51 protein-coding genes are annotated in these 56,775 nt (G+C 61.4%); 21 read left to right on the top strand and 30 right to left on the bottom strand.

What is annotated here, in order from left to right; genetic code table 11:
- Positions 1–149 precede the first annotated feature (149 nt).
- Both PSFL_RS13510 and PSFL_RS13505 read left to right on the top strand, forming a co-directional pair.
- The gene (locus PSFL_RS13510) at positions 150–983 is read left to right on the top strand and encodes an EamA family transporter (RefSeq protein ID WP_057440225.1); all 834 of its coding nucleotides are present in this window, start codon (positions 150–152) and stop codon (positions 981–983) included.
- Between the two features lie 31 nt (positions 984–1,014).
- A complete protein-coding gene (locus PSFL_RS13505) occupies positions 1,015–1,401 on the top strand; it encodes an MAPEG family protein (RefSeq protein WP_169960122.1) in 387 nt (128 codons plus the stop codon).
- A 78-nt stretch (positions 1,402–1,479) separates the two neighbouring features.
- Here PSFL_RS13505 and PSFL_RS13500 read toward each other — a convergent pair whose 3' ends face one another.
- Complete coding sequence (locus PSFL_RS13500; RefSeq protein ID WP_397470168.1) at positions 1,480–2,661, bottom strand: murein transglycosylase A; 1,182 nt, start codon at positions 2,659–2,661, stop codon at positions 1,480–1,482.
- 127 nt (positions 2,662–2,788) lie between these two features.
- On the opposite strand from PSFL_RS13500, the gene PSFL_RS13495 reads away from it, so the two are divergent.
- Positions 2,789–3,238 carry a cytochrome c gene (locus tag PSFL_RS13495; RefSeq protein ID WP_057440228.1) on the top strand — a complete coding sequence of 150 codons (450 nt, stop codon included), beginning with the start codon at positions 2,789–2,791 and terminating at the stop codon, positions 3,236–3,238.
- Between the two features lie 18 nt (positions 3,239–3,256).
- Here PSFL_RS13495 and PSFL_RS13490 read toward each other — a convergent pair whose 3' ends face one another.
- The 5 genes from PSFL_RS13490 to PSFL_RS13470 form a co-directional block, all read right to left on the bottom strand.
- Complete coding sequence (locus PSFL_RS13490) at positions 3,257–3,652, bottom strand: DUF1090 domain-containing protein (protein WP_057440229.1); 396 nt, start codon at positions 3,650–3,652, stop codon at positions 3,257–3,259.
- Positions 3,653–3,732: 80 nt separating this feature from the next.
- Positions 3,733–5,412 carry an NAD-dependent DNA ligase LigB gene (gene ligB / locus PSFL_RS13485; RefSeq protein WP_397470167.1) on the bottom strand — a complete coding sequence of 560 codons (1,680 nt, stop codon included), beginning with the start codon at positions 5,410–5,412 and terminating at the stop codon, positions 3,733–3,735.
- Positions 5,413–5,510: 98 nt separating this feature from the next.
- On the bottom strand, positions 5,511–5,858 hold the full coding sequence (locus tag PSFL_RS13480; protein ID WP_057440231.1) for a DUF1090 family protein: 348 nt from the start codon (positions 5,856–5,858) through the stop codon (positions 5,511–5,513).
- Positions 5,859–6,106: 248 nt separating this feature from the next.
- On the bottom strand, positions 6,107–7,297 hold the full coding sequence (metK, locus tag PSFL_RS13475; protein WP_057960856.1) for a methionine adenosyltransferase: 1,191 nt from the start codon (positions 7,295–7,297) through the stop codon (positions 6,107–6,109).
- Positions 7,298–7,316: 19 nt separating this feature from the next.
- The gene (locus tag PSFL_RS13470) at positions 7,317–8,312 is read right to left on the bottom strand and encodes a metalloregulator ArsR/SmtB family transcription factor (RefSeq protein ID WP_315492142.1); all 996 of its coding nucleotides are present in this window, start codon (positions 8,310–8,312) and stop codon (positions 7,317–7,319) included.
- Positions 8,313–8,572: 260 nt separating this feature from the next.
- Between PSFL_RS13470 and tkt the strand changes: the two genes are divergently transcribed.
- From tkt to fba, 6 genes are all read left to right on the top strand, one after another.
- Positions 8,573–10,570 (top strand): transketolase, encoded by a 1,998-nt coding sequence (gene tkt / locus PSFL_RS13465; protein ID WP_057440233.1) that lies wholly within the window; start codon positions 8,573–8,575, stop codon positions 10,568–10,570.
- 138 nt (positions 10,571–10,708) lie between these two features.
- Positions 10,709–11,794, top strand: a complete 1,086-nt coding sequence (gene epd / locus PSFL_RS13460; RefSeq protein ID WP_057960854.1) for an erythrose-4-phosphate dehydrogenase — start codon at positions 10,709–10,711, stop codon at positions 11,792–11,794.
- Positions 11,791–12,954 (top strand): phosphoglycerate kinase, encoded by a 1,164-nt coding sequence (locus PSFL_RS13455; protein WP_057440234.1) that lies wholly within the window; start codon positions 11,791–11,793, stop codon positions 12,952–12,954. The genes epd and PSFL_RS13455 overlap by 4 nt, the downstream gene beginning before the upstream one ends.
- A 29-nt stretch (positions 12,955–12,983) precedes the next feature.
- Entirely contained in the window at positions 12,984–13,208 is a 225-nt protein-coding gene (locus tag PSFL_RS13450; protein ID WP_057440235.1) for a hypothetical protein, read from the top strand.
- A gap of 60 nt (positions 13,209–13,268) precedes the next feature.
- Positions 13,269–13,604 carry an MliC family protein gene (locus PSFL_RS13445; RefSeq protein ID WP_397470166.1) on the top strand — a complete coding sequence of 112 codons (336 nt, stop codon included), beginning with the start codon at positions 13,269–13,271 and terminating at the stop codon, positions 13,602–13,604.
- A 169-nt stretch (positions 13,605–13,773) separates the two neighbouring features.
- Complete coding sequence (gene fba / locus PSFL_RS13440) at positions 13,774–14,838, top strand: class II fructose-bisphosphate aldolase (protein WP_029297347.1); 1,065 nt, start codon at positions 13,774–13,776, stop codon at positions 14,836–14,838.
- Positions 14,839–15,019: 181 nt separating this feature from the next.
- On the opposite strand, the gene alr is transcribed toward fba, so the two are convergent.
- A complete protein-coding gene (alr, locus tag PSFL_RS13435; RefSeq protein WP_057440237.1) occupies positions 15,020–16,249 on the bottom strand; it encodes an alanine racemase in 1,230 nt (409 codons plus the stop codon).
- A gap of 131 nt (positions 16,250–16,380) precedes the next feature.
- Positions 16,381–17,046, bottom strand: coding sequence for a polysaccharide lyase family 7 protein (locus PSFL_RS13430; RefSeq protein WP_057440238.1), 666 nt, complete (start codon positions 17,044–17,046; stop codon positions 16,381–16,383).
- A gap of 318 nt (positions 17,047–17,364) precedes the next feature.
- Between PSFL_RS13430 and PSFL_RS13425 the strand changes: the two genes are divergently transcribed.
- Genes PSFL_RS13425 through PSFL_RS13415 form a run of 3 tightly spaced genes read left to right on the top strand, consistent with a single transcriptional unit; the run spans position 17,365 to position 20,348 of the window.
- The gene (locus PSFL_RS13425; RefSeq protein ID WP_057440239.1) at positions 17,365–19,485 is read left to right on the top strand and encodes a bifunctional diguanylate cyclase/phosphodiesterase; all 2,121 of its coding nucleotides are present in this window, start codon (positions 17,365–17,367) and stop codon (positions 19,483–19,485) included.
- A 42-nt stretch (positions 19,486–19,527) separates the two neighbouring features.
- Complete coding sequence (locus PSFL_RS13420; protein WP_057440240.1) at positions 19,528–20,034, top strand: M48 family metallopeptidase; 507 nt, start codon at positions 19,528–19,530, stop codon at positions 20,032–20,034.
- A 17-nt stretch (positions 20,035–20,051) separates the two neighbouring features.
- A complete protein-coding gene (locus PSFL_RS13415) occupies positions 20,052–20,348 on the top strand; it encodes a helix-turn-helix domain-containing protein (protein ID WP_038444032.1) in 297 nt (98 codons plus the stop codon).
- Between the two features lie 96 nt (positions 20,349–20,444).
- On the opposite strand, the gene PSFL_RS13410 is transcribed toward PSFL_RS13415, so the two are convergent.
- Positions 20,445–20,897: a GNAT family N-acetyltransferase gene (locus tag PSFL_RS13410; protein ID WP_115129179.1), complete on the bottom strand. Its 453-nt coding sequence runs from the start codon at positions 20,895–20,897 to the stop codon at positions 20,445–20,447.
- Positions 20,898–21,154: 257 nt separating this feature from the next.
- Here PSFL_RS13410 and PSFL_RS13405 point away from each other — a divergent pair, with 257 nt between their 5' ends.
- Entirely contained in the window at positions 21,155–21,892 is a 738-nt protein-coding gene (locus tag PSFL_RS13405; RefSeq protein WP_057440242.1) for an ABC transporter substrate-binding protein, read from the top strand.
- Positions 21,893–21,970: 78 nt separating this feature from the next.
- Here PSFL_RS13405 and yccS read toward each other — a convergent pair whose 3' ends face one another.
- The 11 genes from yccS to betI all read right to left on the bottom strand — a co-directional run bounded on the left by yccS (position 21,971) and on the right by betI (position 37,621).
- A complete protein-coding gene (yccS, locus tag PSFL_RS13400; RefSeq protein ID WP_057440243.1) occupies positions 21,971–24,154 on the bottom strand; it encodes a YccS family putative transporter in 2,184 nt (727 codons plus the stop codon).
- Positions 24,155–24,373: 219 nt separating this feature from the next.
- Entirely contained in the window at positions 24,374–25,552 is a 1,179-nt protein-coding gene (locus tag PSFL_RS13395; protein WP_397470165.1) for an NAD(P)/FAD-dependent oxidoreductase, read from the bottom strand.
- Positions 25,553–25,711: 159 nt separating this feature from the next.
- Positions 25,712–27,049, bottom strand: coding sequence for an ATP-dependent RNA helicase DbpA (gene dbpA / locus PSFL_RS13390; RefSeq protein ID WP_232545553.1), 1,338 nt, complete (start codon positions 27,047–27,049; stop codon positions 25,712–25,714).
- Between the two features lie 131 nt (positions 27,050–27,180).
- Positions 27,181–28,608, bottom strand: a complete 1,428-nt coding sequence (gene mdtD / locus PSFL_RS13385) for a multidrug transporter subunit MdtD (protein WP_057960848.1) — start codon at positions 28,606–28,608, stop codon at positions 27,181–27,183.
- Positions 28,609–28,644: 36 nt separating this feature from the next.
- Positions 28,645–29,535, bottom strand: coding sequence for an alpha/beta fold hydrolase (locus tag PSFL_RS13380; RefSeq protein WP_057444320.1), 891 nt, complete (start codon positions 29,533–29,535; stop codon positions 28,645–28,647).
- A 255-nt stretch (positions 29,536–29,790) separates the two neighbouring features.
- Positions 29,791–31,107, bottom strand: coding sequence for a TldD/PmbA family protein (locus PSFL_RS13375; RefSeq protein ID WP_057440246.1), 1,317 nt, complete (start codon positions 31,105–31,107; stop codon positions 29,791–29,793).
- Positions 31,107–32,549, bottom strand: a complete 1,443-nt coding sequence (locus PSFL_RS13370) for a TldD/PmbA family protein (RefSeq protein WP_057440247.1) — start codon at positions 32,547–32,549, stop codon at positions 31,107–31,109. The genes PSFL_RS13375 and PSFL_RS13370 overlap by 1 nt, the downstream gene beginning before the upstream one ends.
- A 127-nt stretch (positions 32,550–32,676) precedes the next feature.
- Positions 32,677–33,372 (bottom strand): RraA family protein, encoded by a 696-nt coding sequence (locus tag PSFL_RS13365; RefSeq protein WP_029297314.1) that lies wholly within the window; start codon positions 33,370–33,372, stop codon positions 32,677–32,679.
- A gap of 246 nt (positions 33,373–33,618) precedes the next feature.
- On the bottom strand, positions 33,619–35,319 hold the full coding sequence (gene betA, locus PSFL_RS13360) for a choline dehydrogenase (RefSeq protein WP_057440344.1): 1,701 nt from the start codon (positions 35,317–35,319) through the stop codon (positions 33,619–33,621).
- A 124-nt stretch (positions 35,320–35,443) separates the two neighbouring features.
- Positions 35,444–36,916, bottom strand: coding sequence for a betaine-aldehyde dehydrogenase (gene betB, locus PSFL_RS13355; RefSeq protein WP_397470164.1), 1,473 nt, complete (start codon positions 36,914–36,916; stop codon positions 35,444–35,446).
- A 111-nt stretch (positions 36,917–37,027) separates the two neighbouring features.
- A complete protein-coding gene (gene betI / locus PSFL_RS13350) occupies positions 37,028–37,621 on the bottom strand; it encodes a transcriptional regulator BetI (protein ID WP_057440248.1) in 594 nt (197 codons plus the stop codon).
- 378 nt (positions 37,622–37,999) lie between these two features.
- On the opposite strand from betI, the gene PSFL_RS13345 reads away from it, so the two are divergent.
- Positions 38,000–39,937 (top strand): BCCT family transporter, encoded by a 1,938-nt coding sequence (locus tag PSFL_RS13345; protein ID WP_232545555.1) that lies wholly within the window; start codon positions 38,000–38,002, stop codon positions 39,935–39,937.
- Between the two features lie 152 nt (positions 39,938–40,089).
- On the opposite strand, the gene choV is transcribed toward PSFL_RS13345, so the two are convergent.
- From choV to PSFL_RS13330, 3 genes are all read right to left on the bottom strand, one after another.
- Positions 40,090–41,268: a choline ABC transporter ATP-binding protein gene (gene choV, locus PSFL_RS13340; RefSeq protein WP_029300678.1), complete on the bottom strand. Its 1,179-nt coding sequence runs from the start codon at positions 41,266–41,268 to the stop codon at positions 40,090–40,092.
- Positions 41,265–42,110 carry a choline ABC transporter permease subunit gene (gene choW / locus PSFL_RS13335; RefSeq protein ID WP_397470163.1) on the bottom strand — a complete coding sequence of 282 codons (846 nt, stop codon included), beginning with the start codon at positions 42,108–42,110 and terminating at the stop codon, positions 41,265–41,267. Before choW ends, choV begins: the two co-directional genes overlap by 4 nt.
- 66 nt (positions 42,111–42,176) lie before the next feature.
- Entirely contained in the window at positions 42,177–43,124 is a 948-nt protein-coding gene (locus PSFL_RS13330) for a choline ABC transporter substrate-binding protein (RefSeq protein ID WP_057960844.1), read from the bottom strand.
- Between the two features lie 427 nt (positions 43,125–43,551).
- On the opposite strand from PSFL_RS13330, the gene PSFL_RS13325 reads away from it, so the two are divergent.
- The gene (locus PSFL_RS13325) at positions 43,552–44,928 is read left to right on the top strand and encodes an L-serine ammonia-lyase (RefSeq protein ID WP_057440252.1); all 1,377 of its coding nucleotides are present in this window, start codon (positions 43,552–43,554) and stop codon (positions 44,926–44,928) included.
- A 576-nt stretch (positions 44,929–45,504) separates the two neighbouring features.
- Complete coding sequence (locus PSFL_RS13320; protein WP_029300670.1) at positions 45,505–46,608, top strand: GlxA family transcriptional regulator; 1,104 nt, start codon at positions 45,505–45,507, stop codon at positions 46,606–46,608.
- 95 nt (positions 46,609–46,703) lie between these two features.
- Here the strand turns inward: PSFL_RS13320 and PSFL_RS13315 are convergent, their stop codons facing one another.
- The 5 genes from PSFL_RS13315 to PSFL_RS13295 all read right to left on the bottom strand — a co-directional run bounded on the left by PSFL_RS13315 (position 46,704) and on the right by PSFL_RS13295 (position 50,680).
- Positions 46,704–46,967 carry a hypothetical protein gene (locus PSFL_RS13315; protein ID WP_057440253.1) on the bottom strand — a complete coding sequence of 88 codons (264 nt, stop codon included), beginning with the start codon at positions 46,965–46,967 and terminating at the stop codon, positions 46,704–46,706.
- A gap of 238 nt (positions 46,968–47,205) precedes the next feature.
- Positions 47,206–47,679, bottom strand: coding sequence for a thioesterase family protein (locus tag PSFL_RS13310; RefSeq protein ID WP_057440254.1), 474 nt, complete (start codon positions 47,677–47,679; stop codon positions 47,206–47,208).
- Between the two features lie 73 nt (positions 47,680–47,752).
- On the bottom strand, positions 47,753–48,718 hold the full coding sequence (locus PSFL_RS13305; RefSeq protein WP_057440255.1) for an L-carnitine dehydrogenase: 966 nt from the start codon (positions 48,716–48,718) through the stop codon (positions 47,753–47,755).
- Positions 48,719–48,775: 57 nt separating this feature from the next.
- The gene (locus PSFL_RS13300; protein ID WP_057444316.1) at positions 48,776–49,663 is read right to left on the bottom strand and encodes a 3-keto-5-aminohexanoate cleavage protein; all 888 of its coding nucleotides are present in this window, start codon (positions 49,661–49,663) and stop codon (positions 48,776–48,778) included.
- Positions 49,664–49,741: 78 nt separating this feature from the next.
- The gene (locus tag PSFL_RS13295) at positions 49,742–50,680 is read right to left on the bottom strand and encodes a choline ABC transporter substrate-binding protein (RefSeq protein ID WP_170045181.1); all 939 of its coding nucleotides are present in this window, start codon (positions 50,678–50,680) and stop codon (positions 49,742–49,744) included.
- A gap of 192 nt (positions 50,681–50,872) precedes the next feature.
- Between PSFL_RS13295 and PSFL_RS13290 the strand changes: the two genes are divergently transcribed.
- A complete protein-coding gene (locus tag PSFL_RS13290; protein ID WP_057440258.1) occupies positions 50,873–51,817 on the top strand; it encodes a GlxA family transcriptional regulator in 945 nt (314 codons plus the stop codon).
- Positions 51,818–51,888: 71 nt separating this feature from the next.
- Here PSFL_RS13290 and PSFL_RS13285 read toward each other — a convergent pair whose 3' ends face one another.
- Positions 51,889–52,296 carry a DUF3010 family protein gene (locus PSFL_RS13285; RefSeq protein WP_057440259.1) on the bottom strand — a complete coding sequence of 136 codons (408 nt, stop codon included), beginning with the start codon at positions 52,294–52,296 and terminating at the stop codon, positions 51,889–51,891.
- 42 nt (positions 52,297–52,338) lie between these two features.
- Entirely contained in the window at positions 52,339–52,740 is a 402-nt protein-coding gene (locus tag PSFL_RS13280) for a lysozyme inhibitor LprI family protein (protein WP_057440260.1), read from the bottom strand.
- Positions 52,741–52,960: 220 nt separating this feature from the next.
- Between PSFL_RS13280 and PSFL_RS13275 the strand changes: the two genes are divergently transcribed.
- The 4 genes from PSFL_RS13275 to PSFL_RS13260 form a co-directional block, all read left to right on the top strand.
- The gene (locus tag PSFL_RS13275) at positions 52,961–53,938 is read left to right on the top strand and encodes a dipeptidase (RefSeq protein WP_032858660.1); all 978 of its coding nucleotides are present in this window, start codon (positions 52,961–52,963) and stop codon (positions 53,936–53,938) included.
- Between the two features lie 69 nt (positions 53,939–54,007).
- Entirely contained in the window at positions 54,008–54,538 is a 531-nt protein-coding gene (locus tag PSFL_RS13270) for a DUF5943 domain-containing protein (protein WP_027606002.1), read from the top strand.
- Between the two features lie 15 nt (positions 54,539–54,553).
- Positions 54,554–56,614, top strand: coding sequence for a dimethylglycine demethylation protein DgcA (dgcA, locus tag PSFL_RS13265; RefSeq protein WP_057960840.1), 2,061 nt, complete (start codon positions 54,554–54,556; stop codon positions 56,612–56,614).
- A gap of 49 nt (positions 56,615–56,663) precedes the next feature.
- On the top strand, positions 56,664–56,775 hold a 112-nt coding region (locus tag PSFL_RS13260; protein WP_198817255.1), incomplete at its 3' end, for a DUF3483 domain-containing protein.

The following is a 56,775-nucleotide window of genomic DNA, read 5'->3' as shown; positions in this document are numbered from 1 at the left end:
GTATCCAGACCTGAAAAAGTCGACGCCAGTGAGACTAAACCTTATCCACCGATGGTGGGTGGCAGGCCGATAAAGCGGAAACCCACATAAGCGTGCAGGGTGCTGACACATGACGAATCAAATCTGGCCATTCTGACAAGGGGCTCCCTGTGGTTGCGACAGCCTTGGTGCTGGTAGCGGCGCTGTTGCATGCGACGTGGAACACCTTGATCAAGTTCAGCGGCGAGCGCCTGTTGGTGATCGCCTGCATGGACAGCGTGGCCCTGTTGTTTGTTCTGCTGGCAGTGGGATTTGTGTCGTTGCCGCCCCTGGAAATCTGGCCGTGGATCATCGCATCGGCCTTGTTCGAGTTGCTCTATCGCTACCTGCTGATCCAGGCCTACCGCGTTGGCGACCTGGGGCTGGTGTATCCGCTGATGCGCGGCTTATCACCGCTGGTGGTGCTGGCGTTGACCCTGGTGTTTGCCGGGGAAGTGCTCAGTACCCAGCAGATTGTCGGCATCCTGCTGATCCCGTTCGGCATGCTGTGCCTGCTTTGGCAGGGCGGTGGCGGGGAGCGGCTGCCCTGGTCGATGTTGCCGGTGGTGGCGCTGATCGGCCTGTGCATCGGCTGCTACACCTTCCTTGATGGCCAGGCGCTGCGGCGCTGGTCGCACCCGTTGGACTATCTGGTATGGCTGACCCTGCTCAGTGCCTGGCCCTTTCCCCTGCTGGCCATGGTGCGCAAGCGCGCGGCGTTCAGCCTGTTTTGGCGCACGCAATGGCGGTTGGGGCTGAGCGTGGGGTTGTGCGTGTTGTTGAGCTACGCTCTGGTGCTTTGGGCCATGCAGTTGGGCTCAATTGCCGAGGCCGCCGCGCTGCGAGAAGTCAGCGTGATCCTGGTGGTGTTGTTCGGTATGCGTTACCTGAAAGAACCTTTCGGCCGCTCCCGGCTCTTAGCCTGTGGGTTGGTACTGATCGGCATGCTCGTGATGAAACTCTAACCAGCGGATAAAACTAAAAAAGGAATGAGTGATGACTGTTGCTTTCTGGTGTGTGTTGATCGCAATTTTTCTGCCTTACCTGTGTACTGGCGTGGCCAAGTTCAGTGGTGGCAAATTCGGGCCCCGGCAGAACCACGACCCCCGGGCCTTCCTGGAAACCCTCGAAGGCTTTGCCAAACGCGCCCATAGCGCACAGCTCAACAGCTTTGAAGTGACCCCGGCGTTTGCCGCAGCGGTGATCATTGCCCACCTTGCGGGCAACGCGGAACTGGTGACCATCAACGTACTGGCGGTGCTGTTTATCACCAGCCGCCTGCTGTACATCATCTGCTACCTGGCGGACTGGGCGATCTTGCGTTCGCTGGTGTGGTTTGTGGGCATGGCGTTGATTGCGAGCTTCTTCTTCGCTTCGATCTAAGGCACGCAGCCAACCCTTGTGGGAGCTGGCATGCCAGCGATGGCGGATTTGAAACCGCCATCGCCGGTAAACCGGCTCCTACAAAGGCGCGTCCGGCACTTGAGGCAGCGCCGCACCCTTGGGCCACAGCATCCAGATCTGGCCTTGCTGCTTCATGTTCCCGGCCAGCTCGCCCGCTGCATCACCCGTGCCCCAGAACAGGTCTGCACGCACCTCACCGACAATCGCGCCCCCCGTATCCTGGGCCGCTACCGGCCGTACGATCGGTGCGCCATCGGGACGGGTGGTGGACAACCACAGCAGGCTGCCCAGTGGGATCACCTTGCGGTCTACGGCCACGCTGTAGCCTGCGGTCAGCGGTACGTTCAGCGAGCCGCGCGGGCCTTCATTGCTGTCGGGCCGGGTGCTGAAGAACACGTAGCTGGGGTTGCTCGCCAGTAACTCCGGGATCCGCTCGGGATGGGACTTGGCCCAGGCACTGATGGCGCCCATGCTCACTTCTTCTTTCTTCAACTCGCCTTGCTCCACCAGCCAGCGGCCGATAGGGCGGTAGGGGAAACCGTTCTGGTCGGCATAGCCCACGCGCAGTTGACGACCGTTCGCCAACTGGATACGGCCCGAACCCTGGATTTGCAGGAATTGCAGGTCCATCGGGTGGGTCAGCCAGGCGATGGGCTTGGCGCTGGAGCCTTGCTGGTTGAGGGTGCCGGCATCGTCATAGGGCTTGAGTACCCGCCCTTCCAGGCGCCCACGCAGGCGTTTGCCCTTGAGCTCCGGGTAGATGCTTTCCAGGTTGACGATGATCAGGTCGTCCGGCACCCCGTACACAGGAACATGGGCGGTCTTGGTTTCGGTAAGGCTGCCAGGGTAGACCGGTTCGTAGTAGCCGGTGATCAGGCCATTGGGCGTGTTGTCTGCCGAGCGCAAGCCATACACGTCCAGCTGTTGCTTGAGGAAACCCCGGATATCACCGGCATTGCCCGGCACATTGGCCGCGGCAGCGCAGGTGGTGCCCCACACCGGATCGTTCTTCAGGCGTTGGCAGGCACTGCGCCAGGATTCGAAGCCGGCTTGCAGGTCAGTGTCCGAAACTTCCGGCAGGGCTTCCCAGGTGGCGCTGACATAGGTCGCCACGGCGTGGGGTTTTTCCGGCTCGGGCTTGGGGGTCGGGGCGTTGCCACCGTCGCATCCGGCGAGCAGCGCGATCATCGGCAGAGCCCATGCCAGTCGGCGGCTCCAGGGGGTCAACAGGTTATTCATGCAAGTAATTCCCGAGGCGGTAGCCGGTACCGATTACGGCACAAGCGTCCATATTATTAATAGGGCTATTGGTCTTTCCGGGCGGGGCGGGGATACTGGCCGCCGTTTCCCGTGACCCTGAGCCACCATGACTTTTAAAAAACTGACTGTTGTATTGCTGGCCGCTTTGACGCTGACCGCCTGCGGCGGCGTGGATCCGAACTCGCCATTGGGCCAGCGCAAGGCCATCTTCAAGCAGATGCTCAAGACCGGCGAAGACCTGGGTGGCATGCTGCGCGGCCGTATTCCGTTCGACGGGGCGAAATTTGCCGAGGGTGCGGTCAAGCTCGACACCCTGTCCCATGAGCCGTGGAAGCACTTTCCAACGGTGCGCGAAGAAGATCACACCAGTGCCAAGGACGATGTATGGCAGAAACAGGCCCAGTTCCAGGAACTGGCGCGCAACCTTGAGGCGGCCACCGGTGAGTTGGTGATCGCCAGCCAGGTGCAGCCTTACAAAGCCAGTGACCTGAAGCCGGCCGTGCAGAAAGTCGAAGATGCGTGCAGCGCCTGTCATAAGCAGTTTCGCGACCATTGAGGCTCGGTCGGATGCGTCTTACTTGTCCAGGTCGTCGAGGGCTTGCTGAAGCTCTTTGCGCGACTCGGCGAGCTTGTCCTTACGCTTGTTGATCTTCTCGGAGTCGCCTTTTTTCATGGCCTTGTCGAGGTCAGCCTGACGACGGCTGACTTCGTGCTTGGCATCCAGCACCTTGTTCTCGCGTTCCTTTTTCAGGGAGGCGTCGGTGCAGTGGGCGGTGACTTCGCTCAAGGCTTTTTCCAGACCGGCTTGTTGCTCACTGTTGCCATGGGCCTTGGCTTGTTCGATCTGCAGGCTGATGGCCTGGCGCTTGGCAGCGCAACCGGTCAGTTGCGGGGCTGTCTCGGCAGCCAGCAAGGGAGTGGTCAGAAAACTGGTGACGGTCAACAGGGCAAGCGGTGCAAGAAACTTCATAAAAACTCCAAAATAAACAAGATCGTTGTCAGGTGGGCAGGATGATTTCTGCCGGTACCGATGAATGTAGCGGGCCGGGCCTAAAAACCGTCGATCCCGGCAGCCCGTAGTGTTTCGCTCATGGCCACCACCTGAGGGTCGCGAAAAAAGGCGCTCAACTGCGCCGCGCGTCCCGGGCCGATTCCTGCCTCGGCCTGCCAGGCTTGCGTGTCGCGGGCGGCCAGGGCATGCCAGCCACCCACCAGGTTATTGCGGGCGGTCGGTGGAACCCCCAGCGCCATCAGCCATTGAGCGAACGGTCGCTGACGTGCGGTCTGCAGGCTCGCAAGCAGGCGCGTCGTGCTGCGGTCGCCGAATCCGTCAATGGTAGCAAGCTCTGTCTCATCAAGGTTCAACCAATCCACCAAACCGCTGATTTGACCGGCCTGGATCAAGGAGTTCCAGGTCTCGCGGCCAATGTGTGGCAGATCCAGCCCCTGCTTGCCACTGAGCCAGGTCAGTCGGGCCAGCAGTTGCTCCTCGCAGGCCGGGGCCAGACGCAAGCAGCTCAGGTGATGGAAGTCGCCCGCCACCGGGGCTGCGACATCGACCCGTGGATAGCTGCGCAGGATGACCTGGTCGAGCCTGGGAATCACTTGGCCGGCAAGGCTGATGGACACTTGGTCGCCGGGCCGGATATCGAGTTGTTGCCAGCGTTTCAACGAGCCGATGCTGACGCGCTTGATCTGGCGATCGTCGAGCATTACCGGGTGCAGTTCCAGGATCGGGGTGATACGGCCGGTGCGGCCGATCTTGAACTGCACCTGGCGCACATGGGCCAGGGCTGTGATGACCGGGTATTTCCAGGCAACAGCCCAGTAAGGCGTACTGGCCTGCCAGCGTTCGGCCGGGGCGCGCTGGCTTTGATGCAGCACCACGCCATCAGTGGCGAAGGGCAACGGGTGCCCATGCCAGAACGCTCGCCAGTGACGGGCCTGCTCGAAGGTGTCGATGGGCTGGCTGTAGCGACGGCTGTCGGTAAAACCCCAGTGTGCAAGCGTGTCCAACTGCTGCTTGAGGTCCGCCGGCCCTTGCGGCCAGGCCCAGACAAACAGGCCGATGCCGGCGGCGTCGGCGTCATTGAGGTGTTGGCGGTTCATCAGCCCGGAGATTTTGCTGCGGGCATTCATGCCGCCCGTCTCCCCTTGTATATGGGCGTCCAGGCGCCAGTACAGCTCGCCCTGCAAGAGCAGGTCGATGGCCTCGGGCAGTTGTTGCACAAGGCCGGGGATCTTGCGGGCCGAGTCCGTCCAGTCATGGCCGAACAGGCCGTCGCCGCGGCTGATCACCTGGGCCAGGCGACCCCCACGATAGACCAGGCTCACGGCCACCCCATCGACCTTGGGTTGTATCCACAGGTCGCTGCGTGTGCCGATCCAGTCTGCCACGGCGCGGTCGTTGACCAACTTCTCAAGGCCCGTGTGCGGGACGGGATGGGCGACAGTGCCCCGCGAGCTGGCCAGGGGATTTTGCGCAGGTGACGGCGCCTGTGCAAAGCAAGCCCGCCATTGCTCCAGGCGCATGCGGGCCTGGTCATAGAGCTCGTCGCTGACCAGGGATTGGCCGAGTCGGTGGTAGCTGTCGTCCCACAGGTCGATCTGTCGTTGCAGGGCGGTGATTTCGTCCCGGGCCTTGTCGGCTTGCCAGTCCGGGCAGCCCTGCGCCCAAGCGACGATAGGGAAGAGCATCAACAGCAGGTAGGTCAGCAGGCGTGGTGTCATCATGAGCATCCTTGCTCTGAAGGGGCGCCCAGCCTAAAGCAAGCAAACGCCCATAAAAAAGCCCCGCAGGCGCGAGGCTTTTTACCGGGTGTTTCTGCTTACTTGAACAGACCGCCCAGGGCTTTCACGGTGTCGTTGCTGTCAGCCTTGGCCTGCTGCTTTTGCGCGGTTTCGTCGAGCTTGCCTTGGGACTCGCCGACTTTTTTGCAACCTTTGTTTACCTGGTCCAGTGCTGCCTGCATGGCCTTCACTTTCAGGTCTTCGCCATTGGCTTTGGCGGCGTCGACTTTGGCTTGCAGCTCCTGGCTCTGTTTTTCGCAGTTGCCGGTAGCGCCGCCCAGTTGGGAAGTCAGGGCGCCAGTCAGGCCGCTCAGGTCAGCGGCTTGCACTGGCAGGGCGAACAGGCTGAGCAGTACGGCAGCAGGAGCGAAGGTGGAAATACGCATGAAAAACCTCAATGTTCGATTGCCTGCGCACTTGGCTGTCCCGAGCAGGCGCAGTGCAGTATCCAATGTGGTTAAGGGCTCGGGAGGGCGCGAATTCTAGTGGGCCATCATTTAGCCTGCAAGGTTTGGATCCAATAAATGTGAACTATTTGCCAGGTTCGCCGTCGCGCTAACCCCCACCCGCAAAAAAGCGCAACAAAAAGCCCCACCGGGAAAACCGGCGGGGCTTTGGGTGCTACGTGCTGCGATTACAGGCCGGCAGCGGTGCGCAGGTCGTCGGCGCGGTCGGTTTTTTCCCAGGTGAACGTGGTGAAGGTGTCGTCGCCGACGGTCTTCTGTTCAGGGGTACGACCGAAGTGGCCGTAGGCCGCGGTTTCCTGATACATCGGGTGCAGCAGGTCGAGCATGGTGGTGATTGCGTACGGACGCAGGTCGAAGATCTCACGCACCAGCTTGACGATCTTGTCATCGCTGATCTTGCCGGTGCCGAAGGTGTTCAGCGAGATCGACGTAGGCTGGGCCACACCAATAGCGTAGGACACCTGAATCTCACAACGCTCGGCCAGGCCAGCGGCGACGATGTTCTTGGCCACGTAACGACCGGCATAGGCTGCCGAGCGGTCAACCTTGGAGGGATCCTTGCCAGAGAACGCGCCACCGCCGTGACGGGCCATGCCGCCGTAGCTGTCGACGATGATCTTGCGCCCGGTCAGGCCGCAGTCGCCCACCGGGCCGCCGATGATGAACTGGCCGGTCGGGTTGATGTGGAACTGGGTGTCCTTGCTCAGCAGTTCGGCAGGCAGCACGTGCTTGACGATCAGCTCCATCACACCTTCGCGCAGGTCTTTGTAGGAGACTTCCGGATTGTGCTGGGTCGACAACACCACCGCGTCGATGCCCACCACTTTGCCGCCTTCGTAACGGCAGGTCACCTGGGACTTGGCGTCCGGGCGCAACCAAGGCAGCAGCCCGGATTTACGGGCCTCGGCCTGGCGCTTGACCAACTGGTGCGAGAAGGTGATCGGTGCAGGCATCAGCACGTCGGTTTCGTTGCTGGCGTAGCCGAACATCAGGCCCTGGTCGCCGGCGCCCTGGTCTTCTGGCTTGGCGCGGTCGACACCCTGGTTGATGTCGGGCGACTGCTTGCCGATGATGTTCATCACGCCGCAGGTCGCGCCGTCGAAGCCGACGTCAGAGCTGGTGTAGCCGATGTCGGTGATCACGTCACGGACGATCTGCTCCAGGTCGACCCAGGCCGACGTGGTGACTTCACCGGCGATGATCGCCACGCCCGTTTTCACCAGCGTCTCGCACGCCACGCGGGCGAACTTGTCTTCAGCAATGATGGCGTCCAGCACCGCATCAGAAATCTGGTCGGCGATTTTGTCCGGATGCCCTTCAGACACGGACTCGGAGGTGAAAAGGGAATATTCGCTCATCTCGATGTTTTCCTGATATTTACCGATGGTGAGTGTCGCCAGTTGGCCGCTGAAAGTGGCGGACCTGAATCTGGAAACCATTACGTAAGCCTACATACAGGCTTTCCCCGGGAACGAGTCCCGCAGCGGTGGCCCAACGGGCCAGATCGTCCTGTTCAAACCCCAACCATAGATCACCGCAGGCCTCCCTGGCCCAACTCTGGTTGTGGCTGCATAAATCAGTTACTAGCAGGCTGCCACCCGGCTGCAGCAAACCGGCCATCTGCCTGAGAGCATCGGCCGGCGCGGCAAAATGGTGAAGAACCATGTTCAACACCACGCAATCGGCTTGCAGCCCGACCTCATTCAAGGCATCGGCCAGTTGCAGGCGGACGTTGCCCAATTGCTCGCGCTCGCACAGCTGGCGCGCCAGTTCCAGCATGGCCGGGCTGTTGTCCAGCGCCGTCACCTGGTGGAAGCGTCGTGCCAGGTCCGGCAGGAACCCGCCGTCGCCCGGGCCGACTTCCAGCGCCGTGGCACCTGGGTTGAAGCCCAGCTTGTCGAGCAGCGCCAATACGCTTTCGCGGTATTGAGGCAGCCCGGCAATCAGGTCCTGCTGGGCGCGGAACTTGTCCGCCACCCGGGAGAAAAAGTCCTGGCTGGCCGCAGCGCGTTGCCCGTGGACCTGGGCGATTCGCGACTGCACGTCAGCCGGCAGGGCCAGGTTGTCCACTTCTTCGAGCAATGCAGCGTGCAGCTTGCCACCCAGCAAATCGGTGTGGGGCAGGGCGCGACGGTAAAAAATCGCATTGCCTTCACGGCGGGTGGCCACCAGGTGGGCCTGGGCCAGCACTTTCAAGTGGTGGCTCATACCGGACTGGCCAATGGCAAAGATCCGCGCCAGTTCCAGCACACCAAACGAGTCGTTGGCCAGGGCGCGCAGTACATTCAGGCGCAGCGGATCACCGCCGGCCTTGCACAGGGCCGCCAGCTCATCGCAATCGTCGGGGCGAATGGAAGGCGCAGGTAAGTTCATAAGGCCAGCAGTCTAGTGATGAGGTCAAATCCTCGCAAGGCCAATATCAAAAAGTTTTGATATTGGTCGATAATCGGTGGTTATAAGCAGGCGCTATAACCTTTAGACGAACGGCGGGAAGTGTTCTTGCCGCCAATGCAGTCCAAACCACAGGAAAAACCTACATAAGTCGGTATCTGTCATTGCCCCTGAGGCCTTGGCTGAGGGAAAATGCCGGTCCTTTTTTCCGTTTCTTTTATTCAACCTCCAGGAGATCAGCGATGCCCAGCCGTCGTGAGCGTGCCAACGCCATTCGTGCCCTCAGCATGGATGCCGTGCAAAAAGCCAACAGCGGCCATCCCGGTGCCCCAATGGGCATGGCGGATATCGCCGAGGTACTTTGGCGTGACTACCTGAAACACAACCCGAGCAACCCGTCGTTCGCCGATCGCGACCGCTTCGTGCTGTCCAACGGCCATGGCTCGATGTTGATCTATTCGTTGCTGCACCTGACCGGCTATGACCTGTCCATCGACGACCTCAAGCAGTTCCGCCAACTGCACAGCCGCACCCCGGGCCACCCGGAATTCGGCTACACCCCAGGCGTCGAGACCACCACCGGTCCCCTGGGCCAAGGCCTGGCCAATGCTGTGGGCTTCGCCCTGGCAGAAAAAGTCCTGGCGGCGCAGTTCAACCGTCCTGGCCACAATGTTGTCGACCACCACACCTACGTGTTCCTGGGTGATGGCTGCATGATGGAAGGCATTTCCCATGAAGTCAGCTCCCTGGCCGGCACCCTGGGCCTGGGTAAGCTGATTGCTTTCTACGATGACAACGGCATCTCCATCGACGGCGAAGTCGAAGGCTGGTTCACCGACGACACGCCAAAGCGTTTCGAAGCCTACAACTGGCAGGTGATCCGCAATGTTGACGGCCATGATCCGGAAGAGATCAAGACCGCCATCGAAACCGCGCGCAAAAGCGAGCAGCCGACCCTGATCTGCTGCAAGACCACCATCGGCTTCGGTTCGCCGAACAAGCAAGGCAAGGAAGACTGCCACGGCGCCCCATTGGGTGACGCGGAAATCGCCCTGACCCGCGAAGCGCTGAAGTGGAACCATGGCCCGTTCGAAATCCCGGCTGATATCTACGCCGAGTGGGACGCCAAGGAAGCCGGTCGCGCCGCAGAAGCCGAGTGGGACCAGCGTTTTGCGGCCTACTCCGCAGAGTTCCCTGAGCTGGCCAACGAACTGGTACGCCGCCTGGCCGGTGACCTGCCTGCTGATTTCTCGGAAAAAGCCTCGGCCTACATCGCCGAAGTCGCGGCCAAGGGCGAGACCATCGCCAGCCGTAAAGCCAGCCAGAACACCCTGAACGCCTTTGGCCCGTTGCTGCCTGAGTTCCTCGGCGGTTCGGCTGACCTGGCCGGTTCCAACCTGACCCTGTGGAAAGGCTGCAAAGGTGTCTCGGCTGAAGACGCCAGCGGCAACTACATGTACTACGGCGTGCGCGAGTTCGGCATGAGCGCCATCATGAACGGCGTTGCCCTGCACGGCGGCCTGGTGCCTTACGGCGCGACCTTCCTGATGTTCATGGAATACGCGCGCAATGCCGTACGCATGGCCGCGCTGATGAAGAAGCGTGTGATCCATGTGTACACCCACGACTCCATCGGCCTCGGCGAAGACGGCCCGACGCACCAGCCGGTCGAGCAACTGACCAGCCTGCGCACCACGCCGAACCTGGATTGCTGGCGCCCAGCCGACGCGGTGGAATCCGCGGTGGCCTGGAAGCACGCGATCGAGCGCAAGGATGGCCCTTCGGCGCTGATCTTCTCCCGTCAGAACCTGCAACACCAAGTGCGTACTGACGCGCAGATCGCCGACATCAGCCGTGGTGGCTACGTGCTCAAGGACTGCATTGGCGAGCCGGAGCTGATCCTGATCTCCACCGGTTCCGAAGTGGGCCTGACCGTTCAGGCCTACGACAAGCTGACCGCCCAAGGCCGCAACGTGCGCGTTGTGTCCATGCCGTGCACCAGCGTGTTCGAAGCCCAGGACGCCGACTACAAGCAATCGGTCCTGCCGTTGCAGGTCAGCGCGCGTATTGCCATCGAAGCGGCGCATGCCGACTACTGGTACAAGTACGTGGGCCTGGAAGGTCGCGTGATCGGCATGACCACCTACGGTGAGTCGGCGCCGGCGCCAGCGTTGTTCGAAGAGTTCGGTTTCACCCTGGAAAACATCCTGGGTCAGGCTGAAGAGCTGCTGGAAGACTAAGTCAGTCTGCGTTGTCTGTACTGGCGCCATCGCGGGCAAGCCCGCTCCCACATTTGGATCTCGGTCTAATGTGGGAGCGGGCTTGCCCGCGATAGCGATGGAACATTCAACACTGAACGAACATTGATCGAGAACCCCATGCCTCAACCCCGTCCCTACAAAGTTGCACTCAACGGCTACGGCCGGATTGGTCGTTGCGTCTTGCGTGCGCTGTTCGAGCGAGGGGCGGCGGCCGGGTTTGAAATTGTCGCCATCAACGATCTGGCCGACATGGCCAGCATCGAATACCTGACGCGCTTCGACTCCACCCACGGCCGGTTCCCCGGCGAAGTGCGGATCGACGGCGATTGTCTGCATATCAATGGCAACTGCGTGAAGGTTTTGCGCAGTGCCACGCCCGAGGGCATCGACTGGGCGGCGCTGGGCGTCGACCTGGTGCTGGAATGCTCCGGGGCCTACCACACCCGGGCCGATGGCCAGCGGTTCCTCGACGCCGGCGCGCCGCGCGTGTTGTTTTCCCAGCCGATGGCCAGCGAGGCGGATGTCGACGCCACTATCGTCTATGGGGTCAACCAGGACTGCCTGACCGGTGACGAGTTGCTGGTGTCCAACGCCTCCTGCACCACCAACTGCGGTGTGCCGTTGTTGCGCCTGCTGGACCAGGCGATTGGCCTGGAATATGTGTCGATTACCACTATTCACTCGGCGATGAACGACCAGCCGGTGATTGACGCCTATCACCATGAAGACTTGCGCCGTACCCGTTCGGCGTTCCAGTCGGTGATTCCGGTGTCCACCGGCCTGGCTCGTGGTATTGAACGCCTGCTGCCGGAACTTGCCGGGCGAATCCAGGCCAAAGCAGTGCGCGTGCCGACGGTGAACGTGTCGTGCCTGGATATCACCATGCAGACTGTCAGCGACACCGACGCCAGCGAGGTCAACCGGATCCTGCGCGAGGCTGCCACCAGCGGCCCGCTCAAAGGCCTGCTGGCGTACACCGAGTTGCCGCACGCCAGTTGTGATTTCAACCACGACCCGCATTCGGCCATCGTCGATGCCAGCCAGACCCGCGTTTCCGGCCCCAGGCTGGTGAATATCCTGGCCTGGTTCGATAACGAATGGGGCTTTGCCAACCGCATGCTGGATGTTGCGGAACATTATCTGCACATCGCTTCTTCAAAATTAGCCCTTCAAAATCAAGTAATTCAGGAACTGCGACCATGACCGTGTTGAAGATGACCGACCTCGATCTGCAAGGTAAGCGCGTACTGATTCGCGAAGACCTCAACGTCCCAGTCAAGGACGGTGTAGTCACCAGCGATGCGCGAATCCTGGCTTCGCTGCCGACCATCAAGCTGGCCCTGGAAAAAGGCGCGGCCGTGATGGTCTGCTCCCACCTGGGTCGTCCGACCGAAGGTGAGTTCTCCGCCGAAAACAGCCTCAAGCCTGTAGCCGATTACCTGAGCAAGGCCCTGGGCCGCGAAGTGCCGCTGGTGGCTGACTACCTGGGCGGCGTTGACGTCAAGGCCGGCGACATCGTGCTGTTCGAAAACGTGCGCTTCAACAAAGGCGAGAAGAAGAACAGCGACGAACTGGCCCAGCAATATGCTGCGCTGTGCGACGTGTTTGTGATGGACGCCTTCGGCACCGCGCACCGCGCCGAGGGTTCGACCCATGGCGTGGCCAAGTTCGCCAAGGTGGCCGCTGCTGGCCCGTTGCTGGCTGCCGAGCTGGATGCACTGGGCAAGGCCCTGGGCGCACCAGCCCAGCCAATGGCTGCCATCGTGGCCGGTTCCAAGGTGTCGACCAAGCTGGACGTGCTCAACAGCCTGAGCCAGATCTGCAACCAACTGATCGTGGGCGGCGGCATTGCCAATACCTTCCTGGCCGCTGCTGGCCATCCGGTAGGCAAGTCGCTGTACGAGCCGGACCTGTTGGACACCGCCCGTGCCATCGCGGCCAAGGTCAGCGTACCGCTGCCGGTGGACGTGGTGGTTGCCAAGGAATTTGCCGAAAGCGCCGAAGCGACCGTCAAGCTGATCGCAGATGTGGCGGCTGACGACATGATCCTGGATATCGGCCCGCAAACGGCGGCCAACTTCGCCGAGCTGCTGAAAGCCTCCCGGACTATCCTGTGGAACGGCCCGGTCGGTGTGTTCGAGTTCGACCAGTTCGGCAACGGCACCAAAGTGCTGGCCAAGGCGATTGCTGAAAGCTCGGCATTCTCCATTGCCGGCGGTGGCGACACCCTGGCGGCCATCGACAAGTATGGCGTTGCTGAGCAGATCTCCTACATTTCTACCGGTGGTGGCGCGTTCCTTGAGTTTGTCGAAGGCAAGGTCCTGCCAGCCGTTGAAGTGCTGGAAAGTCGAGCCAAGGGCTGAGACCCGCAGCCTGGAAAAGGAGCATTCCCATGATCAAGCCATTCGCGCTGGTGATTGCAGCAGGCCTGTTGGCTGGCTGCGGCAGCGCGCCCAAGGCGCCGGCAGACGACGCCCCAGGGGCTGCACCGCACAAGGGCTGCTACCAGGCCGACTGGCAGGCTGAAACCATGCCGGTGATCAGCAAGCGCATAGGGCCCGACGGGCTGGAGAAATACGATTCCCCGCCCAAAGGTAAGGAACAGGGTTGCCCTTGATGGGTCTGATTCACTAACCGACAGCAGTGGCGGCCTCGGGCCGCCGTTCGAGGATTGGCAATGAAAGGCGTTATCGCCCTGGCAGCACTGGCTCTATTGGCCGGTTGTGCCAACCTGAACATGTTCAACAAGGCACCAGCGCATCAAGAACCATGGACCACCTGGGTATGCGACAGCCAGGCCGAGGTGAACTGGCGGTTTGTTGATACCGACCACAAGCAGGTGGATGTGCGCCTCGGCGGCTCCGACCTGGTGTATCGCCTCAAGGAAGATGTGGCCGCTTCCGGCGCGCTGTACAGCAATGAGCAACTGGCGTTTCACACAAAAGGTGAGGAAGGCCTGGTTTACTGGGTTGCCACCGATGATTTGATCGGCCGGGGCTGCAAGGCCCAGTAATACAGAGCACATGGGATCCGGTTCCAATTCGATAAAGATTGCGAACCGCACCCTGCAATAACGATTCAGCAGGCCAAGGCTCAACCCCTTGATCTGCAATAACTTGAATAGCAGCCGCCGCTACGGCAGGCTTGCACGATTAACGACCCTCGACCGGGAGAGAGACACAATGGCACTTATCAGCATGCGTCAAATGCTGGACCACGCAGCCGAGTTCGGCTACGGCGTCCCAGCCTTTAACGTCAACAACCTTGAGCAGATGCGCGCCATCATGGAAGCCGCTGACAAGACCGACTCCCCAGTGATCGTCCAGGCTTCGGCCGGTGCCCGCAAATACGCCGGCGCACCGTTCCTGCGTCACCTGATCCTCGCGGCAATCGAAGAATTTCCACACATCCCGGTGTGCATGCACCAGGACCACGGCACCAGCCCTGACGTATGCCAGCGCTCCATCCAACTGGGCTTCAGCTCGGTGATGATGGACGGCTCCCTCGGCGAAGACGGCAAGACTCCGACCGACTACGACTACAACGTGCGCGTGACCCAACAAACCGTGGCCCTGGCTCACGCCTGCGGCGTTTCGGTAGAAGGCGAGCTGGGCTGCCTGGGCTCCCTGGAAACCGGCATGGCCGGCGAAGAAGACGGGATCGGCGCCGAAGGCGTGCTGGATCACAGCCAGATGCTGACCGACCCGGAAGAGGCCGCTGACTTCGTCAAGCGCACCCAGGTCGACGCCCTGGCCATCGCCATCGGCACCAGCCACGGCGCGTACAAGTTCACCAAGCCGCCTACCGGCGACGTGCTGGCCATCGACCGCATCAAGGAAATCCACAAGCGCATCCCCAACACCCACCTGGTGATGCACGGTTCTTCCTCGGTACCGCAAGAATGGCTGGCGATCATCAACCAGTACGGCGGCGACATCAAAGAAACCTACGGAGTACCGGTTGAAGAAATCGTCGAAGGCATCAAGCACGGCGTGCGCAAGGTCAACATCGACACCGACCTGCGCCTGGCTTCCACCGGTGCGATGCGTCGCCTGATGGCCACCAACCCGAGCGAGTTTGACCCGCGTAAGTTCTTCGGCGCCACTGTGACTGCGATGCGTGATGTATGTATTGCGCGTTACGAAGCGTTCGGCACGGCCGGTAATGCTTCGAAGATCAAGCCGGTGTCGTTGGAAGCGATGTATCAGCGGTATTTGAAAGGTGAGTTGAACGCTAAGGTCAACTAAGCCTCAGGTGTTAATAAAAAGCCCGCAGAGATGCGGGTTTTTTGTGCTCGCTATTTGAGGCCGCCTACAAACCAGTGTGGGAGCGGGCTTGCCCGCGATAGCGGTGTATCAGTCGATAAATGGATGACTGATACGCCCTCATCGCGGGCAAGCCCGCTCCCACATTTGGATGGTGTTCGGCTTATTTATCGACCAGTATTTTGGGGTTTGAATTCCCCCACACCGTATAAAGGTCAGCCAACAACGCCCCATTGATATCCTCTACCTCCGCCTGGGTGGTCTGGACATTCCCCTGCTTGCCAAACAGCACCACCTCATCCCCGCTCTTCACGGTTGGCACATCCGTCACATCCACCATCAGCGTGTTCATCGACACCTTGCCCACCACCGGCACCCGATGCCCGTTGATCAGCACGATGCCTTTATTGGTGAACGCCCGGCGATAGCCGTCGGAATAGCCCACGGTGATGTTGGCCAGTTTTGAATCGCGCTTCAGGGTGTAGGTGCGGTCGTAGCCGACGGTGTTGCCTTTCGGGTAGCTGTTGACCGAGGCTACGTGGGATTTGAACTGCATCACCCGCTTGTATTCGGTAAACGACGGCACGGTGTCGCCAAACAGCAGGCCGCCGGGGCGTACCATGTCCAGGCGGGACTCGGGCACTTCCAGGGTGGCGAAGGAGTTGGCCGCGTGCAGGGTGATTTTACTGCGGTCCAGTTGGGCGACGTTGATCAGCCAATTGGCCTGCTCGTTGAAGGCCTTGAGACCGGTGCGTACGTCGGCGGCGTCTTCGACGGCGAAGTGGGTCATGATCGCCTTCACTTCCAGGTTCGGCACCTTGGTGATGGCTACGGCGTCGCGGCGGCCCTGGGCAGTGGTCATTTCTACGCCATTGCGGCTCATGCCACTGGAGTTCAGGCCCAGGTGTACCACCAGCGGGCGGCCATGATGTTCGGCGATCAGGCTGGCGCGCACGGCGAAGTCGAGGTTGCCCACCAGTTCTTCGACGTTGTACGGCAGCGCCGCTTCCAGTTCGCTCAGGGCGGCTGTACGCACGCGGATCAGTTGACCCTTGAAGCCGCTTTCGCGCACGACGCGGGCTTCTTCATTGCTGGCCACGCCCACGCAAGGCACGCCGAGCTTGATCACCGATGGCATCAGCAGGCCAATGCCGTGACCGTAGGCGTCGGCCTTGAGCACGGCGCAGATTTTCGACTTGTCGGCGAGGCTGGCTTGCAGGGTACGGATGTTGTGTTCAAACGCGGCTTTGCTGATCTCAACCCAGGCGTTGCTGTCCTGGATACTGACCTGGGCCACCCCGTCGGTCATCGACAAGGGCGGGGCAGCGAAGGCCGGGTTTTGCAGCAGAACCATGCCCATGGACAGGGCGAGTAGGGTGCGAGTGAAGGGCATTGATGAGTCTCCATGACTTTCTTATAGGTAAGCATTGCGCATGCGCGGCGCCATACTCGAATTGTCCTACAAGAAAGTCGAGACCCAGGGTCGCGGTTCTGTCCTAAAGCGTCGTGAGAATGATCAGACTGTCAGTTGTGATCAATATCCAGCTTGGCAAATGTCACCTTGCCGCCTTCCTTGCTGTCGCCACTGTTGTCTTGCACATATACGCCGGCCTTGAAGTACAACGGCTTCTTGCCCCAGGCGGCACCGAGGCGTTCGTTCCATTGGCCGTTGGCGGCCTCGATGCTCAGCAGGCCGGCTTTGTTCAGGTGGATGACGTAGGTGAAGTTGCGCTGCAGGGGCACATTCTCGGCCACGATAATCACCCGGCCTTTGCTGTCATCGGGGCGCATGCGCACCTTGGCGACGATGTTGCCGGTCTGGGTTTTTTCCTTGTATTGGTATTCGACTTTGACCAGCGGTTTCTGGCTGTCATAGGCGTGAATCTGACCGATCACGATCTTGCCCGAGGAGGGCACCTGGTTGATGGCCAGGGTGGCGCGCAGGTAGTTGTCGGCCTCTGGGTAGGTCCAGTTGCGCAGCCGGCCGTCGGCATAGGTTTCCCGCAGTTCGCTGCGCGGGTAGATGGCGTTTTCGGTACGGGTACCGGTGACGGGGGACCAGAATTGCACGCTGCTGCCTTCGGCCTGGAAGTATTTGCCATTGAAACCACTGAGCAGTTTGGGGGTGTCGATGGTGGCTGGCGGGGTGCCAACAGGGATGCTCAGGTTCCAGGTGGACAGATCAATCATTGAGTGCGCCTTTGCTGTACGAAAGAAGGGTCAAAAGGCTTTGGCCCAAGGGCTGGCGCGTTCTTTATAAGCGGCTGGTAACGGTTTGTTAATGATTTTATGGCGGTTTATTGGCGCCAGTGGTCTGTCAAAAAGCCATCCTTCCCGTAATCCGTGGGCTGTAGGCGCTGACCGTTAGTCGGTTGTGTGGCCTTTGGCGCAATGATGGCATCGGCGCACCTTCTGCTTTATGGGATCCAAGGCTAGAGTGACTCCACATTGAATGTCCGGTTTTGTCGCAAAAATGACCGGAATGAACCCTCAAGGAAGAGATGCAGCATGGAATGCGCTCCAACCCCGGCCGAAGGCTGCTCAGTGCTCCTGGTGGTCGATGACTACCCGGAAAACCTGATCAGCATGCGCGCGCTCCTGCAGCGCGACGACTGGCAGGTGGTGACGGCAGCCTCCGGCGAGGAGGCCCTGGGGCTTTTGCTCGAAACTGACGTGGACCTGGTGCTGCTGGATGTGCGGATGCCGGGTATGGACGGCTTCGAAGTGGCGCGCTTGATGCGCGGCAGCCAGCGCACCCGCATGACCCCGATCATCTTCCTGAGTGCCACTGAGCAATCGCCCGCCGCAGTGCTGGAGGGCTATGCCAGCGGCGCTATCGACTACCTGTTCAAGCCCTTCGACCCGCTGATCCTCAAGCCCAAGGTCCAGGCCTTGCTGGAGCATCAGCGCAACCGGCGGGCCTTGCAGCGCTTGAGTCATGACCTGGAGCTGGCCCGGGCCTTCAATGCCTCGGTGCTCGACAACGCCGCCGAGGGCATCCTGGTGGTGGGCGAAGACGGGGTGATCAGCTACGCCAACCCGGCTATTTCGCGACTGCTCAACGCCACGGTGGGCGAGTTGCAAGGCCAGGCGTTCCTGGGCTTCCTGCAAAAACCCCATATGCCCGACTGGTTTGCCTGCGAGTTGTACACCGGCTACCTGCGCGGTGAAACCTGGCGCCTGCACGACGCGATCCTGCGCACGGCGCCCGGCCAGCAACTGCCGGTGGCCATGTCCTGTGCGCCCTTGCCCCGCGAACAGAAGGCCATGGTGGTGACCGTGCAGGACATGTCGCAAGTGCGCCATCTGCATCAGCAACTGGAGTCCCAGGCCGTCACTGACCCCCTCACCGGTTTGCTCAATCGGCGTGGTTTCTATCAGACCGTGGAGACGATCCTGTTGCGCAACGAGCGCAGCGAGCATTCCACGGTGCTGCTGTATATGGACCTGGATGGCTTCAAGCGGGTCAATGATTCCGTAGGGCACGATGCCGGCGACCGGGTACTGCGTTGGGTCTCGGAGCAATTGGCGCTGTGCCTGCGCAGTTGCGACATTCTTGGCCGCCTTGGTGGGGATGAGTTCGTCGCGTTGCTGGAACTGGAATACCCGGAGCAGGCTGCCAAGCTTGCCGAACAGTTGATCGAGCGGGTGTCGATCTGCCAGCAAGTGGACGGCCTGGAGGTGATGCTGGGGGTCAGTATCGGCATTGCCATCTTCCCCGATTGCGGCCGTGACCTGAGCGGCCTGCTGCGCGCCGCCGATATCGCCATGTACGAAGCCAAGCGCGCCGGGCGTCAGCAATATCGCTATTACGATCAGGAAATGAACGGCCGGGCCCGCTCGCGCCTGATGCTTGAAAGCAGTGTGCGCGAGGCCATCGACCATAAGCAGGTGACCTTGGTGTACCAACCCCAGGTGTCCCTGGTGGACGGGCACTTGCGCGGGGTCGAAGCCTTGTTGCGCTGGCAGCACCCGAGTGTCGGCGATGTGCCGCCCGGGTTGTTCCTGCCCTTGCTGGAGGAGGCGCGTCTGATCAGTCAGCTCAGCAGTTGGATTTTCCACCAGGTGGCACTGGCGCGACAGGCCTGGGCCCCGGTCATGAGTGACGACTGGGTGCTAAGCGTGAGCCTGAGTAGCAGCCAGTTCAATATGCCCAACCTGGCGACCCAGCTGCAGCAGGCACTGGAGCGACATGGGTTGCAGGGGCGGCAACTGGAAGTGGAAATAGCTGAAGAAAGCCTGATGCACAATATCGAAGAGTCCACCAAGCAGCTCAAGCAACTCCGGCGCCTGGGGGTGCGAATAGCCCTCGATGACTTTGGCTCGGGCAACTGCTCCCTGGCGCATCTGCGTGACCTGGAGTTCGACACGCTCAAGCTCGACCCCGGCCTGGTTGCCCGCGTACTCAACTCGCCACGGGAGGCCGCGCTGGCTCGCAGTATTATCGAGCTGTGTGGGCACTTCGGCTTGCTGGTGATTGCCGAGGGCGTGGAAACCCTTGAGCAATGCCACTGGCTGCAGGCCAATGGCTGCCAATTCATCCAGGGCCCGCTGGTGGCCCCGTCGCTGATGGCCGACGATATTTCCCAGTGGCCGCAGCCTTTCGCGCTGCGCGCAGGCCCCTGCTGAATTCGCTACACTGGCGGTCTCACGCCCCTGCCGTTCGAACCCATGACTGCGCTGAAATACCTCCAGGCCTATCCCGCCGCCCTGCAAGAGCAAGTGCGCCAATTGATCGCCAAGGATCAATTGGGCGACTACCTGCACCAGCGTTACCCCGAGCGCCATGCGGTGCAGAGTGACAAGGCGCTGTACAGCTACGCCCTGGCCCTGAAGCAGGAGCACCTGCGCAATGCACCGGCCATCGACAAAGTGCTGTTCGACAACCGCCTGGACCTGACCCATCGCGCCCTGGGCCTGCACACCACGATTTCGCGGGTGCAGGGCGGCAATCTCAAATCCAAGAAAGAGATCCGCATCGCCGCGTTGTTCAAGGACGCGGCGCCGGAGTTCCTGAAGATGATCGTTGTCCACGAGCTGGCGCACTTCAAGGAATCGGACCACAACAAGGCGTTCTACAAACTCTGCGAATATATGTTGCCCGGCTACCATCAGGTGGAATTCGACCTGCGGGTGTACCTGACCTATCGCGACTTGCAGGGCGCAGCGCGGGATTGAACCAAGAGGAAGCGAGCATGGATGTGAGCAAGACCAAGAGCAGTTTCTACCGCCGCCTGTATGTGGCGTATCTGATCGACAGCCAATTGGCCAGCAGCGTCCCGGCGTTGACCGAAGTGACCGGCATGCCCCGGCGCACGGCCCAGGACACCATCGCCGCATTGGCGGACCTGGATATCGTCTGCGAGTTCGAGCAGGAAGACGGCGCCCGCAATCATGCCGGGCGCTATCGGATTCGCGATTGGGGGGCGATTGACCGTGGCTGGATCGAGCGCAACCTGGTGCAGGTCAAGCAGGTGTTGGGTTATCCCTGAAACTGGGTTGGCAGGCCTGACGCTATCGCGGGCAAGCCCACTCCCACATTTGACCGCAATCAACCTGTGGGAGCGGGCTTGCCCGCGATAGCATCCTCAAGCGCGCCGCATCCCAATATGCGGAATATCATCCTCCAGGTATTCCTCACCCTCGACCTTGAACCCGTATCTGCCGTAGTACCCCTGCAAATGCGCCTGGGCTGAAAGAAAAATCGGTGTCTGCGGCCAGGTATCGTCGATCTGCTTGAGGGTTTCCTCCAGCATCTGGTGGCCCAGGCCAGTGCCCCGGGCTGCCTCGGCCACCAGCACGCGGCCGATTACCACGTCACCGCCATGCAGCTCCGGGTCCAGCAGGCGCAGGTAAGCCACCAATTGGTTGTCCTTCCAGGCCATCAGGTGGTGGGTGTCGCCCTCCAGATCCTGATCGTCGATGTCCTGGTAGATGCATTTCTGCTCGACGACAAATACCTCTGCCCGCAGACGCAAAATGGCGTAGAGCTGTTCCTTGCCCAGATCATTGTGGTGCTTGCAAACCCAATCGACAGTCATCGTTCCATCTCGCATAAAGACCTAGCCTGGATAGTAATGCCCTGGCCGGCAACTGTCTTGGGGGGTGGCATAAACACCTGTGAAACCTTATTTTTTGTGAATGGCGTCAATTTGCCATCATTGAGTGCTTTCGCGGTTCAGTTCTTTGTGTAATCTGCTGTACACCGCGAGCGATAAGCTACAGTCAGGTGCCTGGGCATTGTTCTTCCAGACGCCATTGCCCGCAAGGAACTGCCCGCTGTGCAAGGACATTAAGCATGCTGCGACTGTCTCGTGCCGTTGCTTTGCTGGTATTGCTGTTGCTGGTCCCGACGGTGGCCGCAGAACGTTTGCGCCTGGTGGCAGATGCATGGCCGCCGTTTACCGATGCAACCCTGCTCAATGGCGGGCTGGCCACCGATATCGTCAGCACCGCCCTGGCGCGTGCCGGCTTTGCCAGCGATTTCGAGCAAGTGCCGTGGGCGCGGGCGTTGATGGGGGTGGGCGACGGGCGTTATGACGTGTTGATCAATGCCTGGTACGACGAGGCGCGTACACAGTTGGGGCAGTTTTCCGACGAGTACCTGCTCAACCGCGTGCGTTTTATCAAGCGCCGTGATGATCCCATCGAGTTCCAGAACCTGCAGCAACTGCATGACTATCCCGTCGCCGTGGTACGCGGCTACGCCTATTCGGCCGAGTTCGATGCCGATCCCCAACTGCAAAAAGTCCCGGTGCATAACTTCGCCATGGCCGTGCGCATGCTCGCGGCCCGGCGCGTGCGGCTGACGGTCGAGGATGAGTATGTCGCGCGTTTTCACCTGGCGCGGGAATCACCCAGGGTGCGCAACGCGGTGGAATTCCTGCCCAAGACCTTGAGTGAGAACAGCCTGCATATTCTGGTCAGCCTGAAAAACCCCAGGCATGAGCAGATTGTTGCGGGGTTTGATCGGGAGATTGCCCGGATGAAGGCAGATGGCAGTTATGCGCGTCTTCTCAAGCAACACGGGATGTAGTGTTCTTGAGGTCGCCATCGCGAGCATGCCCGTATTCGCAGATCAAAATGTGGGAGCGGGCTTGCTCGCGATAGGGCTCTAAGCCGCACTGGTTTCCTTGATCAAATGCGCCGCCAGCGTGCGCAACGGCCCCAGTTGCCGACAGATCAATGCCAACTGCGTCTGCACCAGGCGCTGTGCTTCGTCGATCTCATCCGGCATCTGCTCCAGCTCCACTGCCAGCGCTTCCTCGGCATCGCTCTGCACCGCAATCGGCTGTTTGTTCGCCAACCCACTGGCGATTTCGTCGATGCTCGTGGCGAGGGTCTTGCCCGCGCCTTCGATCAGGTGCTCACGCACATCGGCCGGCAGTTGGGTGTCGCGGTGGGCACCCAGCCCCGACAGGTAACTGAGCAAGGTGTGGGACAGCACCAGGAAGCGGAAGCCAACGTCGGCTTCCTTACGGAAGTGCCCCGGCTCCATCAGCATATTGGCCAGGGTGGTGGACAGCGCGGCGTCGGCATTGTGCGCATTGCGCCGGGCCAGGCGGTAGGCCAGGTCGTCGCTCTTGCCGGCGGCATATTGCTGCATGATCTGGCGCAAGTAGATGCTGTTGCAGGTCAGGGTGTTGGCCAGCACTTTGTTCAGGCGTCGGCCTTGCCAGTCCGGCAGGAACAGGAACACCGCCAGCCCGGCGATCAGGCTGCCGAGCAAGGTATCGAACAGGCGCGGCAGGAACAGCCCATACCCATCGCCCACCTGGTTGAAGCAGAACAGCACCATCAGGGTAATGGCGGCGGTGGCCAGGGTGTAGCGGGTGGTGCGGTTGATAAAGAACACCAGCCCGGCGGCGATGGCGAACATCGACTGCACCAAGGGGTTAGGGAACAGATCGAACAGGGCCCAGGCCACCGTCAGGCCGATGGCCGTGCCGACGATCCGCTGGCCAAGCTTGCGCCGCGTGGCGCCGTAGTTGGGCTGGCAGACGAACAGGGTGGTGAGGATGATCCAGTAGCCCTGGGACGGGTGGATCAAATGCACCATGCCGTAGCCGACACTCAGCGCCAGGGGCAGGCGCAGGGCGTGACGGAACAGCAGCGAAGTCGGGGTCAGTTGGGTACGCAGGCGCGTCCACATTTCCTTGAGGTTGCGCGGCGAGCGGTCCAGCAGGCTGCTGTCGCTGGCATCTGCCAGGCTGTCGGGGTTGCTGGCGTCGCTGAGCAGGCGGTCGAGGGTCGACAGGTTGGCCGCCAGCGCGCGCAACGAACGCAGCAGGCCACGCCAGGCCGGGTTGCTCTGGATGCGCAGGTGTTCGAGGGAGGCATTCAGGTCGCCCAGGGCCTCGGCGAAGCTGGCGTCATAGACAAACGGCTGGCGCAGCTGGATCGACTCGGCGAGGGCCTGGCAGGCCTTGCCTTGCTGGCGCAGCAGGCGCTGGCAACGGAACAGCACATCGCTGTGGAAGAAGGCTTCGGCCAGGGCGTTGTAGGGGTAGTGGGAGGAACTGGCGCGCTCGTGGATGTCCTGGGCCAGGAAGTACAGCTTGAGGTAGCGACTGACCTTGGAACCAGGCCGGCCATTGCCGACACGGTGCAGGATGATTTCCTTGGCCGCATTGAGCGCCGCCACCACCCGGCCATTTTGTTGCGCCAGCTCCAGGCGCCGCGCTTCGACGTCCAGTTGGCGAATGGGCTCGAACAGCGATGACTTGAGCTTGAGGTAACGCCCCAGCTCGCGAAACAGCCGGGCCAGGCTCTGTTGCACCGGCTGGTTGGAAAACATTGCCTGCCACAGCACCGACAGCGCGCCGTACCAGGCGGCACCGGCTACCAGCAGCAAGGGTTCGTGCCAGAAGTCGGTGACGGCGCCGCCGCGCTGGTCCACGCCGATCATGGTGTAGACCGACAGAATCAAAGTGGCCGAGGCAATGGCGCCATAACGCTCGCCCAGGGCGCCGAGCATGGTCAGGCAGAAACTCGCCAGGGCGATGGCGATGGCAAAAATCCACGGGTAGGGAAACAGCAACTCCACCGACAGCGCCGCCACGCTGAAACACACCAGCGTCACCGCCAGCGCATTGAGGCGGCCCTGCCAGCTGTCATCGGTTTCGGCCAGGGCGCTGGCGATAATCCCCAGGAACAGCGGGATCAGCAGCGACATTTCATCCTGATACCAGCACAGCGCCATGCTGCCGGTGAGGGCGATAAACACCCGTACGCTGTAACTGAACTTATCCAGTGCCCAAAGGCGCCGCATGGACTGCTTGAACGAGGTCGAGGACATGAAGTCTGGGGTCTTCCGGGACGATGCCGCTAAATTGAGCCAGTAATGACGTCACGGCAAGCGTGGCGATCACATTCATAAGCAAAAATTGTTTTGGCACACCCCATCAAAATGTGGGAGCGGGCTTGCTCGCGAATGCGGAGTGTCAGTCGCTGAATGAGCTGACTGACCCACCGTATTCGCGAGCAAGCCCGCTCCCACAGTTGATCACATTACCGTTCAGGCGTACTGCGCCGCCGCATACCCCGAAGCCCAGGCCCACTGGAAGTTGAACCCGCCCAGGTGCCCGGTCACATCCAGCACTTCGCCGATAAAGTACAGGCCGGGGCTTTTCAGCGACTCCATGGTCTTGGACGACACTTCCCGCGTATCCACCCCGCCCAGGGTGACTTCGGCGGTGCGGTAGCCCTCGGTGCCGGCCGGGACCAATTGCCAACTGCCCAGCTTGGTAGCGATATCTGCCAGTTCGGCGTGGGTGTACTGCTTCATCGGCTTGGACACAAACCACGTCTCGGCCAGCAGGTTGGCCATCTTCTTGGTGAAGATCTCGCCCAGCAGGGTCTTGAGCTCGCTGTTGGGGCGCTCGGCCTGTTGCTGTTGCAGCCAGGCGTGGGTGTCGTGGTCGGGCAGTAGGTTGATTTCTACCGTGTCGCCGGGCTCCCAGTACGAGGAGATCTGCAAAATCGCCGGCCCGCTCAGGCCGCGATGGGTGAACAAAATGTTCTCGCGAAAGCTCTGGTCGTTGCAGCTGACCAGGCAATCGACCGAGGTGCCGGACAGCTCGCCACACAGTTCCTTGAGCTGATCGGTGATGGTAAACGGCACCAGACCTGCGCGGGTTGGCAGCAGCTCATGACCGAACTGCTTGGCCACCTGATAACCAAAGCCGGTGGCGCCCAGGGTCGGAATCGACAGGCCGCCGGTGGCAATCACCAGGGACTCGCAGCGCAACTCGCCGAGGGTGGTCTGCAGTTGGTAGCCGCTGTCGAGCCTGGCGATCTCCTGGATCGAGGTGTCCAGGTGCAGGCTCACGCCGGTCTGGATGCATTCGTCGAGCAGCATGCCGAGGATGTCGCTGGATTTGTTATCGCAGAACAGCTGGCCGAGCTTCTTCTCGTGGTACGGCACGCCATGCTTGGCCACCAGCCCGATGAAATCCCACTGGGTGTAGCGGGCCAGGGCGGATTTGCAGAAGTGCGCATTGTGCGAGAGGAAGTTGGCAGGCTCGGTGTACATATTGGTGAAGTTACAGCGGCCACCGCCGGACATCAGGATCTTCTTGCCGGCCTTGTTCGCATGGTCGATCAACATCACCTTGCGCCCACGCCCGGCGGCGGTCAGCGCGCACATCAAGCCTGCGGCGCCAGCGCCAATGATCACAACTTCGGTCGAGCGCAAAACGGTGTCCTCACAAAATATTGATCTCAAATGCAATCAGAAATGTGGGAGCGGGCTTGCTCGCGAATACGGACTGTCAGCCAACCCATCTGGCGACTGGTACACCGCATTCGCGAGCAAGCCCGCTCCCACATTGGATCTCCATTGAATCGAAGAGCTTTACAGGATCCGCACGCGCAACGAGCGGCCCTTGATCTTGCCGTCATTCAAACGCTGCAACGCCTGCTTGGCGACGCTGCGTTCCACTGCCACATAGGCCTGGAAGTCAAAGATCGCGATCTTGCCCACCTGGGCGCCCGGGATCCCGGCTTCACCGGTCAGCGCGCCGAGGATGTCGCCTGGGCGGACCTTGTCTTTACGACCGGCAGCAATGCACAAGGTGCTCATCACCGGCAGCAGTGGCGCGCCGCCCTGGGATTTGAGGTTGCTCAGTTGATCCCAGTTCAGCGGGGCCTTTTGCAGCAGTTCGATGGCCTGGGCACGGTGTGCCTCGGACGGCGCCACCAGGCTGATGGCGATCCCGGTCTCACCGGCACGCCCGGTACGGCCGACGCGGTGAATGTGGATTTCCGAATCGCGGGCCAGTTCGACGTTGATCACCATGTCCAGCGAGTCAATGTCCAGGCCTCGGGCCGCCACGTCGGTGGCCACCAGTACCGAAGTACTGCGGTTGGCGAACATTGCCAGCACCTGGTCACGGTCGCGCTGTTCCAGGTCGCCATGCAGGCCGACTGCAGAAATGCCCTTGGCGGTCAGGTGATCCACGGTTTCCTGCACTTGCTGCTTGGTAAAGCAGAAGGCCACGCAAGAGGCCGGACGGAAGTGCGACAGCACCTTGGTCACCGCGTCCATGCGTTCTTCCGGGGAAATTTCGTAGAAACGCTGCTCGATCTGCTCATCGGAGTGGAACGCTTCGGCCTTGACCTGCTGCGGCGCGCGCATGAATTTGGAGGCCAGTTGCTTGATGCTCACCGGGTAGGTGGCCGAGAACAACAGGGTCTGGCGACGGGCCGGGGTCTTGCTGATGATGTCTTCGATGGCGTCGTAGAAACCCATGTCGAGCATGCGGTCGGCTTCATCGAGGATCAGCGTGTTCAAACCGTCCAGCACCAGCGAACCCTTGCGCAGGTGTTGCTGGATGCGGCCCGGGGTGCCGACGATGACGTGGGCGCCATGCTCCAGGGAAGCAATCTGCGGGCCGAGGGACACGCCGCCGCACAGGGTCAGCACCTTGATGTTGTCTTCGGCGCGGGCCAGGCGGCGGATTTCCTTGGCCACCTGGTCAGCCAGCTCGCGGGTCGGGCACATCACCAGGGCCTGGCAACCGAAGTAGCGCGGGTTGATCGGGTTCAACAGGCCGATGCCGAAGGCGGCGGTCTTGCCGCTGCCGGTCTTGGCCTGGGCGATCAGGTCCAGCCCCTTGAGGATCACCGGCAAGCTTTGCGCCTGGATCTGCGTCATCTCGGCATAACCCAGCGAGTCAAGGTTAGCCAGCATGGCGGCGGAGAGCGGCAAAGTATTAAAAGCGGTGGCGATGGTGGTCACGGGACAGGCTCTGCAAAAACAAAATGTCGCGCAGTGTACCAGCCCCGTGGGAATTTCCCTGCAAGTTCTAGACGAGACGCCGCCTAATGCTCAATGTCGTGCTCGCGGCTGACCACTCGTTTGCCGTCTTTTGGCGACAATTGCAAGAAGATCGCCGCCGCCAGCATCGCCATGATGCCCACGGTGAGAAACGTCAACTGGAACGCCTCAAGCACGGTGTTGACCCCATCGTTACCGGCTTGGGCAGTAAACCCGCCAAGCAGGGCACCGGCGCAGGCCACCCCCAGGCTCAGGGCCAGTTGCGCCACCACCGACAGCAGACTGTTGCCGCTGCTGGCCTGGGCATCGTCGAGGTCGATCAGGGTCACGGTGTTCATCGCGGTAAATTGCAGGGAGTTGATCGCCCCCAGTACCGCGAGCATCGCCAGCAACAGCGGGTAGGGCGTCTGTTCGCTGACCAGGCCCATGCTCGCCAGCATCATGCCCAGCAGCAGGGTGTTGCCGGTGAGCACGACGCGATAGCCCAGGCGTTCGATCAACGGCCGGGCGACCGACTTGGCGACCATCGCCGCTGCCGCCAGGGGCAGCATGCTCATCCCGGCCTGGGACGGCGAGTAACCCAGGGCGATCTGCAGCAGCAACGGCACGAGGAACGGCAGGGCGCCGCTGCCCAGGCGCGCGAACAGGTTGCCGAGAATGCCCACGGCAAAGGTCCGGGTCTTGAACAGCACCGGCGAGAACAGTGGGTTTTCGATATGCCCGGCGCGCAGCCAGTAGGCCGCCAGGCACGCCATGCCGCCGAACAGCAGCAACATCACGCGCAAGTGCGGCAGGTGCAGCTCGCCCAGGCCTTCCATGGCAATGGTGATCAGCACCATTGCCGCGCCAAACAGCAAAAAGCCCAGGCTGTCGAAGCGAGTACGCTCGCTGCCGCGCAGGTCGGGGATGAATTTCCACACGGCGTAGCAGCCGATCATGCCCACCGGCAGGTTGATCAGGAAAATCCAGTGCCAGGTCAGGTACTGCACCATCCAGCCGCCCATGGTCGGGCCGAGCAGGGGGCCGAGCAGGCCGGGAATGGTGATAAAACCCATGATCCGCACCAGCTCCGAGCGCGGGTAGGCGCGCAGCACCACCAGCCGGCCCACCGGCAGCATCAGCGCGCCGCCCAGACCCTGGATCACCCGTGCGCCCACCAGCATGCTCAGGCTGCTGGACAGGGCGCACAGCAGCGAGCCGATGCTGAACAGCATGATCGCGCCGAAGAAAATCTTCTTGGTGCCGAAACGGTCGGCGATCCAGCCCGAGGCCGGGATCAGCAAGGCCACGGTGAGCATGTAGGCGATGATCACGCCCTGCATGCGCAGCGGGTTTTCCGCCAGGTCCTCGGCCATGGCGGGCAGTGCCGTGTTGAGAATCGTGCCGTCGAGCGACTGCATGAAGAAGGCAATCGCTACCACCCAGGGTAACCAGCGGGCGGTCTTGGCATCGAGCACGACACGATTCGGCATGAGATCCCTTTTTGTTAGCAGGCTATGGGTTGCCGATTATGCGCCAACCTCTGCCGATTTTCCCACTGGCGGTTCGTCTATATCAGCGATGGCCACGTCCTTGCCCACCAGGAAGTCGATCAGCGCGCGATGCACCGCCAGCGCCGCCTCCCGCGACTCCAGGTCGAGCAAATGGCCGGTGTGCTCGGCGCTGGCAAAGCTGCTGCGGCCCACGTATTGCTTGAACAGTTGGGCTTCATTGGCCGGGGTGTATTCGTCCAGGGTGCCGTTGAGAAAATGCACCGGGGTTTCGATCTGGCGCAATTGCGGCAGGTAGTTGCCATCGCCCAGGGCAAGCACCTGATGAATATGAAAGCGCGCCTGGCGGTACTCGGTGGTGGCCATGGTCGACAGGTGCCGATGGTTATTGCGCTTGAGCCGGCTGGAGAGGAATTTGCCGACGGTCTCATTGAGCAAGTGGCCGACGGCAGACTTGTCATCGGCCTCGATCAGCACCCGCACCCGCTCCACATATTCGAGCATTGCCGGGTTGAGATTGGGTGCCAGGGCCATCACCACCGAGCTTTCGATGGAAGGCGGGTTGTGCGCCAGGGTCAGCAGGGTCGAGATGCCACCCCAGGAGGCCGACACCAGGTGGTTGACCTGGAAACGCTCCACCAGCGCCCGCAGGATCTCGACTTCGTCGTCCTTGGTCACCAGGTCCAGATCAGTGTTGTGGGGGCGCGAATAGCCGGAAAACGGCAAGTCGAACATCAACACATTGAAATGCTCGGCCAGGCACTTGCTAGTGCGGGCGAATGAGCGGGTGGTGGACAGCGCGCCGTTGACCAACAGCACGGTCTTGCGTTGCGGATCGTTACCCAATTGCTCTACGTGAACGTTGTAGTGCTTGAACAACTTATCAATGACAAAACTTCCTTGGTACATGTCAACGCTCCGGCTCGCCCAGTCCCGGGCGAGGTCATGCATCATTTGCGAACAAATGGGTTGAGAGTGGCGGGATGCCACTAACCGTTATAACGAGGTTTTCGAGCGTCGACAACAGTCCGCCAACCAACGGGATGCTGCCAGGGAAGGTTCATCAGAACCCAGGGTATTCCCCTGTAGGAGCCAGCTTAAATTGTGGCAAGGCGCGCGCTTGTTGTGGCGAGAAGCCCCCTCGCCACAGCACAAGCCGGGCGTTTACAAGGTCAGGGTCAGGCGTTTTACCAACGCGCCCGGCAGCAGGTTGGACGAGGTGTTGCGTTCGCCATAGGTGCTGGCCGACAGCAGTAACTCGCGCTCGGCGGTCAGCGCTTCCAACTGCGACCCCAGCAGGTGGTAGACGCTATCGTCAAAGCGCATGGTGCTGACCGGTGCCTTGATCTCGCCGTCTTCGACCCAAAACGTGGCGAAGCGGGTCATGCCCGTCAGGCGCGCCGCCGGCTGGTCGGAGTAGTTCAGGTACCACAGGTTGCTGATGTACAGGCCGGTGCCCAGTTGCTTGAGGATATCGGCCTGGGCCAGGCTGCCGGCGGCCATCTGCAAGGCGCTGGGGGACTCATCGCCGCTGGCGCCGTTGGTGCTCAAGCCGTATTCGGCGGCGCTGCGCGAGTTGACCAGTTGCCCTTGCGCCTGGCCATTGGCGATCAAGGTCACGTCGTTGCGCGGGTAACCGTCCCGGGAAAACGCCGGGCTCAGGGAACCGGTGATCTGTTCGCCCATGCCCACCAGCGGGCTCAGGGCCTGGTCGCCGGCATACAGGCGCTGCAACGGGCTGCCCTTGCTGGCGATGGCCTGCGCAGAAAAACCACCCCAGGCGAGCATGCCGATGATTTCCTCCATGGCCGCCGGTGCCAGGTAGGCGCGGTATTGGCCGGGCGCCAGGGTGTGCAAGGGCCGGCCAAGAAACTCCAGTTGTTCGCGGGCTTGCTGCAAGCGCTGGGCAAATGCCGCGCTGTCCCAGGCATCGCCGGCGTAGCTGGCCTTGACCGCTTCGCCATTGGCATGGAACAGGCTGAAATCAAAGTTGAAGCTATTGGCCTGGTGCCAGCCAAAAGCCCCCGACGAGCTGGCGAACCCGCGACTGATCGGCCCGGCGGCATAGATGCCGACCAGGTCGAAACCTTGGGCGCCCTGGCTGATTTCGCCCAGGACTTGATCGAGGTCCGGCAGCGCCTGGGCCTGCTCGCTGCTGTTTTGCCAGGCCGTGTGATTGAGCAGCAGGTAAGGATCTTTGGGCAGCAAGGGCAAGGTGTCGCGCAATTGCTGCAGGCCCTCGGCCAGGCGCTGGCGGTCCACCTCGGGGGTGCCGGCCAGGGTGATGGCCAGGTCGGCGTGCCGGCCATCGTTGATCAGCTTGAGGTTGACGCTGGCCTGCTGTACCTGGCCGGCCTGGCGCACCTTGGCGTGGTTGAAACGCACGAATTCGGACGACTCCGCCGCGTAGCCCAGATGAAACTGTTCCCCATCGGCGATGGCTTGCTTGAGCCATTCCACCAGGTCCTTGAAAGCCTTCATCAGGCGTCTCCCCCAAACACATCCACATCGCTGAAGACACACGCCGGCGATGCATGGCCGACGCGGATCACTTGGTTCGGCTCGCCCTTGCCGCAGTTGGGCGTGCCCAGCACCTTGAAGGTGCTGGCATCGCCCACGGCACTGAGCTTGCGCCAGAACTGCGCGGAAATCGCCCGGTAGTTGGGGTTCTTCACCACGCCCTTGAGTTCGCCGTTCTCGATCAACTGGCCCCACTCGCAGCCGAACTGGAACTTGTTGCGCGCATCGTCGATCGACCAGGAACGGTTGGTCGACATCAGGATGCCGTGCTCGATGCCGCCGATCAGTTGCGCCAGGCTCTGGTCGCCAGCCTCGATATTGAGGTTGGCCATGCGGTCGATGGGCGCGCGGTTCCAACTGCTGGCGCGGCTGTTGGCTACGCCGCCCATGCCCGAGCGGTACTGCGACAGCGCCCCGCCCAGGGGCTTGAGCAGCAGGCCGTTACGGATCAGGAACTGCTTGTTGGCGGGCGTGCCGTCGTCGTCATGGGCGTAGCTGGCCAGTTGCTCGGGAATGTCCGGGTCAAAGGTCACGTTGAGCAGGTTGGAGCCGTATTGCAGGTGCCCGAAGTCGCTGGCCTTGACGAAGCTGGTGCCGGCGTAATTGCGCTCGTCACCGAGAATGCGGTCCAGCTCCAGCGGGTGGCCGATGGATTCGTGGATCTGCAGGATCATCTGGTCGGGCATCAACAGCAGGTTCCGCGGGCCCTGGGGCGTGTTGGGGGCCAGCAGCAGTTGCAGGGCCTCGTCGGCCACCCGTGGCGCGGCGCCTACCAGGCCGAAGCGGCTGATCACATCAAAGCCGCCCTGCTGGCCAAAGTTGCTGCCGCCCAGGGTGCGGGTCTGGCTGTCGTTGCCGTGGTAGGCGGTCACATTGACGCCGGGGAACACAAAACGCTGGGCCTGTCGCAGTTGCGCGCCGGCGCTGTTGAGGTAGATCTGTTCAACGTGGGTGGTGCCCAGGCTGACTTCCCAGTTTACCAGGCGCTCGTCCCTGGGCACGGCCGCTGACTCTGCGCCGAGCAGTTGGTAGCAGTCGCTCAGGGACGGGAAGGCTTGGTCGAGCTCTGGCGACAGGTAGTCGGCGATGTCGCTGGACACCGGCTGGTCGCGCAGGTCGAGCAGGGCGTGGGGCTTGATACGCCGGGCCTGTTGTTCGGCACGCTCGAGGGCCGCTTGCAGGCCGGCCAGGGAAATATCGTGGGTGGCCGCGTAGGCTTCGACACCGTTGAGGCGCACGGTGAGCATGGCGCCTTCGTCGCGGCCCAGGTGCGGCGGTTCGGCGACATTCTTGCGCACCGACAGGTACTGGCCGGACTCGCGCACGTAGCGCAGGGAGAAGAATTCGGCGCGGGTGCGCAGGGCGGCGAAATGTTGTTTGAGTTGCGGGTGTTTGTCGAACATGGGGCCTTCCTTGTGGGCGGTGATGGCTTTGAGGGCCCCATCGCAGGCAAGCCAGCTCCCACCTTTTGAATGTGCTCACAAATCAAAATGTGTGAGCTGGCTTGCCTGCGATGCTTTTGCCTTGGCTTTAGACCGGGCAACCCTTGGCGCGCAGGATGGCGTCAAAGCGGTCAGGGTCCAGGGTGCCGGCTTCGATGGCAGCCAGTGTGGCTTTCTCGCGGGCCAGCAGGTCATGGCAGCGCACCAGCAATTCCGGCAGTTCGCTGCGCGAGGCGGCGACCACGCCGTCGCCATCGCCGATCATCAGGTCGCCAGGGGCTACCAGCATGCCAGCGCAGGAGATCGGCACGTTGATCTCGCCGCCGCCGTCAGTGCTCGGGCCACGGTGTACGCCGCCGATGGCGTAGGCCGGCAGTTCGCCGGTCTGCCATTCGTCGAGGTCGCGCAGGGCGCCGTTGATCACCACACCGACAATGCCAGCCTTCAGGGCCATGGCGCGCATGATGCCGCCGAACACCGCGCGGGTCAGGTCGGCGCTGCCGTCGATCACCAGCACATCGCCCGGGCGGGCCATCTGCATGGCTTTGAGAATCATCAGGTTGTCACCGGGGCGCACCCGCACAGTGAGGGCGCTGCCGAGCATTGGTGCATTGCCGTGGAAGGCTTTCAGGCCCAGGCCACCGACGTTACGGCCCAGGCAGTCGCTGACGGCCGCCGCCGGGATCTTGCTGAATTCCTTCAGCCATTTCGGGTCCAGCGGTTCAACGTTTGGATTGATCAGGAAGCCGGTAGGCCATTTGCTCGAAGAAACGACATCAAACATGAGAAAGCCTCGTGGCCAGGCAGAAGCCGGCGTGTCGGTAGGAAGGTGAAACGTTTGCGCGAGGGACTAGATTAGGCCGGCGCGGGGGGTGGGATCAAGGGCGGGGCAGTGTAGGAAGAGTCTGGGAAGATGGGTGTTGGCTGGTCGGGTCTCATCGGGAGCAAGCCCCCTCCCACATTTTGATGTGTGAATACGTTCAAATGTGGGAGCGGGCTTGCCTGCGATAAGAGCGCCGCGGTGTAGCGGTTACTGCGCGGTCGGACCCACTTCACGCAACGGCTTGCCACGCACCGGCGCATCGCCGGCCACGTAGTAGTCCGCGGTGCTGCGCGGCAACTGGCGGCCACGCATCTTGTCGGCGATTTTTTCGGCGATCATGATGGTTGGCGCGTTCAGGTTGCCGGTGGTGATGATCGGCATGATCGAAGCATCGACCACCCGCAGGCCCTGCATGCCATGCACGCGGCCTTCGCCATCGACCACAGCCATTTCGTCGGTGCCCATCTTGCACGAGCAGGACGGGTGGAACGCGGTTTCGGCGTGCTCGCGGATGAACTTGTCCAGTTGCTCGTCGGTTTGCACGTCGATGCCCGGGCTGATTTCACGGCCACGGAACGCGTCCAGTGCCGGCTGCTGCATGATTTCACGGGTCAGGCGGATGCCATCGCGGAACTCCTGCCAGTCCTGCTCGGTGGCCATGTAGTTGAAGAGGATGCTCGGGTAGTCCCGTGGGTTCTTCGACTTCACTTGCACACGGCCACGGCTCGGCGAACGCATGGAGCCCATGTGCGCCTGGAAACCGTGCTCTTTCACACCGTTGCTGCCGTTGTAGTTAATCGCGACCGGCAGGAAGTGGTACTGGATGTTCGGCCACTCGAATTCTTCACGGGTGCGGATAAAACCGCCCGCTTCGAACTGGTTGCTGGCGCCGATGCCGGTGCCGTTGAACAGCCATTCGGCACCAATGGCTGGCTGGTTGTACCAGAGCAGCGACGGGTACAGCGAGACCGGCTGGGTGCAGGCGTATTGCAGGTAAAGCTCCAGGTGATCCTGCAGGTTTTCACCGACGCCTGGCAGGTCGTGGACCACCGGGATGTCGAGGCTTTCCAGGAGTTTGGCCGGGCCTACACCGGAACGTTGCAGCAATTGCGGCGAGGCGATGGCGCCGCTGCACACCAGCACTTCCTTGCGCGCGCGGGCTTCAACACGCTCTTCGGCGGCACCGATCAGGTAACGCACGCCGACCGCACGCTTGCCTTCGAACAACACTTTGTCGGCCAGGGCATGGGTGACGATGGTCAGGGTCGAGCGCTTCTTGGCGGTGTCCAGGTAGCCACGGGCGGTACTGGCGCGACGGCCGTTCGGCGTCACGGTACGGTCCATCGGGCCGAAACCTTCCTGTTGGTAGCCGTTCAAGTCTTCGGTACGCGGGTAACCGGCCTGCACGCCAGCTTCAACCATGGCGTGGAACAGCGGGTTGTTACCGGCTTTAGGCGTGGTCACGCTGACCGGACCTTCGCCACCGTGGTAGTCGTTCGGGCCGATGTCGCGGGTTTCGGCCTTGCGGAAATACGGCAGGCAGTCGAGGTAGCTCCAGTCTTCCAGGCCTGGCAGTTTTGCCCAGTTGTCGTAGTCCATGGCGTTGCCACGGATGTAGCACATGCCGTTGATCAGCGACGAGCCACCCAGGCCCTTGCCGCGACCACATTCCATACGACGGCCGTCCATATGTGGCTCTGGATCGGTTTCGTAGGCCCAGTTGTAGCGGCGGCCTTGCAGCGGGAATGCCAGGGCGGCGGGCATCTGGGTGCGGAAGTCCAGGCGGTAGTCGGGGCCACCGGCTTCCAGCAGCAAAACGGTGACGCCTTCGTCTTCGGTCAGACGGGTCGCCAGGGTGTTACCGGCGGAGCCGGCACCCACAATGATGTAGTCGTATTCTTGGGACATAAATGCACCCTCTTTGGAGTTGGTCAGGTCGGGCCCCATCGCAGGCAAGCCAGCTCCCACAATCAAAATGTGGGAGCCGGGCTCGCCCTCGATAGCGGCCCCGCAGGCAATACAGAACTCGGGTTTAGAACACCGAGGCGTAGTCGCCCAGCTCAACCTGTACCGATTTGATGCGGGTGAAGTTGTTCAGCGAGCTGATGCCGTTCTCACGGCCAACACCCGACTGCTTGTAGCCGCCAACCGGCATCTTCGCGTCGGACTCGCCCCAGGCGTTGATCCAGCAGATACCCGCCTCCAACTGATGAATCACGCGGTGGGCGCGGTTCAGGTCCTTGGTCACCAGACCAGCGGCCAAGCCGAAGTCGGTGTCGTTGGCACGACGGATCACTTCTTCTTCGGTCTCGTAGGTGAGGATGCTCATCACTGGGCCAAAGATTTCTTCACGCACGATGGTCATGTCGTCGGTGCAGTCAGTGAACACGGTCGGTGCCACGAATGCGCCCTTGGCGAAGTCGCCGTCGGTCAGGCGGTCGCCGCCGCACAGCAGGCGTGCGCCTTCTTCCTTGCCCTTGGCGATATAGCCCAGCACGCTTTCCATGTGGGCGAAGCTGACCAGTGGGCCGAAGTTGGTGTTTTCGTCTTCTGGGTTGCCAACGCGGATGCGCGCAACACGCTCAACGATCTTGGCTTCAAAGGCGGCTTGCAGGTGCTTTGGAATGAACACACGGGTACCGTTGGTGCAGACCTGGCCGGAGCTGTAGAAGTTGGCCATCATCGCGGTGTCGGCGGCGCGATCCAGGTCGGCGTCGTCGAAAATGATCAGCGGGGATTTGCCGCCCAGTTCCATGGTGACGTCTTTGAGCGAGGAGCTCGAAGCGCTGGCCATGACCTTCTTGCCGGTGTCGGTACCGCCGGTGAAGGAGATTTTCTCGATGCGTGGGTGCTCGGTCAGCCAGGTGCCGACTTCACGGCCGCTACCGGTCAGAACGTTGAACACGCCATCCGGCACGCCAGCTTCGGTGTAGATTTCGGCCAGCTTCAGGGTGGTCAGCGAGGTGACTTCGCTTGGCTTGAAGATCATCGCGTTGCCGGCAGCCAGGGCTGGGGCGGACTTCCACAGGGCAATCTGGATCGGGTAGTTCCACGCGCCGATACCGGCGACCACGCCCAGCGGCTCGCGGCGGGTGTAGACGAACGAGGTGGTACGCAGCGGGATCTGCTCGCCTTCGATGGCGGGCACCAGGCCTGCGTAGTATTCCAGCACATCGGCGCCGGTGACGATGTCGACGTACTTGGTTTCAGAGAAGGATTTACCGGTGTCCAGGGTTTCCAGGGCCGCCAGTTCATCATTGCGCTCGCGCAGGATTTCCACGGCGCGACGCAGGATGCGCGAACGCTCCATGGCGGTCATGGCGGCCCAGATTTTCTGGCCCTTTTCGGCGCTGACCACCGCACGCTCAACGTCTTCGAATGTGGCGCGTTGCACGTTGGCGAGAACTTCACCGTTAGCCGGGTTGATGGCTTCGAAGGTGGCATCGCTGCCAGCGCCGCTGTAGCCGCCGTCAATGTAGAGTTTTTGCAGTTCGAAACGGGCCATAAAGTCCTCGCAAGTGCATAAGTGGTTGGCGTTAACCACCAAAAGGTGCAGCCATAAGGTTCTGGCAACACCGTTCAGTAGCCGTTCAGGGGTTGAGCGTTTATGTGTGCTCTAACTCACCTGCTTGGCCAATTGGAAATCCATGTATTCGTAAGCGATCCGTTGCGCCTGCTCCGTGTCGAAAGCGTCTCCCGACAGGGCGCCGCGCAACCACAAACCGTCGATCAAGGCCGCCAGGCCTCGGGCTGCGCTGCGTGCATCTTCCAGCGGCAGCACACGGCGGAACTGGCAGCACAGGTTGGAATACAGGCGGTGATCGTTGATCCGCTGCAACCTGTGCAAAGACGGGTGGTGCATGCTGGTGGCCCAGAAGGCCAGCCAGGTTTTCATTGCCGGGCCGTTGACCTGGCTGGCGTCGAAGTTGCCGCCGATAATCACTTGAAGGTGCGCCCGCGGGGTGTCTTCCTTCAATGCCTGCCGGCGTTCGTGGACATTCTCGATCAGCACATTCATCAGGTACCGCATCGTTGCGGCGATCAGGCCGTTCTTGTCCTGAAAGTAGTGACTGATGATGCCGTTCGAGACGCCGGCCAAACGGGCGATCAGCGCAATGCTGGCATCCCCCATCCCGACCTGATCTATGGCCGTCAATGTGGCTTCGATCAACTGCTGGCGGCGTATGGGTTGCATACCGACCTTGGGCATGTAGCACCTCTCCTTAGGCCTGCCAACGGGCGTAAACGTTCGTCGGCGTGAAGGCCAGTCTATTTTGTTTTGATTGAACGTTCAATCAACAAAGAATAAGATCTGCGACAAATGGTCGCTGCCTACAGGTATTTCCTACGTGTCGGCAGACGCATCTGACATCCGTAAAAACCCTTGAAACAGCCCATGACAGCGCGTTGCTGGGGTCTGGGGTTTTTCGGGATGTCTTTATAACACCCGTCCGTCGACTGCCGAAAAATCGATGGCGTGGGTCAAGCGCTGCCTTGTGTCCTCTCTCGCACTGCCCGGAGCCTCTGTGCCATGAGTTCTGCCTCTCTAATAAAGACCCCACCGGAAAAAGTGCGGGTCAACGGTTGGGTGTTCTACACCTCTACCGCGTTGATCCTGTTGTTGACCGCCGTTCTGATCATCGCCCCGCAAGAGGCCGGCAGAATGCTGGGAGTCGCCCAGACCTGGCTCTCGAAAAGCTTTGGCTGGTATTACATGGTGGTCATCGCCGCCTACCTGGTATTTGTGGTGGGTCTGGCGTTTTCGTCCTACGGCAAACTGAAGCTGGGCAGCAAGGCTGATACCCCGGACTTCAGTTACGGCGCCTGGGCCGGCATGTTGTTCTCCTCGGGCATCGGCATTTCGTTGCTGTACTTCGGCGCGTCCGAGCCGTTGGACCATTACTTCAACCCGCCCGAAGGCGCCGCCGCCACCCATATGGCTGCGCGCCAGGCGTTGCAGCTGACCTTCCTGCACTGGGGCCTGCATGGCTGGGCGATCTACGCGCTGGTCGGCCTGGCCGTGGCGTACTTCGCCTACCGCCATAACCAGCCGCTGGCCCTGCGTTCGGCGCTGTACCCATTGATGGGCGAGCGTTGGGTCAAAGGCGCGGCGGGTCACGCGGTGGACGGCTTCGGCATGTTCGTGACCCTGCTGGGTCTGGTGACAAACCTGGGGATTGGTTCGATGCAAGTGTCGTCCGGGTTGGAAAACCTGTTCGGCATGGAGCACAGCAACACCAACCTGCTGATCGTGATCATCGTGATGAGCACCGTGGCGACCATCGCCGCCGTGTCGGGCGTGGAGAACGGCATTCGTCGCTTGTCCAACCTGAACATCGTGCTGTTCAGCGGCCTGCTGATTTTTGTGCTGCTGTTTGGCCCGACCCTGCACCTGCTCAACGGCTTTGTGCAGAACATCGGCGACTACATGAACGGTCTGGTGCTGAAAACCTTCGACCTCTACGTGTACGAAGGCGATGGTGAGAAGTCCGAGCGCTGGATGGGCCTGTGGACCCTGTTCTACTGGGCCTGGTGGATTTCCTGGGCACCGTTCGTGGGCATGTTCATCGCGCGTATTTCCCGTGGCCGTACGGTGCGCGAACTGGTGGCGGGCGTGCTGCTGATCCCGCTGGGCTTTACCCTGGCGTGGCTGTCGATCTTCGGCAACTCGGCCCTGGACCTGGTGCTCAACCATGGCGCCGTGGAGCTGGGCAAGACCGCGTTGGAGCAACCCTCCATGGCGATCTACCAGTTGCTGGAGTACTACCCGGCGTCGAAAGTGGTGATCGGCGTGTCGATCTTTGTGGGTTTTGTGCTGTTCCTGACGCCGGCGGATTCCGGCGCGGTGATGATGGCCAACCTGTCGTGCAAAGGTGGCAACGTGGATGAGGATGCGCCGCACTGGCTGCGGATCTTCTGGTCGGCGGTGATCACCCTGGTGACCATCGGCTTGCTGTTTGCTGGCAACTTTGAAGCCATGCAGACCATGGTGGTGCTGGCGGGCTTGCCGTTCTCGGTGGTGCTGATCTTCTTTATGTTCGGTTTGCACAAAGCCATGCGCCAGGACGTGGCCATCGAACAGGAGCAGGCGCAATTGGCCGAACGCGGCCGTCGTGGTTTCAGCGAGCGCCTGACTGCCCAGGACCTGCAGCCGAGCCAGGCCGTGGTGCAGCGCTTTATGGACAAGAAGGTCACCCCGGCGCTGGAAGAAGCCGCTGTGGCCCTGCGCGCCCAAGGGCTGGATGTGCAGACGCTGCTGGGTAAATCCAAGCGCTGCATTGGCGTGCGGATCGAGATGGAAGGCAACCCGTTTGTCTACGAGGTGAGCCTGGACGGCTACCTGGCGGCGCCGAGTGAGTCGATCGAGGCCGACGAGGAGCGTGCGCGCTACTACCGCGCCGAGGTTTACCTGCACAACGGCGGCCAGGAGTACGACCTGATGGGCTTCACCCAGGAGCAGATCACCCGGGATGTGCTCGATCAGTTTGAAAGCCATCGGCAGCTCCTTGGCCGTGTCTATAGCTGATGGTTGAAGGCGGGTGGTGTCGTCACTGACACCATCTGGTCAAAATGTGGGAGCGGGCTTGCTCGCGATTGCGGTGTATCAGTACCAGATTCATTGACTGATACATTGCAATTGCGAGCAAGCCCGCTCCCACATTTGTTTTGTGTTGCCTTTTAGCCCAGGTTCTTGCCCAGCAGGGCGTGGTACAGCTCGCTGTCCCCCAGAATCCCCACCACTTTGTTGTTGTCGTGCAGCACCAGCTTGTTGCCGGTCTGGTAGCGAATCTGCAAGGCATCGCGCATGCCGATATTCGAATCCACCAAGGTCGGTAGCCGCCCCAGGCCTTCCACGGCTTGCCCCGGCGCCCAGTTCTGCAGGTTCATTGCCACGCCATTTTGCCGTGCGCCCTGGATGGTGTTGCCTTCGGCCAGGTCCAGCCACGAATCGCCGCCCGGATCCAGGCATACCGAGCCGTTGACCCGCTTGCAGTTGTCCAGGGTGCGCATCAGGCTGCGGCCGCACAACACGTTCAGCGGGTTGGTATGGGCGACGAAGGTGCGCACATAGTCGTCCGCCGGGTTCAGCACAATTTCTTCCGGCACGCTGTACTGGATGATCTTGCCGTCTTTCATGATCGCGATCCGGCTACCCAGTTTCAGCGCCTCATCCAGGTCGTGGCTGACGAACACGATGGTCTTGCTCAGTTTGCGTTGCAGCTCCAGCAACTCATCCTGCAGGCCTTGGCGGATCAGCGGGTCGAGGGCCGAGAAGGGTTCGTCCATCAGCAGGATATCGGCGTCCATCGCCAGGGCGCGGGCCAGGCCGACGCGCTGTTGCATGCCGCCCGAGAGTTCGTCGGGCTTCTTGTTGCGCCATTGGGTCAGGCCCACCAGCTCAAGCTTCTCGTCCACCAGCTTGCGCCGTTCCTTTTCGGGGCGGCCCTGCATTTCCAGGCCAAAGCTGATGTTTTCACGCACCGTCAGCCAGGGCATCAGGGCGAACTTCTGGAACACCATGGCAATGCGCTTGGTGCGCATCATTTTCAGCTCTGCCGGGGTGCATGAGGCGATGTCGATCTGGCGTCCTTCATGCTCGACAAACAACTGGCCACGGCTCACGGTGTTAAGGCCGTTGATACAGCGCAACAGGCTGGATTTGCCGGAGCCGGAGAGGCCCATCAGCACGCAGATCTCGCCTTTCTCGATATCCAGGCTGGCCTTTTCCACGCCGACGATCTGCCCGGTCTTCTTCAGGATTTCATTGCGGTGCATTCCCTCGTCCAGCAGCTTGAGGGCTTCGCGTGGGTCTTTGGAAAAAATCACATCGACATTGTCGAATCGGATAATGCTCATGCATCACCCCCTACTTTGGCGTCGGGTTGTTTGCAGATGCGGTCGAGCATGATGGCCAGCAGCACAATCGCCAGGCCGGCTTCAAAGCCCAGGGCAATGTCGGCGGTGTTCAGCGCGTTGACCACGGGTTTGCCGAGGCCGTCGGCGCCCACCAGGGCCGCGATCACCACCATCGACAACGACAGCATGATGCATTGGGTAATACCGGCAGCGATGCTCGGCATGGCGTGGGGCAGTTCGATGCGCGAGAGCAACTGGCGGCGCGAGCAGCCAAAGGCCTTGCCGGCATCCATCAACTCTTGCGGTACATCGCGGATGCCCAGGTAGGTCAGGCGGATCGGCGCGGCAATCGCGAACACCACCGTGGAGATCAGGCCAGGCACCACACCCAGCCCGAAGAGGGTCAGGGTCGGGATAAGGTAAACAAAGGTCGGCACGGTCTGCATCAAGTCGAGCACCGGGCGCATCACGGTGTAGAACATCGGTTTGTGCGCGGCAACAATGCCCAGCGGCACACCGATGACCACGCAGACCAGGGTGGCGAACAGCACCTGGGCCAGGGTCTCCATGGTTTCCTGCCAGTACCCCAGGTTGAGGATCAGCAGGAAGGAGGCAATCACAAATACAGTCAGCCCCCACTTACGTTGAATGTAGTGAGCAAGCAGCGCAATCAGACCGATCAATGCCAGCGGATTGAACCAGGTCAGCGCAAACGTCACGCCGTGGATCATCGTTTCCAGTGTCGATGCGATCGCGTCGAAATAATCGGCGCCGTTCTGCGTCAACCATTCGACGAAGGCAGCGATGTACTGGCCTAGTGGGACTTTCTGTTCAGTCAGCATGGTAGTGAATGTCCACATGCGAAGAGGGAAACATCCTGGGCCGGCGCGCCGGCCCAGGGTCAGCGGTTACTTGTCGAGGTAGGCTTTTACGGCGGCAAGTCCTGGTTTGCCATCAAGGGTGGTGACCCCGGCGAGCCAGGTGTCGAGCACTTGCGGGTTCTTCTTCAGCCAGGCCTTGGCGGCGGCGTCGGGTTTCATTTTGTCGTCGAGGACGTTACCCATCAGGGTGCTTTCCATGTCGAGGGTGAACACCAGGTTTTTCAGGAGCTGGCCGACGTTGCTGCACTCCTGCACGTAGCCCTTGCGGGTGTTGGTGTAGATGGTGGCCTGGCCGTAGTTGGGGCCGAATGAATCGTCACCGCCAGTCAGGTACTTCATCTTGAACCGGGTGTTCATCGGGTGCGGTTCCCAGCCCAGGAATACAATGGCCTGCTCCCGTTTGGTGGCGCGCTCGACTTGCGAGAGCATCCCCGCCTCACTGGACTCGACCACCTTGAAACCTGCGTCTTTCAAGCCGAACTGATTTTTGTCGATCAGGCTCTGGATCGTGCGGTTGCCGTCGTTGCCCGGTTCAATGCCATAGATCTTGCCGCCCAGCTCCTTCTTGAACTTGGCGATATCGGCAAAGTCCTTCAGGCCCTTGTCGTACAGCGCTTGTGGCACTGCCAGGGTGTACTTGGCGTTTTCCAGGTTGGCGCGCACGGTTTCCACGGTGCCGGCATCACGGTACTGCTTGATGTCGTTTTCCATGGTCGGCATCCAGTTGCCGAGGAAGATATCCATGTTCTTGCCATCAGCCAGGGACTTGTAGGTCACGGGCACGGAAATCATCGTGGTCCGGGGCTTGTAGCCCAGGCCCTTGAGGATTTCGCTGGTGGTGGCGGTGGTGACGGTGATATCGGTCCAGCCGACATCGGAGAAGTTGACGGTGCTGCACTGCTCGGGATCAGCAGCATGGGCCGCAAAGGGAAGACTCAGCATGGCGGCCAACAACAACGGGGGGGAACCTTTCATGGGTTTGGACTCCTGGTGTTTTTCCGGCGGTGCGAGACCGCGCTTATAAGTGTTGCAGTTGGGGCGTGCGAGCAACGTGCAGCCTCGGTACCTTGCAAACGAGTCGAGACTGATCATGTACCAGTGAAAATCTGACGCCTACAGGGTGGGTCGCATCCAGTACAGGGATGGTCGTATCCAGTGTCGGTGACGTCGCATACAGGTTTTTCCACAGGCAAAACTGCACTTTTTCTCGATCTGCGCCGCAAAAAACGGCGATTACGCCCCATTGCGAGGGGACGACGCTGGTGAGCATGGGTATGTCGGTGTCAGACGCCGGACGGCGCAACGAAAGCTTGATGATGCCGCCATCTGGGCGACTTGAGCGTAGCAGCTCCGCCACCAGGCGTTACTGCGCCTGGCCTGTGCTATCGAGGAGTTTCGCGCAATGGCTATCAGCGTTTTCGACCTGTTCAAGATTGGCATCGGGCCGTCCAGTTCCCACACCGTCGGTCCCATGCGGGCCGCGGCGTTGTTCGTCCAGGACTTGCGTGAACGTGCTCTTTTGGAACAGGTGCAGCGCGTCGAAGTTCAGCTGTATGGCTCGTTGTCGGCCACCGGCATCGGGCATGGCAGCGACAATGCAGTGATCATGGGGCTGATGGGCGAGTGGCCGGATGCGATTGATCCGTCGCAGATCGGCCCGCGTATCGAGACCCTGCGTGAGACGCAGACGCTGCTGCTGGACAACCGTGTGCCGGTGCCCTTTGTGTGGTCGCGGGACATGCGCCTGATCGACGAAAACCTGCCGTTCCATCCCAATGCCATGACCCTGGTGGTCTACGGCGCCCAGACCGAGTTGCATCGCGATACCTACTATTCGGTGGGGGGCGGTTTTGTGGTGGATGAGGCCCAGGCGCGCAGCGGTGTGGCGGATATGGACCGCACCGAGCTGCCCTATGATTTTTCCAGTGCGGTGGAGTTGTTGCAGTTGTGCAACACCCACAACCTGCGGGTTGCCGACCTGATGCTGGCCAATGAAAAGGTCTGGCGCTCCGAGGAAGAAATCCGCAGCGGCCTGATGAAACTCTGGCGTGCCATGCAGGACTGTGTCGAGCAGGGCCTCAAGCATGAAGGCATCCTGCCCGGCGGCCTGAATGTGCGCCGCCGCGCCGCCAAGTTGCACCGCAGTTTGCAGGAGCTGGGCAAGCCGAATGTGATCGGCTCGACCTTGAGCGCCATGGAGTGGGTCAACCTGTTCGCCCTGGCCGTCAACGAAGAAAACGCCGCCGGTGGGCGCATGGTCACCGCACCCACCAATGGCGCGGCGGGGATCATCCCGGCGGTGCTGCACTACTTTATGAAGTTCAGCGAAGAAGTCACCGAGGCCAATGTGGTGGACTACTTCCTCGGTGCGGCGGCCATCGGCATCCTGTGCAAGAAGAATGCGTCGATCTCCGGCGCCGAAGTGGGTTGCCAGGGTGAAGTCGGTTCGGCCTGCGCCATGGCGGCGGCGGGGTTGGCAGAGATTCTTGGCGCCTCGCCGGAGCAGGTGTGCAACGCCGCCGAAATCGGCCTGGAACACAACCTGGGCCTGACCTGCGACCCGGTGGGCGGCCTGGTGCAAGTGCCGTGTATCGAGCGCAATGCGATTGCCGCGGTCAAGGCGATCAATGCCGCGCAGATGGCCCTGCGGGGCGACGGCCAGCACTTTATTTCCCTGGACCGGGTGATCCGCACCATGCGCGATACCGGCGCGGATATGCATGACAAGTACAAGGAGACCTCGCGGGGCGGGTTGGCGGTGAGTGCTGTCGAGTGTTAAGCGAACGCAATGCTCAAAGCAGTGAAGATCAAATGTGGGAGCGGGCTTGCTCGAAGACGTCGGCCCAGCAAACGTTGATGTTGACTGACCCACTGCTTTCGCGAGCAAGCCCGCTCCCACAGGGGATCTGCGTTTAACTGACTGGCATTGGGGCTTGCCCGCGATGGTGGTGTGTCAAACCCCACTGCTCATAAAGTGAACACTCAGCCCCCAACACGCCACCTTTTAGCGCGTCGCAAACAGATAAGTAGCCCCCAAACGATTTCCCTCCCGACCACCCGTCACCTGTGCGTGTGGTGACACACTTTTCCTATGCCCTGAAAGCGCCTTCCCACAAGTGCTACCGATCTGCTCACAGACCCTGAGCGTAGGCTTTTTCCGAGTCATATCCTCACGCCGCGCGCGGGCTTATATAGACACCTCAACAGGTCGTTTTCAGGAGTTATTGAATACCTATTCAACTTTAGGCATGGCATTTGCTCTATCAATTCAAAGCCTCTCTCCTGACGGATGACGAGCGCAATAACAAGAGCCTCGCCTGAGGCCATTACCTGCTTTGTGTGAGGAGATACCGCGATGACGTCGTTCAACTCCGGGGCCCAACCCCAGAACCGTGCGCCTCAATCCATCGGCTTTTTGCTGCTGGACAATTTCACGCTGATTTCCCTGGCGTCCGCAGTGGAACCACTGCGCATGGCCAACCAATTGTCCGGCCGCGAGCTGTATCGCTGGACTACCTTGAGCGTCGACGGCAACCAGGTATGGGCCAGCGATGGCCTGCAAATCACCCCCGATTGCTCCATGCACAAAGCCCCGGCCCTGGACACCGTGATTGTCTGCGGCGGCGTGGGTATCCAGCGCACCGTGACTCGCGAACACGTGTCGTGGCTGCAAAGCCAGGCGCGCCAGTCCCGCCGCCTCGGCGCGGTGTGCACCGGCAGTTGGGCCCTGGCCTGCGCCGGCTTGCTCGACGGGTTTGATTGCAGCGTGCACTGGGAATGCCTGGCGTCGATGCAGGAAGCCTTCCCACGGGTGTCGATGAGTACGCGCCTGTTCACCCTCGACCGCAATCGCTTCACCAGTTCCGGTGGTACCGCGCCGCTGGACATGATGTTGCACCTGATCAGCCGCGACCATGGCCGTGAACTGTCGGCGGCGATTTCCGAGATGTTCGTGTACGAACGTATCCGCAATGAGCAGGACCACCAGCGAGTGCCGCTCAAGCACATGCTCGGCACCAATCAGCCGAAGCTGCAGGAAATCGTCGCGCTGATGGAAGCCAACCTGGAAGAGCCGATCGACCTCGATGAATTGGCCGTCTATGTCGCCGTCTCGCGGCGTCAGCTGGAGCGGCTGTTCCAGAAATACCTGCACTGCTCGCCGTCGCGCTACTACCTCAAGCTGCGCCTGATCCGCGCCCGGCAGTTGCTCAAGCAAACGCCGATGTCGATCATCGAAGTGGCCTCGGTGTGCGGGTTTGTGTCCACGCCGCACTTCTCCAAGTGCTACCGCGAATACTTCGGCATTCCGCCACGGGATGAGCGCGTAGGTTCCAACACCACCCAGCAAGTGGCGATGATGCCGATTCCGCAGGCGCTGGTGTTGTCACCGCTGGCCGGGCCGATGTCGGCGTTGAGCCAGGCGCGCAATGAGTCGACGTTTGCCAGTGTAAGGCTGTAGGCCGAGGCGTCTGCATCGCCGGCAAGCCAGCGCCCACATTTTGATCTGTGAATACCTTCAAATGTGGGAGCTGGCTTGCCGGCGATAGCGGTGTATCAGGCCCCGGAATTCTGTTTGAACTGCATCAGGGCCGGCAACAACTGCTTATCAATCGCCTGGCGCACCGCCGGCAGAATCGTCGCGCTGCTGGTGTACATCTGCTCGACCATACCCTTGAGTGCCTTGGCCCGCGCCTCACTCAAACCGCGTACCGCGCATTCACAGGCCTGCTCGGCGGTGGCGCCGCTGGACACCTCGAAACCCAGGGAGCGCAGTTGGCTCAGCAGGTCATCCTGATCAATCAAATCCGCGTGCATCATGATGTTCATCCTGGTTAGGGGAGCCTTTGATTCTGGTGGGCCGCCAGCGGGTCGGCAAGGGCTGAATGACGCGATGGCTGGAACGACTATGAGCAGGTCGTTTTCGGGCCAGTTGCCGAGGGTGGTTGCGGGCACACTGGTTTTCAAGCAAGCAGAATGAAGGTTTGGTCACCCTCGGCCCGCACGCTCGCACAAAGCACTCTGCCCCGATCCTGTCACGGCTTGATCGGGGCTTTTTTTATTTGCCGGGCAGGCCGATGACGCGACCGAGCAGGGCCGGCCGGGGCAGGTCTGATTGCTCGGTGCTGATGGCCGTCAACCGCTGTGCAACCCCCTCACTGAAGGGGGCCGAGCGTGGCCCCGCCAGGTCGACATGCAACAGCATCTGCTCATTGCCCGCCAGCTCCCGCTCTTCGCCCACCAGGTGCAGGCTGTGATACAGATGCAGGCGCTTGTTGTCATGGGCGATCAACTGGGTATGCACCTCGACCTCGGCGCCGAGTTTCACTTCGTGCAGGTAATTGAGGTGCAGTTCCAGGGTGAACAGCGAGTGGCCGCTGGCTTCGCGGTGGTCGCTGTCCAGGCCCAGGGTGTCCATCAATGCATCGGTGGCGTAGCTGAAGATCAGCAGGTAAAACGCATCGCGCAGGTGGCCGTTGTAATCGACCCAGTCAGGGAGGATGTTGGTGGTGTAGGTCGTCAGTGCGGGCATGTCGTCAATTCCAGATCTGTACTCGGTCAACTGCAGGAACTGGCTTGCCTGCTCCCACAGATAGCAACCGCCGTTATTCGGCGAAGCTCATGCCGTGTTTTTGCTTGGTGGTCTTCACCGCCTCCAGCACCGCCAGCAGGCAATCATCACGATAGCGTTCCAGCGCCGAAATGCTATGGCTGCCCAACTGCTCACGGGTGCCATCAACCACATCATCAATCAGTTTGTCGGTCAGTTCCGGCGCCGGCAGGTACGTCCACGGCAACTGCAGCGCCGGCCCGAACTGCGCCATGAAATGCCGCATCCCGGCATCGCCGCCGGCCAGGGTGTAGGTCAGGAATGTGCCCATGAACGACCAGCGCAAGCCGGCGCCAAAGCGGATCGCATCGTCGATCTCGCCGGTGGTCGCCACCCCATCGTTGACCAGGTGCAACGCCTCACGCCATAGCGCTTCCAGCAAGCGGTCGGCGATAAACCCCGGGACTTCCTTGCGCACATGCAGCGGGCGCATACCGAGAGATTGGTAGACCTTGATCGCGGCCTGGATTGCTTCGGGCGCGGTGTGTTTGCCGCCGACCACTTCTACCAGCGGCAGCAGGTACACCGGGTTGAACGGGTGGCCGACCACGCAGCGTTCCGGGTGCGTGGCGCCTTCATAAAACTCACTGGGCAATAGCCCCGAAGTGCTGGAGCCGATCAAGGCATCGGGTTTGGCCGCCGCGCTGATTTTGCTGTGCAGTTCGAGTTTGAGTTCCAGGCGTTCGGGGGCGCTTTCCTGGATGAAATCGGCGTCTTGCACGCATTCTTCGATGGTCGCGACAAAACGCAGACGCTCCTGGGAGGCGCCCGGCGCCAGGCCCTGTTGTTCCAGGGCGCCCCAGGCATTGGCGACGCGCTTGCGCAGGGCGGCTTCGGCGCCGGGCGCCGGGTCCCAGGCCACCACATCCAGGCCGTGGGCGAGGGCGCGGGACACCCAGCCGCTGCCGATCACACCGCTGCCCAGGGCGGCGAAGGTTTTGATTTCGGTGATAAAGCTCATTTTGGTAATTTCCAGTGCTAAAGAGGTTCATTGTGGGAGCCGGTTGCGGCAGGGGGATTAGCTGCGTTTGGTCAGGCCCATCCTGGTTCGGCCTTCAGCCGGGGTCAGCACTCGCGCGCCCAGGCGGCTGAGGATCTCCCCGGCCCGCTCCACCAGTTGCCCATTGGTCGCCAGTACGCCCTTGTCCAGCCACAAATTGTCTTCCAGACCGACCCGCACATTGCCGCCCAGCAGCACCGCCTGCGCCGCCATCGGCATTTGCATGCGGCCGATGCCAAAGCCGGCCCACACCGCGTCGGCAGGCAGGTTGTCGACCATGGCTTTCATGGTGGTGGTGTCGGCCGGCGCGCCCCACGGGATGCCCAGGCACAGTTGGAACAGCGGGTCATCGAGCAAGCCTTCCTTGATCATCTGCTTGGCGAACCACAGGTGGCCGGTATCGAAAATCTCCAGTTCGGCCTTCACTCCCAGTTCCTGGATGCGCTTGGCACCCGCACGCAGCTGGGCCGGGGTGGACACATAAATGGTGTCGCCATCGCCGAAGTTCAGGGTGCCGCAGTCCAGGGTGCAGATTTCCGGCAGCAGCGCTTCGACGTGGGCCAGGCGGGTCAACGGGCCGACCAGGTCGGTGTTGGGGCCGAATTCCATGGGGTGCTCGCCGCCGCCGATTTCCAGGTCGCCGCCCATGCCGGCGGTGAGGTTGACGATGATGTCGATGTCCGCCTCGCGGATGCGCTCCATCAGTTCGCGGTACAGCGCTACGTCGCGGCTGAATTTGCCGGTGTGCGGGTCGCGCACATGGCAATGCACCACGGTGGCGCCGGCTTTGGCCGCTTCTACTGCTGCTGCAGCGATTTGCTTGGGGGTGACCGGCACGTGGGGGCTTCTGGCGGTCGTGTCGCCAGCACCGGTGAGTGCGCAGGTGATGATGACGTCGTGGTTCATGGGGCAGGTTCCTTACAGGCGGGCGTAGTGATGCCGTTCGCAGCCGGTATCAGCTGCGAAGCGGTGATTTGAAAGAGGTTATTTGCTGCTCAGTTGCAGGTTTTGCGCAGCCGGCTTGCCATCGAAGGTGGTCACACCTTCCAGCCAGCGCTGCTGGTCCTGGGGGTGGTCCTTGAGCCACTGCCTGGCGGACTCGAACGCATCCTTGTGCTCCAGCAGCGGCTGCATCATCCGGCTCTCGTCGGCGGCGGTGAAGGTCAGGTTGGTCAGCAGCTTGTGCACATTCGGGCATTGTTCGGCGTAGGTCGGGGTGGTGACGGTCCAGACCGTGGCCATACCTTCGTTGGGCCCCAAAGCGTCCTCGCTGCCGGACAGATAGGTCATCTGCACATTGACGTTCATCGGGTGCGGCGCCCAGCCGAAAAACACCACCGCTTCCTTGCGACGCACGGCGCGGTCCACGGCGGCGAGCATGCCGGCCTCGCTGGACTCCACCAGTTGGAATTTGCCCAGGCCGAACTGGTTCTTGGCGATCATCGCCTTGATCTGGGTATTGGCCCCCGAGCCGGGCTCGATGCCGTAGATCTTGCCGCCCAGCTCTTTCTGGAACTTGGCAATGTCGGCGAAGGTTTTCAGGCCCTTGTCTGCCAGATAGGTCGGCACCGCGAGAGTCGCGCGGGCGTCCTTGAGGCTGGGCGCGTCGAGGACTTTGACCTGCCCGGCGTCGACGAAAGGTGTGATGGTCTGGGTCATCAGCGGGTTCCAGTAACCGAGGAACAGGTCCAGGCGCTGGTCGCGAATGCCGGAGAAGATGATTTGCTGGGACGCGCTGGTTTGCTTGGTGCTGTAGCCGAGGCCGTCGAGCAGCACCTGGGTCATGGCGCTGGTGGCGATCACGTCGGTCCAGTTCACCACGCCCATGCGCACGTTTTTACAGGAGGCGGCATCGGCGGCCCACACGCTGGTGCTCAACACGGCGCCGAGTGCGAGCACGCAGCGGCTGATCAGTCGGTTCATGATGGATCCCTCGGCAGGTCGTTATTGTGGGTTCCGGCGTCTTTGTGCGCCGTGCAGCCAAGTTACCCAGCTTGCCGCCCGGTAAAACGCACGGCGGCGACCCACTTTTGCACTGCAGCGACCTTGTGCCCTTGAATGGGCGATGGAACTGGCGTATCACAGACCACGCTACCCGTCTCACGAGTGCGCACCATGTCCCAGGATTTCTACTTCCTGCTGATGCCGGGGTTCTCCGCCATCGGCTTTATTTCCGCCATCGAACCGCTGCGCGTGGCCAACCGCTTTCGCGGTGAACTGTATCGCTGGCACGTATTGAGCGCGGACGGCGGCGCGGTGTTGGCGAGCAATGGCATGTCGGTCAATGCCGACGCCGGGCTGGAGCCCCTGAAAAAAGGCGCGACCCTACTGGTGGTGGCCGGCTTCGAACCGCTGGAATTCGCCACTCCGGCCCTGGAGCACTGGCTGCGCCGTCTCGACCACGACGGCGTGACCCTGGGCGCCATCGACACCGGCAGCTTCGTCCTGGCCCAGGCCGGCCTGCTCGACGGCTACCGCCTGACCCTGCACTGGGAGGCCATCGACGCCTTCAAAGAGTCCTATCCGGCGCTGACGGTGACTCAGGAACTGTTCGAGATCGACCGCCGGCGTATCACCTGTGCCGGCGGCACCGCGTCCATCGACCTGATGCTCGACCTGATCAGCCAGGCCCACGGCCCGGAGCTGGCGATCCAGGTTTCCGAGCAATTCGTGCTGGGCCGCATCCGCCCGCGCAAAGACCACCAGCGCATGCAGATCGCCACGCGCTACGGCATCAACAACCAGAAGCTGGTGCAGGTGATTGGCGAGATGGAGCTACATACCGAGCCGCCCCTGAGCACCCTGATGCTGGCGCAGATGATCAAGGTTACGCGGCGACAGCTGGAGCGCCTGTTCCGCCTGCACCTGAACGACACCCCGAGCAACTTCTACCTTGGCCTGCGCCTGGAAAAAGCCCGGCAGTTATTGCGCCAGAGCGGCATGAGCGTGCTGGAAGTGAGCATTGCCTGCGGGTTTGAGTCGCCGTCGTATTTCACCCGCAGCTACCGGGCGCGGTTTGCCAAGTGCCCTCGGGAGGATCGGCGGCGGGAGGTGGTGTAAGTCTACTGGGCATATGCCGACCCCATGAGGGAGCAGGCAAGCCAGCTCCCTCATGGGATGTGTGGTGGGGCTTATTTTTTTACCAAGGCCGAGCACGCGGTTTTAAACGCCTCATGCTGATACTTGTTCAGCGTCGCCGGCAATGCAAAGTCATGCTTCTTGTTCTGCGCATTGATGGTCTGCGGCGACAGCAGCGTCACTTCAACGCCGTCCAGCAACTGCAATACCCCTTCAATCTTGAACGTGGTCGGGCCGCCGGCGAATTCGCCTTTCTTGCTGCGTTTCTTGATCGCGATACGGGTGATGCCGTTGTCGCGCACAAACGCGGCCACCTGGTGGGCAAAGGCTTTGACGTTGGCGGCCTCGTCATCGTCCTCGAGGGCGATTTTCTTGGTGGCCAGGGCGACGTGGGTCAGGTCCTGGGCGGCAACGGCGATAATGGCTTCGCTGCCTTTGATTTCGATGCCGCAGAGAGTCATGGATAGCCTTGTTTCAGAGAAAAGGATGGGCGCGATTGTCGCTTATTCCTGGGCAATCGACTCCAAAAACTCCGACCGCTCATCACTCATCCGCGCCAGGCAGTCATTCTGCGCAATGGCATAGGCCTGGGTGCCGGTCACCGCCGGGAAGGTATCCACCGCGCAATCAGCATCCCGTAACTTTTCCCACTTCTGCTGGGCATCCTTCAGACGAGCGGTGATGTCTGCCAACTGTGCCTTGTTGCTGGCGTAGGTAGTGCCCATGCGTTCCAGCAAGCTCTGGTAGTTATCCTTGAGCAGCTGTTCGGCGGTGGTTTTGTTGTAGGAGGCGCATTCCAGGGTCTGTTTGTCGTTTTCGATGCCATCACACGGCGTGCTGTCAGTGTCTTCAGCCGCGTGGACGCCGGTGGCGAGGAGTACCAAAGCCAGGAAAATCGGTTTCATTGCGCCTTCTCATGTCAGGGGATGGGTCGAATTCTGGCTCAAGCGTAGGCCAAAGAACAGATGCAGGACAGACACGTCCGTGCACCCTTTGTCGTGGATTGACGCTTTCGGCAATTCCCCTGTCGTTTTTGCACCCGGCTCCGTCAGCCCCTGGGCATATGCTGGCCCCAAAGCGCCGGCAGACGATTCGGCGCATGAATCGCCAATAAGGGGACGCCTGATGAGCCCAGCCGAACTGCACGCCGACAGCATCGTTATCGACGGGCTGATCATTGCCAAGTGGAACCGCGACCTGTTCGAGGACATGCGCAAGGGTGGCCTGACCGCCGCCAACTGCACGGTGTCGGTGTGGGAAGGCTTCCAGGCCACGATCAATAACATCGTGGCCAGCCAGACCCTGATCCGCGAGAACAGCGACCTGGTGATCCCGGTGAAGACCACCGCCGATATCCGCCGCGCCAAGGAGCAGGGCAAGACCGGCATCATCTTCGGCTTCCAGAATGCCCATGCTTTTGAAGACCAGCTCGGCTATGTCGAGATCTTCAAGCAGCTCGGCGTCGGCGTGGTGCAGATGTGCTACAACACCCAGAACCTGGTGGGTACCGGCTGCTACGAGCGCGACGGCGGCCTCTCGGGCTTCGGGCGTGAAATCGTCGGCGAGATGAACCGTGTCGGCATCATGTGCGACCTGTCCCACGTCGGCTCCAAGACATCCGAAGAGGTCATCCTCGAATCGAAAAAACCGGTGTGCTACTCCCACTGCCTGCCGTCCGGGCTCAAAGAGCACCCGCGCAACAAATCCGATGCAGAACTCAAATTCATTGCCGACCACGGTGGTTTTGTCGGCGTGACCATGTTTGCGCCGTTCCTGGCCAAGGGCATTGACTCGACCATCGACGACTACGCCGAAGCCATCGAGTACACCATGAATATCGTTGGCGAAGACGCCATCGGCATCGGTACCGACTTTACCCAGGGCCATGGCCAGGATTTCTTCGAAATGCTGACCCATGACAAGGGCTACGCCCGCCGCCTGACCAGCTTCGGCAAAATCATCAACCCGCTGGGCATTCGTACCGTGGGCGAGTTCCCCAACCTGACCGAGACCCTGCTCAAGCGCGGCCATAGCGAACGCGTGGTGCGCAAGATCATGGGTGAAAACTGGGTCAACGTGTTGAAAGACGTCTGGGGCGAATAAGCCATCGTTTTTTCTCCCCCGGCCATTCGCGCCGGGGCATTACCAAGAATTTTCTGGAGTTAAGTTTCCATGGCCAAGATCGCCCCGCAATTGCCTATCGAAGTCGACAGCGAAACCGGTGTCTGGACCTCCGACGCCCTGCCGATGCTGTACGTGCCGCGCCATTTCTTCGTCAACAACCATATGGGCATCGAGGAAGTGCTGGGCGCTGAAGCCTACGCCGAAATCCTTTACAAGGCCGGCTACAAATCGGCCTGGCACTGGTGTGAAAAAGAAGCCGAATGCCACGGCCTGGAAGGCGTCGCGGTGTTCGAACACTACATGAAGCGCCTGTCGCAGCGCGGCTGGGGCCTGTTCAAGATCCAGGACATCGACCTCGACAAAGGCACCGCCAGCGTCAAGCTCGAACACTCGGCCTTTGTGTATGTGTACGGCAAGGTCGGGCGCAAAGTGGACTACATGTTCACCGGCTGGTTTGCCGGCGCCATGGACCAGATTCTGCAAGCGCGCGGCAGCCAGATCCGCACTGTCGCCGAACAAGTCTACGGAGGCTCCGAAGAGGGCCACGATGACGGCTTGTTCACCGTCAAGCCGTTGTAAGCCGAGGACCGTGCCATGGCTTTCGAAGCAATGTTTGCGCCGATCCAGATCGGCAAACTGACCATCCGCAACCGCGTGCTCAGTACCGCCCACGCCGAGGTGTATGCCACCGACGGCGGGATGACCACCGAGCGTTATGTGAAGTATTACGAAGAGAAAGCCAAGGGCGGTATTGGCCTGGCGATCTGTGGCGGCTCCTCGGTGGTGGCGATCGACAGCCCGCAGGAGTGGTGGAGTTCGGTGAACCTGTCCACCGACCGCATCATCCCGCACTTCCAGAACCTGGCTGACGCGATGCACAAGCATGGCGCCAAGATCATGATCCAGATTACCCACATGGGCCGTCGCTCGCGTTGGGACGGCTTTAACTGGCCAACCCTGATGTCGCCCTCCGGTGTGCGTGAGCCGGTACACCGTGCCACCTGCAAGACCATCGAACCGGAAGAAATCTGGCGGGTGATCGGCAACTACGCCAGCGCCGCAGCTCGGGCCAAGGCCGGTGGCCTGGATGGCGTGGAACTGTCGGCGGTGCACCAGCACATGATCGACCAGTTCTGGAGCCCGCGAGTCAACAAGCGTACCGATGAATGGGGCGGCAGCTTCGAGGGGCGGATGAAATTCGGCCTGGAAGTGCTCAAGGCCGTGCGTGCAGAAGTCGGCCCGGATTTTTGCGTCGGCATCCGTCTGTGCGGTGACGAGTTCCACCCGGACGGCCTGTCCCACGAGGACATGAAGCAGATCGCCAAGTATTACGACGACACCGGCATGCTCGACTTTATCGGCGTGGTCGGCTCGGGGTGCGACACGCACAACACCCTGGCCAACGTGATCCCCAATATGAGTTTCCCACCGGAGCCGTTCCTGCACCTGGCCGCCGGGATCAAGGAAGTGGTCAAGGTCCCGGTGCTGCACGCGCAGAACATCAAGGACCCGAACCAGGCCACGCGCATCCTCGAAGGCGGCTATGTGGACATGGTCGGCATGACCCGTGCGCACATGGCCGACCCGCACCTGATCGCCAAGATCAAGATGGGCCAGATCGACCAGATCAAGCAGTGTGTCGGCGCCAACTATTGCATCGACCGCCAGTACCAGGGCCTGGACGTGCTGTGCATCCAGAATGCCGCGACCTCCCGTGAATACATGGGCGTGCCGCACATCATCGAGAAATCCACCGGGCCCAAGCGCAAAGTGGTGGTGGTCGGTGCCGGCCCGGCCGGGATGGAAGCGGCGCGGGTCGCTGCCGAGCGTGGCCACGACGTGACCCTGTTGGAGAAAAAAGACTTTATCGGCGGGCAGATCACCACGGCGTCCAAGGCGCCGCAGCGCGACCAGATCGCCGGTATCACCCGCTGGTTCCAGCTGGAACTGGCGCGGCTGAACGTCGACCTGCGCCTGGGCGTGGCTGCCGATGCCGCGACCATCCTCGACCTGCGTCCCGATGTGGTGGTGCTGGCCGTGGGCGGGCACCCGTTCCTCGAGCAGAACGAACACTGGGGCGCGGCAGAAGGCCTGGTGGTCAGCAGTTGGGACGTGCTCGACGGCAAGGTGGCGCCGGGCAAGAACGTGCTGGTGTACGACACCATCTGCGAATTCACCGGCATGTCGGTGGCGGACTTTTTGGCCGACAAGGGCTGCCAGGTCGAGATCGTCACTGACGATATCAAGCCTGGTGTGGCCATCGGCGGTACGTCATTCCCGACCTACTACCGCAGCATGTACCCCAAGGAAGTGATCATGACCGGCGACATGATGCTGGAGAAGGTCTACCGCGAGGGCGACAAACTCATCGCCGTGCTGGAGAACGAATACACCGGCGCCAAGGAAGAGCGGGTGGTGGACCAGGTGGTGGTGGAGAACGGCGTGCGTCCGGACGAAGAAATCTACTACGCCCTCAAGCAAGGGGCGCGCAACAAGGGGCAGATGGACGTTGAGGCGCTGTTCGCGATCAAGCCGCAACCGTGCCTGAGCGAGCCGGGGGAGGGCTACTTGCTGTTCCGCATCGGCGACTGTGTGGCCCAGCGCAATACCCACGCTGCGATCTACGACGCCCTGCGCCTGTGCAAGGATTTCTGACCCAACACCGAACCAATGTGGACTCGGTCAAAAATGTGGGAGCTTCACCATGTTGAACACCTTGCTTCCTGTTCTTTTGTTCGCAGCGATGGGCCTCGCCGTCCTCGGCGCCCTGCGCCGGGTGAATATGTGGCGCCGTGGCCGTGCCGCCAAGGTCGACT

Source organism: Pseudomonas sp. DD1 (genome assembly GCF_044510355.1).
Classification (GTDB): Bacteria; Pseudomonadota; Gammaproteobacteria; order Pseudomonadales; family Pseudomonadaceae; genus Aquipseudomonas; species Aquipseudomonas shahriarae.
The sequence above is the reverse complement of the archived record's forward strand: the minus strand, read 5'-3'. Positions and strand labels throughout refer to the sequence as shown.

Excerpts from the sequence above, each read along its gene's own strand:
- PSFL_RS13305 (WP_057440255.1), bottom strand. The coding sequence starts at position 48,718 with ATGAGCTTTATCACCGAAATCAAAACCTTCGCCGCCCTGGGCAGCGGT.
- PSFL_RS13445 (WP_397470166.1), top strand. The coding sequence starts at position 13,269 with ATGAAAGGCGTTATCGCCCTGGCAGCACTGGCTCTATTGGCCGGTTGT.
- PSFL_RS13505 (WP_169960122.1), top strand. The coding sequence starts at position 1,015 with ATGACTGTTGCTTTCTGGTGTGTGTTGATCGCAATTTTTCTGCCTTAC.
- PSFL_RS13270 (WP_027606002.1), top strand. The coding sequence starts at position 54,008 with ATGGCCAAGATCGCCCCGCAATTGCCTATCGAAGTCGACAGCGAAACC.
- PSFL_RS13495 (WP_057440228.1), top strand. The coding sequence starts at position 2,789 with ATGACTTTTAAAAAACTGACTGTTGTATTGCTGGCCGCTTTGACGCTG.
- PSFL_RS13285 (WP_057440259.1), bottom strand. The coding sequence starts at position 52,296 with ATGACTCTCTGCGGCATCGAAATCAAAGGCAGCGAAGCCATTATCGCC.
- betI (WP_057440248.1), bottom strand. The coding sequence starts at position 37,621 with ATGCCCAAGGTCGGTATGCAACCCATACGCCGCCAGCAGTTGATCGAA.
- PSFL_RS13480 (WP_057440231.1), bottom strand. The coding sequence starts at position 5,858 with ATGCGTATTTCCACCTTCGCTCCTGCTGCCGTACTGCTCAGCCTGTTC.
- PSFL_RS13290 (WP_057440258.1), top strand. The coding sequence starts at position 50,873 with ATGTCCCAGGATTTCTACTTCCTGCTGATGCCGGGGTTCTCCGCCATC.
- PSFL_RS13275 (WP_032858660.1), top strand. The coding sequence starts at position 52,961 with ATGAGCCCAGCCGAACTGCACGCCGACAGCATCGTTATCGACGGGCTG.
- choW (WP_397470163.1), bottom strand. The coding sequence starts at position 42,110 with ATGCTGACTGAACAGAAAGTCCCACTAGGCCAGTACATCGCTGCCTTC.
- PSFL_RS13280 (WP_057440260.1), bottom strand. The coding sequence starts at position 52,740 with ATGAAACCGATTTTCCTGGCTTTGGTACTCCTCGCCACCGGCGTCCAC.
- alr (WP_057440237.1), bottom strand. The coding sequence starts at position 16,249 with ATGCCCTTCACTCGCACCCTACTCGCCCTGTCCATGGGCATGGTTCTG.
- PSFL_RS13365 (WP_029297314.1), bottom strand. The coding sequence starts at position 33,372 with ATGTTTGATGTCGTTTCTTCGAGCAAATGGCCTACCGGCTTCCTGATC.
- dbpA (WP_232545553.1), bottom strand. The coding sequence starts at position 27,049 with ATGCTGGCTAACCTTGACTCGCTGGGTTATGCCGAGATGACGCAGATC.
- PSFL_RS13500 (WP_397470168.1), bottom strand. The coding sequence starts at position 2,661 with ATGAATAACCTGTTGACCCCCTGGAGCCGCCGACTGGCATGGGCTCTG.
- PSFL_RS13325 (WP_057440252.1), top strand. The coding sequence starts at position 43,552 with ATGGCTATCAGCGTTTTCGACCTGTTCAAGATTGGCATCGGGCCGTCC.
- betB (WP_397470164.1), bottom strand. The coding sequence starts at position 36,916 with ATGGCCCGTTTCGAACTGCAAAAACTCTACATTGACGGCGGCTACAGC.
- PSFL_RS13405 (WP_057440242.1), top strand. The coding sequence starts at position 21,155 with ATGCTGCGACTGTCTCGTGCCGTTGCTTTGCTGGTATTGCTGTTGCTG.
- tkt (WP_057440233.1), top strand. The coding sequence starts at position 8,573 with ATGCCCAGCCGTCGTGAGCGTGCCAACGCCATTCGTGCCCTCAGCATG.
- PSFL_RS13370 (WP_057440247.1), bottom strand. The coding sequence starts at position 32,549 with ATGTTCGACAAACACCCGCAACTCAAACAACATTTCGCCGCCCTGCGC.
- epd (WP_057960854.1), top strand. The coding sequence starts at position 10,709 with ATGCCTCAACCCCGTCCCTACAAAGTTGCACTCAACGGCTACGGCCGG.
- PSFL_RS13430 (WP_057440238.1), bottom strand. The coding sequence starts at position 17,046 with ATGATTGATCTGTCCACCTGGAACCTGAGCATCCCTGTTGGCACCCCG.
- PSFL_RS13320 (WP_029300670.1), top strand. The coding sequence starts at position 45,505 with ATGACGTCGTTCAACTCCGGGGCCCAACCCCAGAACCGTGCGCCTCAA.
- dgcA (WP_057960840.1), top strand. The coding sequence starts at position 54,554 with ATGGCTTTCGAAGCAATGTTTGCGCCGATCCAGATCGGCAAACTGACC.
- PSFL_RS13375 (WP_057440246.1), bottom strand. The coding sequence starts at position 31,107 with ATGAAGGCTTTCAAGGACCTGGTGGAATGGCTCAAGCAAGCCATCGCC.
- PSFL_RS13455 (WP_057440234.1), top strand. The coding sequence starts at position 11,791 with ATGACCGTGTTGAAGATGACCGACCTCGATCTGCAAGGTAAGCGCGTA.
- PSFL_RS13450 (WP_057440235.1), top strand. The coding sequence starts at position 12,984 with ATGATCAAGCCATTCGCGCTGGTGATTGCAGCAGGCCTGTTGGCTGGC.
- PSFL_RS13310 (WP_057440254.1), bottom strand. The coding sequence starts at position 47,679 with ATGCCCGCACTGACGACCTACACCACCAACATCCTCCCTGACTGGGTC.
- betA (WP_057440344.1), bottom strand. The coding sequence starts at position 35,319 with ATGTCCCAAGAATACGACTACATCATTGTGGGTGCCGGCTCCGCCGGT.
- PSFL_RS13490 (WP_057440229.1), bottom strand. The coding sequence starts at position 3,652 with ATGAAGTTTCTTGCACCGCTTGCCCTGTTGACCGTCACCAGTTTTCTG.
- PSFL_RS13420 (WP_057440240.1), top strand. The coding sequence starts at position 19,528 with ATGACTGCGCTGAAATACCTCCAGGCCTATCCCGCCGCCCTGCAAGAG.
- PSFL_RS13380 (WP_057444320.1), bottom strand. The coding sequence starts at position 29,535 with ATGTACCAAGGAAGTTTTGTCATTGATAAGTTGTTCAAGCACTACAAC.
- PSFL_RS13425 (WP_057440239.1), top strand. The coding sequence starts at position 17,365 with ATGGAATGCGCTCCAACCCCGGCCGAAGGCTGCTCAGTGCTCCTGGTG.
- fba (WP_029297347.1), top strand. The coding sequence starts at position 13,774 with ATGGCACTTATCAGCATGCGTCAAATGCTGGACCACGCAGCCGAGTTC.
- PSFL_RS13330 (WP_057960844.1), bottom strand. The coding sequence starts at position 43,124 with ATGAAAGGTTCCCCCCCGTTGTTGTTGGCCGCCATGCTGAGTCTTCCC.
- yccS (WP_057440243.1), bottom strand. The coding sequence starts at position 24,154 with ATGTCCTCGACCTCGTTCAAGCAGTCCATGCGGCGCCTTTGGGCACTG.
- mdtD (WP_057960848.1), bottom strand. The coding sequence starts at position 28,608 with ATGCCGAATCGTGTCGTGCTCGATGCCAAGACCGCCCGCTGGTTACCC.
- PSFL_RS13410 (WP_115129179.1), bottom strand. The coding sequence starts at position 20,897 with ATGACTGTCGATTGGGTTTGCAAGCACCACAATGATCTGGGCAAGGAA.
- PSFL_RS13300 (WP_057444316.1), bottom strand. The coding sequence starts at position 49,663 with ATGAACCACGACGTCATCATCACCTGCGCACTCACCGGTGCTGGCGAC.
- PSFL_RS13315 (WP_057440253.1), bottom strand. The coding sequence starts at position 46,967 with ATGATGCACGCGGATTTGATTGATCAGGATGACCTGCTGAGCCAACTG.
- PSFL_RS13415 (WP_038444032.1), top strand. The coding sequence starts at position 20,052 with ATGGATGTGAGCAAGACCAAGAGCAGTTTCTACCGCCGCCTGTATGTG.
- metK (WP_057960856.1), bottom strand. The coding sequence starts at position 7,297 with ATGAGCGAATATTCCCTTTTCACCTCCGAGTCCGTGTCTGAAGGGCAT.
- PSFL_RS13470 (WP_315492142.1), bottom strand. The coding sequence starts at position 8,312 with ATGAACTTACCTGCGCCTTCCATTCGCCCCGACGATTGCGATGAGCTG.
- choV (WP_029300678.1), bottom strand. The coding sequence starts at position 41,268 with ATGAGCATTATCCGATTCGACAATGTCGATGTGATTTTTTCCAAAGAC.
- ligB (WP_397470167.1), bottom strand. The coding sequence starts at position 5,412 with ATGACACCACGCCTGCTGACCTACCTGCTGTTGATGCTCTTCCCTATC.
- PSFL_RS13295 (WP_170045181.1), bottom strand. The coding sequence starts at position 50,680 with ATGAACCGACTGATCAGCCGCTGCGTGCTCGCACTCGGCGCCGTGTTG.